The organism is Microbacterium sp. UBA1097 (assembly GCF_002313585.1).
In the GTDB taxonomy this organism is placed as follows: Bacteria; Actinomycetota; Actinomycetes; order Actinomycetales; family Microbacteriaceae; genus Microbacterium.
Genome location: NZ_DCBW01000016.1, coordinates 1 through 57204, shown reverse-complemented (window position 1 = coordinate 57204; position 57204 = coordinate 1). Strand labels below are relative to the sequence as shown.

Annotated in this window: 50 protein-coding genes; 19 read left to right on the top strand and 31 right to left on the bottom strand. The window is 66.4% G+C overall.

Features of this window, described 5'->3' with window-relative positions:
* Positions 1-42: 42 nt before the first annotated feature.
* The 3 genes from B4F19_RS04415 to B4F19_RS04405 form a co-directional block, all read right to left on the bottom strand.
* Positions 43-705, bottom strand: coding sequence for a GtrA family protein (locus B4F19_RS04415; protein ID WP_292733002.1), 663 nt, complete (start codon positions 703-705; stop codon positions 43-45).
* 95 nt (positions 706-800) lie between these two features.
* Complete coding sequence (locus B4F19_RS04410; protein WP_292733001.1) at positions 801-1631, bottom strand: NAD-dependent epimerase/dehydratase family protein; 831 nt, start codon at positions 1629-1631, stop codon at positions 801-803.
* A complete protein-coding gene (locus B4F19_RS04405; protein WP_292732999.1) occupies positions 1628-3004 on the bottom strand; it encodes a polysaccharide biosynthesis protein in 1377 nt (458 codons plus the stop codon). The genes B4F19_RS04410 and B4F19_RS04405 overlap by 4 nt, the downstream gene beginning before the upstream one ends.
* Positions 3005-3203: 199 nt before the next feature.
* Here B4F19_RS04405 and B4F19_RS04400 point away from each other — a divergent pair, with 199 nt between their 5' ends.
* Positions 3204-5453 carry a glycosyltransferase gene (locus tag B4F19_RS04400; protein WP_292732997.1) on the top strand — a complete coding sequence of 750 codons (2250 nt, stop codon included), beginning with the start codon at positions 3204-3206 and terminating at the stop codon, positions 5451-5453.
* A gap of 2 nt (positions 5454-5455) precedes the next feature.
* Here B4F19_RS04400 and B4F19_RS04395 read toward each other — a convergent pair whose 3' ends face one another.
* Positions 5456-7606, bottom strand: a complete 2151-nt coding sequence (locus tag B4F19_RS04395) for a glycosyltransferase (protein WP_292732995.1) — start codon at positions 7604-7606, stop codon at positions 5456-5458.
* A 103-nt stretch (positions 7607-7709) separates the two neighbouring features.
* Between B4F19_RS04395 and B4F19_RS04390 the strand changes: the two genes are divergently transcribed.
* Together B4F19_RS04390 and B4F19_RS04385 are read left to right on the top strand one after the other, a co-directional pair.
* Positions 7710-8576: an ABC transporter permease gene (locus B4F19_RS04390; RefSeq protein WP_292732993.1), complete on the top strand. Its 867-nt coding sequence runs from the start codon at positions 7710-7712 to the stop codon at positions 8574-8576.
* Complete coding sequence (locus tag B4F19_RS04385; protein WP_292732991.1) at positions 8560-9303, top strand: ABC transporter ATP-binding protein; 744 nt, start codon at positions 8560-8562, stop codon at positions 9301-9303. The genes B4F19_RS04390 and B4F19_RS04385 overlap by 17 nt, the downstream gene beginning before the upstream one ends.
* 19 nt (positions 9304-9322) lie before the next feature.
* Here B4F19_RS04385 and B4F19_RS04380 read toward each other — a convergent pair whose 3' ends face one another.
* Both B4F19_RS04380 and rfbA read right to left on the bottom strand, forming a co-directional pair.
* Entirely contained in the window at positions 9323-10240 is a 918-nt protein-coding gene (locus B4F19_RS04380; RefSeq protein WP_292732989.1) for a glycosyltransferase family 2 protein, read from the bottom strand.
* 78 nt (positions 10241-10318) lie between these two features.
* Positions 10319-11191: a glucose-1-phosphate thymidylyltransferase RfbA gene (gene rfbA / locus B4F19_RS04375; RefSeq protein WP_292732987.1), complete on the bottom strand. Its 873-nt coding sequence runs from the start codon at positions 11189-11191 to the stop codon at positions 10319-10321.
* 57 nt (positions 11192-11248) lie between these two features.
* Between rfbA and rfbB the strand changes: the two genes are divergently transcribed.
* Together rfbB and rfbD are read left to right on the top strand one after the other, a co-directional pair.
* Positions 11249-12247, top strand: coding sequence for a dTDP-glucose 4,6-dehydratase (rfbB, locus tag B4F19_RS04370; RefSeq protein ID WP_292732985.1), 999 nt, complete (start codon positions 11249-11251; stop codon positions 12245-12247).
* A complete protein-coding gene (rfbD, locus tag B4F19_RS04365; protein WP_292732983.1) occupies positions 12244-13656 on the top strand; it encodes a dTDP-4-dehydrorhamnose reductase in 1413 nt (470 codons plus the stop codon). Before rfbB ends, rfbD begins: the two co-directional genes overlap by 4 nt.
* Positions 13657-13717: 61 nt before the next feature.
* On the opposite strand, the gene B4F19_RS04360 is transcribed toward rfbD, so the two are convergent.
* From B4F19_RS04360 to purE, 3 genes are read right to left on the bottom strand one after another with little or no spacing between them, the layout of a single operon-like run.
* Positions 13718-14803, bottom strand: coding sequence for a glycosyltransferase (locus tag B4F19_RS04360; RefSeq protein ID WP_292732981.1), 1086 nt, complete (start codon positions 14801-14803; stop codon positions 13718-13720).
* Complete coding sequence (locus tag B4F19_RS04355) at positions 14800-16269, bottom strand: LCP family protein (protein ID WP_292732979.1); 1470 nt, start codon at positions 16267-16269, stop codon at positions 14800-14802. The genes B4F19_RS04360 and B4F19_RS04355 overlap by 4 nt, the downstream gene beginning before the upstream one ends.
* Positions 16266-16733, bottom strand: coding sequence for a 5-(carboxyamino)imidazole ribonucleotide mutase (gene purE / locus B4F19_RS04350; protein WP_292733137.1), 468 nt, complete (start codon positions 16731-16733; stop codon positions 16266-16268). The genes B4F19_RS04355 and purE overlap by 4 nt, the downstream gene beginning before the upstream one ends.
* A gap of 110 nt (positions 16734-16843) precedes the next feature.
* On the opposite strand from purE, the gene B4F19_RS04345 reads away from it, so the two are divergent.
* Entirely contained in the window at positions 16844-17692 is an 849-nt protein-coding gene (locus tag B4F19_RS04345) for a nitroreductase family protein (protein WP_292732977.1), read from the top strand.
* A gap of 27 nt (positions 17693-17719) precedes the next feature.
* Here B4F19_RS04345 and B4F19_RS04340 read toward each other — a convergent pair whose 3' ends face one another.
* From B4F19_RS04340 to B4F19_RS04330, 3 genes are read right to left on the bottom strand one after another with little or no spacing between them, the layout of a single operon-like run.
* Positions 17720-18880 carry a 5-(carboxyamino)imidazole ribonucleotide synthase gene (locus B4F19_RS04340; protein WP_292732975.1) on the bottom strand — a complete coding sequence of 387 codons (1161 nt, stop codon included), beginning with the start codon at positions 18878-18880 and terminating at the stop codon, positions 17720-17722.
* Between the two features lie 54 nt (positions 18881-18934).
* The gene (locus tag B4F19_RS04335) at positions 18935-19510 is read right to left on the bottom strand and encodes a PH domain-containing protein (RefSeq protein ID WP_292728362.1); all 576 of its coding nucleotides are present in this window, start codon (positions 19508-19510) and stop codon (positions 18935-18937) included.
* An 18-nt stretch (positions 19511-19528) separates the two neighbouring features.
* Positions 19529-20320, bottom strand: coding sequence for a biotin--[acetyl-CoA-carboxylase] ligase (locus tag B4F19_RS04330; RefSeq protein ID WP_292732973.1), 792 nt, complete (start codon positions 20318-20320; stop codon positions 19529-19531).
* Between the two features lie 229 nt (positions 20321-20549).
* On the opposite strand from B4F19_RS04330, the gene B4F19_RS04325 reads away from it, so the two are divergent.
* Positions 20550-22139, top strand: coding sequence for an acyl-CoA carboxylase subunit beta (locus B4F19_RS04325; protein ID WP_292732971.1), 1590 nt, complete (start codon positions 20550-20552; stop codon positions 22137-22139).
* 6 nt (positions 22140-22145) lie between these two features.
* Entirely contained in the window at positions 22146-22385 is a 240-nt protein-coding gene (locus B4F19_RS04320) for an acyl-CoA carboxylase epsilon subunit (protein WP_228177542.1), read from the top strand.
* 242 nt (positions 22386-22627) lie between these two features.
* Here the strand turns inward: B4F19_RS04320 and B4F19_RS04315 are convergent, their stop codons facing one another.
* From B4F19_RS04315 to B4F19_RS04300, 4 genes are read right to left on the bottom strand one after another with little or no spacing between them, the layout of a single operon-like run.
* Positions 22628-23704 carry a hypothetical protein gene (locus tag B4F19_RS04315; protein ID WP_292732968.1) on the bottom strand — a complete coding sequence of 359 codons (1077 nt, stop codon included), beginning with the start codon at positions 23702-23704 and terminating at the stop codon, positions 22628-22630.
* Entirely contained in the window at positions 23701-24960 is a 1260-nt protein-coding gene (locus B4F19_RS04310) for a sensor histidine kinase (RefSeq protein WP_228177540.1), read from the bottom strand. Before B4F19_RS04310 ends, B4F19_RS04315 begins: the two co-directional genes overlap by 4 nt.
* On the bottom strand, positions 24957-25631 hold the full coding sequence (locus B4F19_RS04305) for a response regulator transcription factor (RefSeq protein ID WP_292732966.1): 675 nt from the start codon (positions 25629-25631) through the stop codon (positions 24957-24959). Before B4F19_RS04305 ends, B4F19_RS04310 begins: the two co-directional genes overlap by 4 nt.
* Before the next feature lie 9 nt (positions 25632-25640).
* A complete protein-coding gene (locus B4F19_RS04300) occupies positions 25641-26936 on the bottom strand; it encodes a class I SAM-dependent RNA methyltransferase (protein ID WP_292732964.1) in 1296 nt (431 codons plus the stop codon).
* 35 nt (positions 26937-26971) lie between these two features.
* Between B4F19_RS04300 and B4F19_RS04295 the strand changes: the two genes are divergently transcribed.
* Positions 26972-27640 carry a Maf family protein gene (locus tag B4F19_RS04295; RefSeq protein WP_228177818.1) on the top strand — a complete coding sequence of 223 codons (669 nt, stop codon included), beginning with the start codon at positions 26972-26974 and terminating at the stop codon, positions 27638-27640.
* Between the two features lie 78 nt (positions 27641-27718).
* Entirely contained in the window at positions 27719-29485 is a 1767-nt protein-coding gene (locus B4F19_RS04290) for an acetyl/propionyl/methylcrotonyl-CoA carboxylase subunit alpha (RefSeq protein WP_228177537.1), read from the top strand.
* Between the two features lie 272 nt (positions 29486-29757).
* Here the strand turns inward: B4F19_RS04290 and B4F19_RS04285 are convergent, their stop codons facing one another.
* The gene (locus tag B4F19_RS04285) at positions 29758-31206 is read right to left on the bottom strand and encodes an NAD(P)H-quinone dehydrogenase (RefSeq protein WP_292732962.1); all 1449 of its coding nucleotides are present in this window, start codon (positions 31204-31206) and stop codon (positions 29758-29760) included.
* Between the two features lie 62 nt (positions 31207-31268).
* On the opposite strand from B4F19_RS04285, the gene B4F19_RS04280 reads away from it, so the two are divergent.
* On the top strand, positions 31269-32102 hold the full coding sequence (locus B4F19_RS04280; RefSeq protein ID WP_228177535.1) for a purine-nucleoside phosphorylase: 834 nt from the start codon (positions 31269-31271) through the stop codon (positions 32100-32102).
* Positions 32102-33766, top strand: coding sequence for a phospho-sugar mutase (locus tag B4F19_RS04275; RefSeq protein ID WP_292732960.1), 1665 nt, complete (start codon positions 32102-32104; stop codon positions 33764-33766). The genes B4F19_RS04280 and B4F19_RS04275 overlap by 1 nt, the downstream gene beginning before the upstream one ends.
* Positions 33767-33862: 96 nt before the next feature.
* Here the strand turns inward: B4F19_RS04275 and B4F19_RS04270 are convergent, their stop codons facing one another.
* The 6 genes from B4F19_RS04270 to B4F19_RS04245 all read right to left on the bottom strand — a co-directional run bounded on the left by B4F19_RS04270 (position 33863) and on the right by B4F19_RS04245 (position 39558).
* Positions 33863-35011, bottom strand: coding sequence for a mannitol-1-phosphate 5-dehydrogenase (locus B4F19_RS04270; RefSeq protein ID WP_292732958.1), 1149 nt, complete (start codon positions 35009-35011; stop codon positions 33863-33865).
* 13 nt (positions 35012-35024) lie between these two features.
* Positions 35025-35462 carry a PTS sugar transporter subunit IIA gene (locus tag B4F19_RS04265; protein WP_228177532.1) on the bottom strand — a complete coding sequence of 146 codons (438 nt, stop codon included), beginning with the start codon at positions 35460-35462 and terminating at the stop codon, positions 35025-35027.
* Between the two features lie 106 nt (positions 35463-35568).
* On the bottom strand, positions 35569-37257 hold the full coding sequence (locus tag B4F19_RS04260) for a PTS mannitol transporter subunit IICB (protein WP_228177531.1): 1689 nt from the start codon (positions 37255-37257) through the stop codon (positions 35569-35571).
* Positions 37254-38942 (bottom strand): phosphoenolpyruvate--protein phosphotransferase, encoded by a 1689-nt coding sequence (ptsP, locus tag B4F19_RS04255; protein ID WP_292732956.1) that lies wholly within the window; start codon positions 38940-38942, stop codon positions 37254-37256. The genes B4F19_RS04260 and ptsP overlap by 4 nt, the downstream gene beginning before the upstream one ends.
* 2 nt (positions 38943-38944) lie before the next feature.
* Positions 38945-39220 carry an HPr family phosphocarrier protein gene (locus B4F19_RS04250; protein ID WP_228177529.1) on the bottom strand — a complete coding sequence of 92 codons (276 nt, stop codon included), beginning with the start codon at positions 39218-39220 and terminating at the stop codon, positions 38945-38947.
* A 20-nt stretch (positions 39221-39240) separates the two neighbouring features.
* Positions 39241-39558 carry a PTS sugar transporter subunit IIB gene (locus B4F19_RS04245; RefSeq protein WP_228177528.1) on the bottom strand — a complete coding sequence of 106 codons (318 nt, stop codon included), beginning with the start codon at positions 39556-39558 and terminating at the stop codon, positions 39241-39243.
* A 196-nt stretch (positions 39559-39754) separates the two neighbouring features.
* On the opposite strand from B4F19_RS04245, the gene B4F19_RS04240 reads away from it, so the two are divergent.
* The 3 genes from B4F19_RS04240 to B4F19_RS04230 all read left to right on the top strand — a co-directional run bounded on the left by B4F19_RS04240 (position 39755) and on the right by B4F19_RS04230 (position 43713).
* Entirely contained in the window at positions 39755-41662 is a 1908-nt protein-coding gene (locus B4F19_RS04240) for a BglG family transcription antiterminator (protein ID WP_228177817.1), read from the top strand.
* Between the two features lie 165 nt (positions 41663-41827).
* A complete protein-coding gene (locus B4F19_RS04235) occupies positions 41828-42472 on the top strand; it encodes an alpha/beta hydrolase (RefSeq protein ID WP_292732954.1) in 645 nt (214 codons plus the stop codon).
* 383 nt (positions 42473-42855) lie between these two features.
* A complete protein-coding gene (locus B4F19_RS04230; protein WP_228177526.1) occupies positions 42856-43713 on the top strand; it encodes a type IV toxin-antitoxin system AbiEi family antitoxin domain-containing protein in 858 nt (285 codons plus the stop codon).
* A 249-nt stretch (positions 43714-43962) separates the two neighbouring features.
* Here B4F19_RS04230 and B4F19_RS04225 read toward each other — a convergent pair whose 3' ends face one another.
* From B4F19_RS04225 to B4F19_RS04190, 8 genes are all read right to left on the bottom strand, one after another.
* Entirely contained in the window at positions 43963-45078 is a 1116-nt protein-coding gene (locus B4F19_RS04225; RefSeq protein WP_292729533.1) for an adenosine deaminase, read from the bottom strand.
* A 50-nt stretch (positions 45079-45128) separates the two neighbouring features.
* A complete protein-coding gene (locus tag B4F19_RS04220) occupies positions 45129-46427 on the bottom strand; it encodes a thymidine phosphorylase (protein WP_292732952.1) in 1299 nt (432 codons plus the stop codon).
* The gene (locus B4F19_RS04215) at positions 46424-46825 is read right to left on the bottom strand and encodes a cytidine deaminase (protein WP_292732950.1); all 402 of its coding nucleotides are present in this window, start codon (positions 46823-46825) and stop codon (positions 46424-46426) included. The genes B4F19_RS04220 and B4F19_RS04215 overlap by 4 nt, the downstream gene beginning before the upstream one ends.
* Positions 46826-46841: 16 nt before the next feature.
* The gene (locus tag B4F19_RS04210; RefSeq protein WP_292725909.1) at positions 46842-48104 is read right to left on the bottom strand and encodes an ABC transporter permease; all 1263 of its coding nucleotides are present in this window, start codon (positions 48102-48104) and stop codon (positions 46842-46844) included.
* Positions 48101-49411, bottom strand: a complete 1311-nt coding sequence (locus tag B4F19_RS04205) for an ABC transporter permease (RefSeq protein ID WP_292725907.1) — start codon at positions 49409-49411, stop codon at positions 48101-48103. The genes B4F19_RS04210 and B4F19_RS04205 overlap by 4 nt, the downstream gene beginning before the upstream one ends.
* On the bottom strand, positions 49408-50925 hold the full coding sequence (locus tag B4F19_RS04200) for an ABC transporter ATP-binding protein (protein ID WP_292725905.1): 1518 nt from the start codon (positions 50923-50925) through the stop codon (positions 49408-49410). The genes B4F19_RS04205 and B4F19_RS04200 overlap by 4 nt, the downstream gene beginning before the upstream one ends.
* 115 nt (positions 50926-51040) lie before the next feature.
* Entirely contained in the window at positions 51041-52159 is a 1119-nt protein-coding gene (locus B4F19_RS04195) for a BMP family lipoprotein (RefSeq protein WP_292733135.1), read from the bottom strand.
* 161 nt (positions 52160-52320) lie between these two features.
* Positions 52321-53436, bottom strand: a complete 1116-nt coding sequence (locus tag B4F19_RS04190; protein WP_292732948.1) for a mannose-1-phosphate guanylyltransferase — start codon at positions 53434-53436, stop codon at positions 52321-52323.
* Positions 53437-53648: 212 nt separating this feature from the next.
* On the opposite strand from B4F19_RS04190, the gene sdhC reads away from it, so the two are divergent.
* The 4 genes from sdhC to B4F19_RS04170 are packed head-to-tail and all read left to right on the top strand — an operon-like array spanning position 53649 to position 57180.
* Positions 53649-54083: a succinate dehydrogenase, cytochrome b556 subunit gene (gene sdhC, locus B4F19_RS04185; RefSeq protein ID WP_228179563.1), complete on the top strand. Its 435-nt coding sequence runs from the start codon at positions 53649-53651 to the stop codon at positions 54081-54083.
* The gene (locus B4F19_RS04180) at positions 54083-54541 is read left to right on the top strand and encodes a succinate dehydrogenase hydrophobic membrane anchor subunit (RefSeq protein ID WP_292732946.1); all 459 of its coding nucleotides are present in this window, start codon (positions 54083-54085) and stop codon (positions 54539-54541) included. Before sdhC ends, B4F19_RS04180 begins: the two co-directional genes overlap by 1 nt.
* A 36-nt stretch (positions 54542-54577) precedes the next feature.
* On the top strand, positions 54578-56383 hold the full coding sequence (gene sdhA, locus B4F19_RS04175) for a succinate dehydrogenase flavoprotein subunit (RefSeq protein WP_228179561.1): 1806 nt from the start codon (positions 54578-54580) through the stop codon (positions 56381-56383).
* Between the two features lie 2 nt (positions 56384-56385).
* Entirely contained in the window at positions 56386-57180 is a 795-nt protein-coding gene (locus B4F19_RS04170; protein ID WP_228179560.1) for a succinate dehydrogenase iron-sulfur subunit, read from the top strand.
* The last annotated feature ends 24 nt before the right edge of the window (positions 57181-57204 follow it).

Here is a 57204-nt window from a genome sequence, read left to right as displayed (position 1 = left end):
GGACGATCGGCAGGGGCAGGAATATCGATGATGCTCGGCATCTCATTGTGGACTGGTTGGCTCGGCGGACTGTTTATCGCCTACCTGGGGTTCGAGATCAAGGCCGACCGACTCCACATTGCCAGGCCCTTCATTGCTCCTCTCGCGCAGAAGTATGCGTCGAGACGACCGTTCGATGAGCATCTTCCGGGAGATGAAGTTGTAGACGACGACAACCGCCGTGGCGACGATCTTTCCCCCGAGCTCGGAGAAGTCGAGCAGTTCGACTGCGAAAAGAAGGATCGCCTGGTTCAATCCGAGCGCGATGACGTTGAGGCCAAGAAAGTATGCAAACTCTTTGGGAATATTCCGGCCCGGACGAGCAACAAACACGAACTTTAAGGTGAGGACATAGTTGAGGATCAGTGAGATTGTGAACGAGATACTGCTGGCAACGAGGTACTGGAGCCAGGTCAACAGCAGCACATACAAGCCGTAGTCGACCGCAAAGGACACAACCCCAACCCCGAGGAACCGAATGAACTGTCCCAAGAGGCGGGCTGATCGACGCGAAGATTCCCGTCGCGCGGGCGTAGTCACTGATGCTGCACCGGCAGCTAGCCTATTTATCGGCACAGCGACGACACCGACAGCGATCTGGTGACGGTACGACGGCGGTAAGAGCTCACGGCACGCTCCCGAGCCCCGTGGAATCCGTGTCGACATGTCACCGGTTGATGATACCCGACTCGTTTTGAGGGCACCTGCAGCAGCTGTCGGCGGGCCGCCGATCCATCCGCAGCCGGCTCTTGTTCCCGCACCTAGTCGCAGCGCACGAAAGCGAACGGATCTGCCTTGACGCGCCACCCGAGTTCGTCGCGTGCACGCGAGGGGTCCGCGACACTGAACGACCGGATCGAGGCGTCGCCGTCCATGTAGCGATCCGGACACGCCGCGGCCAACTGGGAGTTGTCCACTCCCCTGCCGCTGCCGATGTTCACCGCACCGATGACGTCATCCCGCTGGGCGGCGAGGAGCAGCGCGCTCGCGACGTCGTCGACATGCACATAATCACGAACGAAGTGCGGCGTCACGGCCAGAACAGGGGGCGGCCCTTCGACCAGCGCGTTGAGGAGAGAATCCCGACAGCCAGGTCCGAAAACGTTGAAGATGCGAGCGCTAGCGGCAGATAGGCCGCGATCGAGCGCGAACTCCTCGAGCTGACGCTCCGCCGTGATCTTCTCTGTTGCGTAAGCCGACACGCCTTCGGTGGGATCCGATTCTCTCCTGGGCGCTCGATGACGATCACCGTAGACAGCAGCAGAGGATGCCAGAACGAAGCGGCTCACACCTGCCTGGACTGCAAGTGAGGCAACCCGAAGCATCTGCTCCACGGCGGTGTCGATCTGCCGGTCGCTTGCCCCTCTCGGTGCCCGCACAAGATAGACGAGCGCCTCGGGACGCACGCTCCGAAGGATCGCCTCCACCTGAGCGGGGATCGACACGTCAACGGCCAATGATCCGCTTCTGCTTGTCGCCACAACGGGGAGATCGTGAACCCCGGAAAGGCGTGACACGGCTCGTCCAATCGGGCCATTAGCACCGACAAGAAGCGTGCTCGGAAATACGGAGGCCCTCAACAGATCGCTCATTGGAGGGCTGAGAACCCGAAGGCTCGCAATCGAGCCCTGAGCTCCTCGTCCGTGATCTTGTGCTGGAGCGTGTCAGCGAGTGTCTCGTCGACCCAGGCGAGCGTTTCCCCCCGACCGTGATCGTCGTGCTCCGTCAAGACAAAGATCTTGGGATGAGTTGTCGCATCCACGGAACTTGCCTGATACGAGAGCTCCTCGAACATCTTCTCGCCGGGGCGCAAACCGACGATGTCGATCGAAAGTTGCGGATTGACGGCGTTGATCAAGCTCTGCGCGAGGTCGAAGACACGGATCGGGTCCCCCATATCGAGGACGAAAAGCTCGCCGTTCTGCCCGGTCGTAGCTGTCTGGATGACGAGTTGCGCGGCTTCGTCGATTGTCATGAAGTAGCGAGTGATATCTGGATGAGTGACCGTCAGGTTTCTTCCAGACTGGAGTTGCTGCCGGAAGGTCTGCATAACACTTCCCTCGCTCTCGAGGACGTTGCCGAAACGAACGCCGGAGAATCGCGTGGATGTGCTCTGGCGACCGAGATCAGCGACGATGAGTTCTCCGATACGCTTCGTTGCTCCCATGACGTTCGTCGGGTGCACCGCCTTGTCGGTCGAGACATAGACAACCCGTTTCACGCCGTGCGCCTCGGCTTGCCGCATGACGTTGAGAGTGCCCCAGACATTGTTGTTGAAAGCCTCGACCGCGTTGGCCTGCATGAGAGGAACGTGCTTGTAAGCAGCCACGTGGAACACAAAATCTGGCGCGTGCGCGGCCATGAGCTGAGCGACTCGCGACTCGGACTGCACGTCCGCGATCTCGACGCGGACACGGGGGTCGCTGCCCAACTGCTGGCCGAGCCGGAAGATGGCCGGCTCCGACCTGTCCACACACACCACGAGGGCGGGATCGAGGGCAGCCAGTTGCGAGACAATCCGCGACCCGATAGACCCGCCTGCGCCGGTGACCAAGACGCGCTGCCCCTCAATGAGCGCGCGAGCATGCACCATGTCGTGCTTCACCGGCGCGCGACCAACGAAATCCAGCACATCGACGTCGGTGAGATCCGATACCGAGACCCGCTCTCGCGACATGATCCGATAGGTGCGGGGGATGATGGCGAGTTCGACGCCCGCTCGCGTGACACGTGACGTGAAATCGCGCACCACGTCCCCGGAGGCCGAGGGGATAGCGAAGTAGACAGCATCGACGTCGTAGTCGATCACGACTGCCTCGACATCAGAGAGCGTCCCGAGAATCTCGACTCCCGTGAGCCGGTCATCGAGGTAGCCGACGACCGAATCGCCTGCGCTGGATACGTCCTCCGCGAGGCTCCTGCCCGCCGTTCCGTATCCCGCGATCAGTATCCGTCGACCCGACATCCGGTCCCCTCAGCTCAGTGTATGAACTCGAGAATCCTATCGACCTCGTGTCCCTCGCCTGGGAGCCCGCTGGGGAGTCGCCGACGTTCCCTCATGCGGCGCTATGAGAGGATGATCCGGCCGGCCGGTACCAGGGGGAAGCCGGGAGCGTACGCGCGAGTCTGCGCTGTGCGCGGGTGAAGAGGAAGGGTGTCGAGCAATGACCGTCACGCTGACGGCCATCGTGACTGCACACAGCGAAGGGCGACTACTCCGCCCAACGATTCGGTCAGTACGCGCGGGCTTGGAGAAGGTCGTATCCGACGGCTATTCGGCGGAGCTTCTCATCGTCGCGGACAACGCAAGCCCGCATACCCAGATGCAGATCAGTCGCGAGCTGAAGAGGGGAAGCGCAACGGTTCCGAGCCGTGCGATTAACGTCGCCGTCGGCGACGCTGGCGCGGCGCGCAACGCGGCGGCGCAGGCAGCGCAGGGCAAGTACGTGGCGCTGGTGGACGGCGACGACATCGTGTCCTCCGACTATCTCGTGAAGGCCCTTGAGCTACTGGAGGCGACCGATGAACGCATGATCGTTCATCCCGAGTACGTGATCAGCTTCGGCGCCCGCTCCCTCCTTTGGCACATTAGATCCGCCGTGACCGACGACGTCAGCTACCTCGATCTCATACGCCACAATCCCTGGCCCGCATGCAGCGTCCTGGAGCGGCAGGTGCTACTGGACACGCCATACCGACCCATGGTGGAAGGGACGGGCTACGGCCCCGAGGACTGGCTGTGGAACATCGAGACAACCGCGGCGGGCGTGCGGCATCATGTCGCAACCGATACCTACTTCTTCTATCGGGTACGAGAGTCCGGCGGTGTCAACAACCGGCATTCCGCGTCAATCTTGCCGTCGTTTTCGATGAGCGAGATCGAGGACGCACTGCCCAACGAGGACAACGAGGAGCAGGCGACGAAAAACGTGCCACCCCTGTCGCATCGGGTATACCGAACAGCGCTGCCGACGGCACGGTTCGCCACGAGCTGGCTGAGCTGGGAGGCCAAGCACGCCATCTACCGGTCGGCTAGATGGGCGCTGAGAGCCGCAACCCGCCGGGGGAAAGTATCGCGGGCCGAGCTCCCTCTGCGTTCAGAGTATCCCCCGCTCGCCGCCGCGCTTCGAGAGGCGACGAGCTACGAGCCGGCCATTTCGTGGACCGCTTCGGCCATCGACGGGTTGGTTGCATGGGAAGCGTGCGATGACGGCTACGGACGAGTGCTGAAGAAGGCGCTCGACCAGATCGGTGAACGTGGGGACGCCCTGGTGATGGTGCCCTGGCTTGGCGTCGGCGGCGCTGATCTCGTGTCCCTGAACTACGCGCGAGCACTGAACGAGACCTCCGAGTTCCACGGACGCACGACGATTCTGGGAACCTTCGATGTGTCGCGCACTGATGACGACCTCATCCCTGACGAGCTCAATTACGTGCACCTGGACTCACTCTGGTTGGAACTCCCGCTACGGATTCGCCAGCGCCTGATCGCACAGCTTGTCGTGCTGTTGCGTCCCCGACTCATCGTCTCGGTCAACTGCTTTCATCTTCTCGAGGCGCTGAGCGCATACGCCGCACCGATCACGGACGGGACAGACGTGCACACGACGCTGTTCTCTTTCGACAAGATCGGGGACGGTTACCCGACAAATCCGATAACCGATGACGCGCAGCGGGCCTTCCTCGACCACATCGCAGGCGTGCTTACTGACAACAGCAACAGTGCGGCACTCATCGACGATGTCCTTGCCCTGCCGACGCCGAACGTCGCCGTTCATGTGCACCGTCAACCCGCGGAAGTATCTCCTCAAGGGTCACTCATCTCTCACCCGGCGACCCCATCCGCGACGGTCCGGCTCCTCTGGCCTCACCGGCTCGATATCGAGAAGAGGCCCGACGTCCTTCCGGCGATCGCTCACGGGCTGGCCCAGGCAGGCGTGGACGCAGTCATCGACGTCTGGGGCAAGCGAGTGCTGTCCGAAAACAGCGACACGTTGATGGCCGATCTTGCACGAGCCGGAGTGCGTTACCGGGGACCGTACACGGGCGGTCTCTCCGCGATCAACCTGTCTGACTACGACGCGCTGCTCCTGACTTCGGAAAACGAAGGCCTTCCTCTCGTGCTGGTCCAATCCATGCTCTTGGGGCTTCCTGTGATCGCGTCCGGGGTAGGGGGCGTGCCAGACATCGTGCATGACGGTGTGACGGGCCTGCTCACATCTGGTCCCGAGGACGTTGAGGGATACGTTCGGGCAGTGGCCCGGCTGGTCAGCGAGGAAGGACTTCGAGAAGGCCTGATCAGCCGAGGCCGGGTTTTTGCGGAACAACATCACTCCTGGGCCGCCTTCGTCTCGGCCGTCGAGAGGGATCTCGTGCACCCACGTGCGCGGCGCGAACGAGAACCCGTGGCCTAGGCCTAACTGAGGGACGAGGCTGCCGAAGCGTCAGCCTCGGAACCCTGGACCGCACGGAAGTACCCGACAAGCGTGGTCAGGCGAGCATCGAAGGCCCCGACGGAGAACTCTTCGGAGACTCGCGCCTTCGCGAACTCTGCACGCCCCCTCGCATCTCGGGGGTTGTTCCTGATAGCCAGGAGAGCATCGAGATACGCCTCGATGTCGTCGAACCTGCCGATCGGATAGCCGGTCAAGTCGCTCAGAACTTCTCCTACACCTCCGACAAGCGGCCCCACGACAGGGATACCTTCGCACATCGCTTCGAGGACGGTCAACGGAATCCCTTCCCACTCACTGGTCAGGACGTAGGCGCCGAAGACCTCGAGTGGCAGCTCAGCAAATGAGGCGTAGGGCGGGTGACGAACAGCGCCCGCAGCGTCGAGCACAGCCAGGGACTCGGAGAGGCCGCTGGAGCCCATGACCTCCTGTCCGTAGAAGTGGAACTCGATCGGCATATTCCGTTCCGCCGCCCGAGCGGCAAGTGCGGCGTAGATGTCGAGCCGCTTGGGCAAGTCGAACCGCCCAGCCCAGAACACCCTCAGGACATCGGCCGCCTCGTCACGAGGAGCGGAGGCAGACCGTCGCGCCGACGAGACGACGCTGCGCTGGACCAGGAACTTTTCCGGCGCGTAGCCGTGTTCGTGGACCAGACGAGTTGCATAACTCTGGCTGTCGACGAGCACCTTCGATACCGGATCCAAGAAGCCGGGTGTCCGGAGGAACATCACGGAGAGAGCCTCGCCGTCTTCGCTGCGATCGATCGCAAAGCTCGTGAGGAAGAGGTTAGAGTGCTGACTCAGTCGGGGGCCATGACGCTCGATGACGTCGAAACCCACCGTGCTGTTGAACGCATGGACCGTATGCGGTTGGTACTGAGCGATGAGTTGAGGAACGATCCATTCCACGAATGCGTCGCGCGGCACCCCACGCGCGAGCAATGGCGCGAGTTCTACGGTGCTCACGCCAGCGGGCACTTGGTCAAGCCGCGTCGAGATGACCGGCTCAGTCGTCAACAGAACAACGCTCGCCTGCGGGTCCTGGCGCTTCACCGAGGACAGGTATTCAATGAGCACGGAATCGCCGCCACCGGTCCGGAGCCATGGGGCGAAGTAGAGATAGTCGATCGACGACGGTAATGCATCGATGATTCGCAGGTAGGCGCTGGATTCACGAACGATCTGGGGCGTGGGAGGACCCCACCGCTCGATCCATGCCCCGGTATCTTTGCGCGGGTAGGGAAGGAGCGGTTCAATGCTGTTCAGCGTTGCCCATTCTGCGAGCACGCTCGTGGGCACAGGACGCGGGCGGCTGCGGCGCATGAAGGATGACAGTGCGTCACGCCAGGGTTTGACGAGGCGGCCGGCGACTCGGAGAATTCGCGCGGGACGTAGGGCACGCACGGGTAAGGGCGGCGGATCTGTCGCCAACCGTTTGTCGGTGAGGAGCGGCACTCTCTCGAGAACTGGCCCGGCTCGCCAAAAAGGGTGCTCCGAGCCCCATCGACGGATGAATCCGACGCTACCGATCGGAGTGCGTACCGCTATCCCCTCCTCGGCGAAAGCAGCAGCAAGCGCGAGAGACCCTCCGCGCAGATCACCGGCGGCGACTGCCTGCCGAACGGTGTCGGCGCGTGCAGCGAAAATTGAGGCCCACACATCGACGTGCGCAAGCAGCCGCGAGACTTGGTCGATCCCATGCGAGGTCGGCTGACGTCCGATTCCTGTCCGCTGGCCGAACGTCACGATGAACTCAGGGCGGATGACCTCACCGCGTGCGACTCGCGCCGCAGCACTGAGCCAATCCACCCCGACCAGATCACCCGCCTCCACGACCCCGACGACGTCAGCCGTGGACTGGCTGAGGCCCCGGCCCGCGAGAACCGCGGCGTCAGAATCGCCGATGAGAACAACACGAGCGTGTGAGCGCACCACCGCAGGGAGCCCATCCGCGCATGACTGCGCGACGGCCAGCACAAGCGATGTCTGCGCCACCGCAGAGGCTGCCTCCGCCGACTCCAGGAGCGAGCGGACGGTCGGGACGGCCTCTCGCCCATGCCGCCACACCGGAATGACGATCTCGATACGCACACGCACATCGACTCCTTCCGGCACCGCACCATGCTAGCCGCACGCCACTTCGCGCAGCGGTCCACGATCCTCACACGGCAGATTAGGATGCTGTGGTTGCGTGTTCCGCTGACGCGCTGAGGGATCCATGACGAACGAAACGCTCTCCGGCGCCGACCTGCGTCCCCCCGGTACGGGGCTCGGCCTGATCGACGTGCTGCGCCGACGGCATCTGCTGATGTTGTTGGTGCGCAAAGAGGTGCAGATTCGTTACCGAGGGTCGGTCCTCGGCTGGCTCTGGTCCTACGTCAAGCCGCTGATTCAGTTCGCCGTCTTCTTCGTGGCTCTTGGCATCTTTCTGAATCTCAACAGTTCGGTCGGGTACTACCCCGTGTACTTGTTGGCGGGTATGACGGCCGTGACGTTCTTCACCGAGGCGTTCACGAACGGCACCCGCTCGATCGTCGACAACGCTGCGCTGATCAAGAAGATCTACTTGCCGAGGGAGCTTTTCCCCGTGTCGAGCATGCTCGTCGCGATCATCAACACGATCCCCCAGGTCATCGTCGTCTGGGCGATCGCGCTCGTCATCGGTTGGGAGTTCTCTCCGATCGCGGTCGCAGCCATTCTGTGTGGACTGCTGATCGTCGCGCTGCTTTCCACCGGGCTGGGGCTCCTTTTCGGCGCCATCAATGTCGCGTTCCGTGATGCGCAGAGTTTCGTCGAGATCATCGTGATGTGTGCGATGTGGGCATCACCTGTCATGTATCAGTGGTCGATGGTGCGGCCACAACTCGGGGAGGTCGGCTTCCTGATCTACTGCTTGAACCCCCTCACTGTCGCTGTCGAGCTCTTCCACGCAGGCTTTTGGTTCCCGTTGAACCCTGAGAATGGACAGCTTCTTCCTGACCTGTGGACATTTGCGGGTCTCGCTCTCCTGATCTCATTGCTGACAGTGGTGGTCGGACAGTTGGTCTTCCGGCGACTGGAGGGTCGTTTTGCCCAGGAACTCTGATCGGGACGCGCGCGCAGCGATCGTGGTAGACGACGTTCACAAGAATTTCCGGCTTCGCCACACTCACTCGCTCAAAGAGACATTCGTTGCGACGGTCAAGAGAAAGCCCGTGTCGACCGATTTTCATGCTTTGGATGGGGTGTCGTTCACGATCGACCAGGGCGATTCCGTCGCACTTCTCGGGTTCAACGGTTCAGGCAAATCAACGATGCTGAAGCTCATCTCGGGGGTGCTCACTCCGGACTCCGGACGGGTCCTCACCCGTGGCCGCATCGCCGGCCTGATCGAAGTCGGAGCAGGTTTTCACCCCGACCTCTCGGGACGGGAGAATGTCTTCCTCAACGCCGCGATCCTCGGGATGAGCAAGCGTGAGACCGAACAGCGATTCGATGAGATCGTCGCGTTCAGCGAGATCGAGCGATTCATCGACACTGAGGTCAAGCACTACTCTTCCGGAATGTTCTTGCGCCTCGCGTTCGCCGTCGCGATCCACACAGAGCTCGACATCCTTCTGATCGATGAGATCTTGTCGGTTGGTGACGAACCGTTTCAGAAGAAGTGCATTGCGCGTATCCGCGAACTTCATGAGCAAGGGAAATCCCTCGTCGTGGTGTCACACGATCTCGATATGGTGTCAGGCCTCTGTGCGCGCGGCATTCTTCTTCGCGACGGCAAGGTGAGCTTCGACGGCGACAGCAAGCTTGCCGTCGCCGCGATGCGAGCCTGAGAGTATTCGCGCGTCGACCTCAGCGTCGCCGGAGCACACGGCGGACACGGCGCCACACCGGGTGCCGGTCCCAGATCTCTCGAACCAGGACCTCGCGCTGCCGGTCGAGTTGCTCCGAGAGTTCGCGCGCAAAGCTTTCGCGCAGGCGCCTCTCGATACTGGCAATGAAGAGAGGCATTCCAGCGCCATTTCGTTCCACCCAGGCTCGAAGCGCCGCGTCCCTCACAGCGAGGTCATCACGCTCATGCGCTCCCGCGAGCTCGAACATGCTATTGCCGTCACTCCCGCGAGCAGTGGGACGCTGCGTCCAGTAAGCCAGCGGAGGTCCGGCAAGAAAGCCCAGCGAGTGCCGTGGTGTCAGCCGCAGGTAGAAATCCCAGTCTTCGACTGTCTCGAGCGACTCATCGTAATACCCGACATCGTCGTGGATGGCACGTCGGTACAGCACAGAGATCGGTACAGCCCGATTGATCTCGAGCAGCTCCGTGAAAGTCACCGAGGAGAGCCCCGGCCAGAATGGCTCCCGCCGCTGTTCGAGCCAACCACCATCAGCTGCACGCTCGTAGATGATCTCGGTCGGCACCACGACGCCGGCCTCCATGGGATGCGCGTCAAGGTAGGCCACCGTCGATGCGAGGAAGTCCGGATGCCAAAGGTCGTCATCGTCGTGCAGTACGACATAATCCGCTGTTGCGGCACGGACTCCCAGGTTGGCCGCAGCGCAGCGACCACCCGGGGAAGACGTCGCCAACACGCGGGTGCGACCTGCTAGCGGCGACGAAGCGACGACAGCACGAGCGGCGTCTTCGTCGCCCTGATCGTTCACGACGAGAACATCGAGTTCGTCGTGCGACTGAGCAGCGATATCGGCGAGCGCCCTCGCGAGGAAGTACGGTCGATCTTTCGTCCGAACAATCACCGATACGCGTGAGCTCACTCGGTCAGCCTAGTTGTTGTTGTCTCAGAGCCCCCGGGCGCGAGTGCGCCCCCGCGAGCCGTGTCGCCCGATGGGCAGTCATCGTCTACCGTGATCGAGCGCCTTGAGCAGGTAGACGCCGTATCCACTCTTCACGAGCGGCTCGGCTCGTGCGCGTAGTTCGTCATCTGTGAGGAAGCCCATTCGCCAGGCCACCTCCTCAGGACACCCGATCGACAGGCCCTGGCGTCGTTCCACGGTGCGGATGAAGTCTGTCGCCTCACTCATGGAGTCGAAGGTCCCTGTGTCCAGCCAGGCGGTACCGCGGGGCAGGATCTCGACCTTGAGGCTGCCCCGGGCGAGGTACTCCTTGTTCACATCGGTGATCTCTAGTTCGCCCCGAGGCGATGGGCGCAGTCCCTTCGCGATATGGACGACGTCATTGTCATAGAAATACAGGCCGGGAACGGCATAGTTGCTCTTGGGCGCTACCGGCTTCTCCTCGAGCGAAACCGCGATCCCGGTTGAGTCAAACTCGACGACCCCATACGCGGTAGGGTCATCGACCCAGTACCCGAACACCACACCGCCGCTCAGGGTGTTGTATTGCCGGAGCCGCGTCCCCATCCCCTGGCCGTAGAAGATGTTGTCGCCCAGCACCAAGGCGACGGAATCGGAGCCAATATGGTCTTCTCCGAGAATGAAGGCCTGGGCAAGCCCGTCCGGAGACGGCTGAGCCCGATAGCTGAGTGAAACCCCGAACCTACTCCCGTCGCCGAGCAAGCGTTGGAACTGATCCGCGTCCTGGGGGGTCGTGATGATCAGAATGTCTCGAATACCGGCGAGGATGAGGGTCGACAGAGGGTAATAGATCATCGGCTTGTCATAGATCGGGACAAGCTGCTTCGATACTCCGAGGGTGATCGGGTGCAGCCGCGAGCCGGTGCCTCCCGCGAGGATGATGCCGCGCATGTCTCCAGTCTCGCTCACCGCAGCAGATGCAACAAATGTGCGCTCTATCCTGGAGCGATGCGGACGCTTCTGGTTACGGGTGGTGCGGGGTTTATCGGGTCGAACTTCGTGCATCATGTCGTGGGGCACTCGGAGGACCGGGTGGTGGTGCTGGACAAGTTGACGTATGCGGGGAACCGCGCGTCACTGGAGGGGCTTCCCGAAGACCGGGTGCAACTGGTCGTCGGTGATATCGCGGATGCTGCGGTCGTGGATCCGCTGGTCGCGGATGCCGACGCCGTCGTGCATTACGCGGCGGAGTCACACAACGACAACAGCCTGCATGATCCGCGTCCGTTCTTGGATACGAACATCGTCGGGACGTACACGCTGTTGGAGGCTGCCCGGAAGCACGGGACCCGCTTCCACCACATCTCCACCGACGAGGTCTACGGCGATCTGGAACTGGACGATCCCGACCGGTTCACCGAACACACCCCCTACAACCCCTCCTCGCCCTACTCGTCGACGAAGGCTGGGAGCGATCTGCTCGTGCGGGCGTGGGTGCGTAGCTTCGGTGTACAGGCCACCATCAGCAACTGCAGCAACAACTATGGGCCGTACCAGCATGTGGAGAAATTCATTCCCCGGCAGATCACGAACGTAATCCGCGGGATCCGCCCGAAGCTGTACGGGGCTGGACAGAACGTGCGGGACTGGATCCACGCCGATGATCACTCCTCGGCGGTGCTGACGATCCTGGAGAAGGGTGAGATCGGGCAGACGTACCTGATCGGCGCGGATGGGGAGAAGGACAACAAGACGGTGGTCGAGCTGATCCTCACCCTGATGGGTCAGGATGCTGACGCGTACGATCACGTCACCGACCGAGCAGGGCACGACCTGCGGTACGCGATCGACTCCACCAAACTGCGCACCGAACTGGGATGGGTGCCCCGCTACCGGGACTTCGAAGCGGGCCTTGCCGCGACCATCGACTGGTACCGCAGCAACGAGGACTGGTGGGCGCCGTCCAAGGTCGGCGTCGAGGCGTTCTACGCCGCCAAGGGGCAGTGAGCGTGACTGAGTACGGCAAGGCGCTGCAGGTGACCGAGACCCCGATCCCGGGGCTGGTCGTCGTCGACCTCCCGGTTCACGGAGACGCGCGGGGCTGGTTCAAGGAGAACTGGCAGCGGGAGAAGATGACCGCGCTGGGCCTGCCCGATTTCGGGCCGGTGCAGAACAACATCTCGTTCAACGATGCGGTCGGCACCACCCGCGGGATCCACGCCGAGCCCTGGGACAAATGGGTCTCGGTCGCGACCGGGCGGATCTTCGGCGCGTGGGTCGACCTGCGTGAAGGCCCCACCTTCGGCGCCGTTTACACCACCGAACTCGACCCGTCGAAAGGGATCTTCGTCCCCCGCGGGGTCGGGAACTCCTACCAAACTCTCGAACCCGACACCGCCTACACCTACCTGGTCAACGACCACTGGTCCCCCATCGCGACCTACAGCTTCCTCAACCTCGCCGACGAAGCGGCCGCCATTGACTGGCCCATCCCCCTGGACCAGGTCCAGATCAGCGAGAAAGACAAGAACCACCCCCGCCTCGCAGGCGTCACCCCGATCGGTCCGAAACGGATCCTCATCACCGGCGCGAACGGGCAACTCGGCCGCTCCCTCCGCGCCGAGCTCGGCGACGCCCCCCACATCGAGTACGCCACCCGCGAGGACCTCGACCTCACCAGTCCCGACCTCGAGACGGCCCGTCGGTGGCGAGACTACGACACCATCATCAACGCCGCCGCCTACACCGCCGTCGATACCGCCGAAACCCCCACCGGCCGGCGCGACGCATGGGCCGCCAACGTCACCGCCGTCACCCACCTCGCCCGCATCGCCACCGACAACGGCATCACCCTCGTCCACGTCTCCAGCGACTACGTCTACGACGGCACCTCCCAGACCCCCTATACCGAGACCGACCCGATCGCACCGCTTGGGGTCTACGGCCAAACCAAGGCCGCCGGCGACCAGATCGTCGCCACCGTCCCCCGCCACTACATAATCCGCACCAGCTGGGTTATCGGCGACGGGCACAACTTCGTCCGCACCATGGCTTCCCTCGCCGAGCGCGGGATCGACCCCACCGTCGTCGCCGACCAAACAGGACGCCTCACCTTCACCACCGACATCGCCGCAGGCATTAGACATCTCGTCGACACCGGCGCCCCCCACGGCACCTACAACCTCACAGGGTCCGGTCAGCCCACGACCTGGTACCACATCGCCCGCACCGTCTACGACATCACCGGCCACGACCCCCAACGCGTCAGGCCCGTCAGCACCACCGACTACTTCGCGAATGCCAGTGGCCCCGTCGCGCCACGACCCACCAACAGCACCTTCGACCTCACCAAACTCCACACCACCGGATTCACCACACCCGATTGGCGTGAGTCACTCGCGCTCTACCTGAGCTAACGGAAAGTCCGCGGCATGGGTGCCGAGCTCCCCCTACACATCGACGAAGGAAGCATCACCCTCACAGCTCGGCATGCAGCTGCCACACCCGCTCGCCGGCTTCGCGCCACGAGAAGGCCCGCCCGCGGTCGGCGGCAAGCGTGGCAGCGCGGCGGCGTTCGGCGTTCGGCCCCAGAAGCGGCACGACGGATGCCGCGAGGGCATCCGCTCCACCCTCGATGAGCGTTCCCCCCTCGCCCACGAGCTCGTGCTGAGCCGGTGATGCTGCTGCGACGACGGGAACGCCGAGGGCGAGGGCCTCCAGCACACGCCATCCGTAGGAGGGCATCTCGCCCGGAGCCACGAGGACGGATGCCGACGCCATCGCTGCTGCGCGATCGACCGCATCCATCGCCGGAACAAGGATGGCCGAACCGGCGACCTCCGCGATGCCCGGCGGAGGATCGAGAACGACGACAGGCGTCTCCGCCGCTTCCCGCCCCAATGCGGCGACGAGCTCACCCAGTGCCTCCGGCGTGACCCCCGCCCCATCGACGACGACGGCCCCCTCGGGCACCCCTCGCTCACGGCGGCGTCCGACCGCGTCGCGCGGCTCGGCGAACCCCTCCGGCGCGGCACCGGCGATCACGCGTAGCCGATCCCCGAGCTTCGTGCGTTCACTGAGTTCCTCCGCCATGGCGTGCAAGGGTACGACGACGGCATCCGCGTACCGCTGCGCTCGCTTGAGCATCGCGCGGTGCCAGGCGACGCTCGCTTTGGGCAGACGTTCCGGGTGCGTCCAGGGCGTGAGGTCCCAGATCGTGACGACCGTCTGATCGTGGTTGTGAACCCGGTCATGACGCACCAGCGGCGCGAACAGCGTCGGAGAGTGCACCATGCCGGCGCCGAGCCCGCTGGGCAGTCCCAGCGACACTGCGGTCGCCGCTTCACGGCGCGGGATGGGAGAGACATCGACGCGAGCGAGCCCGTCCAACGCCTTGACCGCTCCGAGGGCATCCTCACCGGCCGCGGGGACGGTCGCGGCGACCTCGCACCCTCGCGGTGCGGATGCGATGAGCGCGCGCGTGAGTTCGCGTGACGCCATCGCGAGATCGGGATCGGTGGGCACGACCAACTGATCGAGCACCACCCTCAGCGTGGTGGTCATGCGGCGGGTGTGGGTGTCGGTGTCGGAGGATGCAGCACCTGACGCACATAGTCGCGGACGAAGGCGAAGTCGTCGGCCGACATCTCTTCGGGGATGACGCCGATGCCGCCGACCGAGCTCGGTGTGAGCTCGATCGTGGTGACCGGCTGCTCCTTCGACTTCAGGGCCAGCTCGGCGAAGTACGGGATCATCGACTGCGGGATGTCGGTCTGCACGATCGCCGTGCCCGCGCTGAGCACGTCGTTGAAGCGGTTCAGGACGTTCATCGGAGTGAACTGGGCGAGGATCGCTCCTTGCAGCTGGCGCTGGCGCAGCATCCGGTCCCAGTCGCTCGTGGTGTACCGCGAGCGGGCGTACCACTGGGCGGTGTCGCCGTCCATGTGCTGCAGTCCCGGCTCGATCCACCCGATCGCCCATTCCTCGGCCGGCTGGCCGTCGTAGGCGGGGCCGCCACCCTTGGGCAGGCGCTCGGCGACCTCGATGTCGACACCACCGAGAGCATCGATGAGTGCCGCGAAACCGTGCATGTCGATGAACACGTAATAGGGGATCTCGATCCCGAGGATGCCTTCAGCGGCGTCTTTGGTCGCCTCGATGGCCGGCTCAGACCCGTTGGTGACGGCATCCGGGTACAGGGCGTTGCCATCGCGGCAGACCTCGACCTCGGTGCGCAGCTGGTTGATTCCGCTCGACCAGCCGCAGGTCGGATCGACACGACCGGTGTGGCCGTCCGGGTAGAGGTCCTGCATCGGGCCGGGAGCGAACGGTGCGTGCGCCAAGTCACGCGGGATGCCGGTGATGGTGACCGCTCCCGTGTCGGCGTTGATCGAGACGACCGAGATGCTGTCGTAGCGCATCGAGTCGCGACCCTCGCCGCTGTCGGCGCCGAGCAGAAGGATGTTGTAGTAACCGTCCGACGGTGGCACCGACGGCCCAGACTGCGCGAAGATCGTGCCGAACGAATCGCGCACGCCCACGAGCCGATCGGATGCCCAGACCACGCCGCTGCCGGCGAGAACGAGAGCCCCGACACCGACGAGCGCGACAGCGAATCGCGTGATCGACCCGGTGCGCACGAGACGCACGAGGCGCAGGGTGTCGATCGTGAGGATGATCCACAGGAGCAGGTAGGCGAACAGCAGCGCCTGCACGCCGAGCAGCACGAACCAGTTCGTGGCGATCGCGACGAACGCCTGCTGCCAGAGCAGGAGCGTGACGATCGAAACCGCGATCAACGTCCAGCCGAAGAGGGTCGCACCGAGACCGAACCGGCCGAGACGCCGGTTTCCCGCGAGAACCTGCGCCGATCCGGGGATCAGGAAGTTGAGGACGAGCAGCCACCACGCGCGCCGGGTCATCATCGGCCGCGATGCCGTGTTGGGGTAGCGCAGCGGGCGGTTCTCGATGACCGGACGACCCGAGGAGGGCCGGGATCCGGTCGGCCGCGGGGGGCTTGCGACGCTCACAGCGCCTCCTTGAGCCGCCGGTTCTTCTCCTCAACGACACCCTCGAGTTCGCGCGCGTAGTTCTCGATGGCGTCGCCGTGGGCGGGATCGGCGATGCCCAGCATCCGGACCGCCAGCAGCCCCGCGTTGCGAGCGCCGCCGATCGACACTGTCGCGACAGGGATGCCGGCGGGCATCTGCACGATGCTGAGGAGCGAATCCAACCCGTCGAGGGTGGCCAAGGGAACGGGAACGCCGATGACCGGAAGTGCCGTGACCGAGGCGAGCATGCCGGGCAGGTGAGCTGCCCCGCCGGCGCCGGCGATGATGACACGGATGCCGCGCCCTCGCGCCTCACGGCCGTAGGCGACGAGCTTGTCGGGTGTGCGGTGCGCCGAGACGACCTCGACCTCGTGGGGTACGCCGAAGTCCGTCAGCGCCTGAGAGGCGTCGCTCATGACGCGCCAGTCGGAGTCCGAGCCCATGACGACACCGACGAGCGGGGCGGGGGAACTGTGGAGCGCAGCGGTCACCGGACCAGGCTAGGGTGCATGGCTGGGGATTGCCCGGAACGGCACCCCCGAAGGGAGAATCCGTGACAGAGTCCACTCCAGCCGCCGGCATCCCCGACCTTGATGCTCTGCTGCACGCCCGCTACGGCGCCGCGGCTCCCGCGTTGACCGAGCCGGCCCTGCGCGAATCGGCAACGCTGGCTGCGCTGCTGCGTCACCACACCGTGCGCAGCTTCACTGACGCGCCAGTAAGCGACGAGGTGACCACCGCGATGGTCGTTGCCGCGCAGTCGGCGGCGAGTTCCTCGAACCTGCAACTGTGGAGCTTCGTTGAGGTGCGGGATGCGGGGACGCGACGGGCTCTCGTGGACGAGGTGGGTACGAGCACCTTCGTCGCCGACGCACCCGTCATCCTGCTGTTCATCGCGGACTGGTCGCGGGCATCAGCGATAGCGGCGGCTCAGGGCGCCTCAGACGCTGCGGCCGACTATATGGAATCCACCCTTGTCGCGTTCGTCGATGCTGCTCTCGCCGCACAGAACGCCGTCGTCGCGGCGGAGTCGCTCGGGCTCGGCACCTGCTATCTCGGTTCGGTTCGCAACAACCCCGAGCGCGCCGCGGAGCTGATCGGCCTCCCCGACCGGGCGATGGTGGCGTTCGGCCTCGCGGTGGGGTATCCCGATCCCGCCGACACCGCGGGAATCAAGCCACGCCTCGCACCGAGCGTCGTGCACTCCCGCGAGCGCTACTCCCCCATCACGGATGCCGACGTCGCCGCCTACGACACCGAGATCGCCGCCTACCACGCGAGTCAGGGACGCCCGACGGGATGGAGTCGGGCCGTCATCCGTCGCGTGAAGGATGCGGCGGGCCTCAACGGCCGCGACCGGATGCGCGCCTGGCTCACAGGGCGCGGCTTGCCCTCGAACTAGGCATCCGTCCGACGCCCGGCAATCGGGTCAGTCCTGGAAGAACGCGGCTGCCGCGCGAGCGTCGTAGACGACGTCGTCGAGGTCAGTGCCGACGGCGTTCACGTGTCCGACCTTGCGCCCCGGTCGCGGATCCTTGCCGTACGTGTGGATGTGGGCGGACGGATGCTGCGCCATCGAAGCCGCGAACCGCTCCGACAGGCCGCCCTCGCTGGGTCCGCCGAGGATGTTGATCATCACCGACCACGGCGCGATCGGCGAGGTGTCCCCCAGCGGGAGGTCGAGAACGGCACGCAGGTGCTGTTCGAACTGGCTGGTGACGGCGCCGTCCTGGCTCCAATGGCCGCTGTTGTGCGGGCGCATGGCGAGCTCGTTGACGAGGATGCGGTCATCCGCCGTCTCGAACAGTTCGACCGCGAGCATCCCGGTCACGTCGAGTCCCTCCGCGATCCGCTCGCCCACCTCGGCGGCAGCCGCCGTGAGCCGGGGACTGGCACCGGGTGCCGGCGCAAGAACCTCGGCGCAGACACCGTCGCGCTGCATGGTCTCGACCACGGGATAGGCGCGAACCGCGCCCGACGGCGTGCGGGCCACCTGCTGCGCGAGCTCCCGGGTGAACTCGACCAGTTCCTCGACCAGCAGCGCGCCGCCCCCGGCATCCTCAGCCAGAGCCGTGAACCAGTCCGCGGCGCCGTCCGGCGACGATACGACGCGCACGCCCTTACCGTCGTACCCTCCGCGAGGAGTCTTGACCACGGCGCGCCCACCGTGGGCATCGAGGAAAGCGCCGAGTTCATCCGGACCGGTGGCAGCTGCCCAGTCGGGCTGCGGCATCCCCATTTCCTGCAGCCGCGTGCGCATCAGCAGTTTGTCTTGCGCGTACCGGAGGGCGTCGGGACCGGGGTGCACCGCGATTCCTGAGTCCACCAACGCGTGCAGCACCTGCTGTGGCACATGTTCGTGGTCGAAGGTGATGACATCGACCTCGCGTGCGAAGGCAAGCACCGTGTCGGCATCTCGGTAGTCGCCGACCGCGGTGGCAGCAAGCGCCGCTGCCATCCCCTCCTGCTCAGCCAGCACCCGGATCTCGACGCCGAGTTCGACAGCGGGCGCGATCATCATCCTCGCCAGCTGTCCGCCGCCGATCACACCGACGCGATAGGTCATAGCAGTCCTCCCGTTCGGATCCATTCTCTCGCGAACCGGGCGATCGCTCGCGTCGGTCGCGTGCAGGCCCGGGTCGGCTCAGGACTCGGGAGGCGTCTGCCCGTCGCGGTGAGCGAGGATCTGATTGACCTCGACCTGGTCGATGAGCACCTCGTGGACGAGCGCGACCTGGGGGACGCGGGTCATCCGCATCGGTGCGTCGACACCGTTCGAAAGGATGAGTGTGCCGCTGCCGGCCAGGCGCTGCAGCGGTCCGCGGCGCATCTGCACCGAATACCCACGAACGTGGGCGAGCTCACGCCGCCGGGTCACGAACAGACCGCTGCGCTCGATGACGCGCCGCGTCGTGATCGTGTAGACGTGCGCGCGCCAGGCCAGAAACGGCAGGAACACGAGCACGAAGATGACGACGGCAGCCGCTGCCAGCAGCATCCAGTTCTCGAAGGGCGCCGGAAGGTTGTCGTAGAAATACCCGGCGGCTGCGGCTACGGCGATCAGTGCGATCGCCGACAGAATCAGCGCGGGCCGGCGACCCCGGATCTTTGCGATCAGCAGTTCGGGCGTCGAAACGCCGGGTGCGGGAGCCAGCGGTCGCCCGACGGAGCTCGGCGGCGGGGAGTACCCCGACGACCCGGTGCCCGGCTGCAGCGACATACCCCCATTGTGGGGGTCTCAGCGGACATGGATGACGTCCCCCGCCGCGACGGATAGGGATTTGCCGTCCACCGCGACGACCAGTCGGCCCGCGTCGTCGAGCCCTGTGGCCCATCCCTCGAGCACGCGGTTATCCGGCAACATCACGCGAACCTGGCGCTCGAGTGTCGCGCAGGCGCCCTGCACCTCGGTATGCACGCGGGCGACCGCGTCGGCGGATACCGCAGCTGCCAGCATCCGGTCGAGTGCACGGAGGTAGTCCGCGAGCAGCCGGTCGGGGTCGACGTCTGCTCCGGCTATGGCCAACGACGTCGCGGTCGGGACGGGGAGTTGCTCGGGCATCATCCGCGTGTTGATCCCCGCGCCGACGACGATGGCGTCGGGCTCACCCGGCACCATCTGCGACAGGATGCCGCACACCTTCGCCCCGTCGATGAGAACGTCGTTCGGCCACTTCAGCGCCACGCGCGAGTTCCCACCCGCGTTCTCGGGCGGAAACTGATCCCGGATCGCGAGAGTCATCGCCGTACCTGCAATGAGCGACACCCATCCCCGCTGCACGGCAGGGATCCCGGGTACGCGGACGAGGACCGAGATCGCCAGGGCAGCGCCCGCCGGCGCCGTCCACGTGCGATCCAGGCGCCCACGCCCAGCCCGTTGGTCGTCGGTCACCAGCACCGACAGGTGGGGGTACGCATCCGGCTGCTCAGCCACAGCCGCAAGAAGGTCGGTGTTCGTGGATCCGGTGTGCCGCACGACATCCAGTCGCCCCGCAATGATCGCCGCCCGCGGAAAATCGCCTGCCTGCATCCGTTCACTGTACGGCCGCCGGCTTCCGCCGCCCCGCCGCGAATCGTCGAGGTAGGAGAAATCGCGGAGGTAGGCCGATTCCGCCGCCAACTCACCTACCTTCGCGATTTCGCCTACCTCCGCGATACCAACGACCACCATCCCCGCATCGGGAAAGGCATAACGGATGCCGCGGCGCGTTGTCGCAGGTCTCCAAGGGCTTCCCGTGACACGCCGATAGTGTGGAGGCGTGACCGACGACAACGACCTGTTCACGACGGCCGGCAAGATCGCCGATCTGCGCGCGCGCTATCAGGAGGCTGTCGTCTCCGCCGAGGAGTCAGCCCGCGAGAAGCAGCACGCGAAGGGCAAGCTCACGGCCCGCGAGCGCATCGAGCTGCTCGTCGATCCCGGCAGCTTCACCGAGCTGGACGAATATGTGCGCCACCGCACGACGGCGTTCGGGATGGACAAATCGCGCCCCTACGGCGACTCTGTGGTCACCGGCACCGGCACCATCCATGGCCGCACGGTAGCGGTCTACGCACAGGACTTCTCGACCTTCGGCGGATCGCTCGGCGAAGTAGCCGGCGAGAAGATCATCAAGGTCATGGAGCTGGCCCTTCGCTGCGGGATGCCGATCATCGGCATCCTGGACTCGGGCGGCGCGCGCATCCAGGAGGGTGTGGTCGCCCTCGGAAAATACGGTGAGATCTTCCGACTCAACACGCGCGCGTCGGGTGTCATCCCGCAGATCTCGATCATCATGGGGCCTGCCGCCGGTGGCGCCGTGTACTCCCCCGCCCTCACCGACTTTGTCATCATGGTCGACAAGACGAGCCAGATGTTCGTCACGGGCCCCGATGTCATCAAGACCGTCACCGGCGAGGACGTCGGCATGGAAGAGCTCGGCGGCGCCTATACGCACAACACCCGGTCGGGCGTTGCCCACTACCTCGCCGAAGACGAGGACGACGCGATCGACTACGTCCGCACGATGCTGGGCTTTCTTCCCGACAACAACCTCGCGGAGATCCCCGAGTACGAGAGCCCGTTCGAGTGGGAGACGACGGATGCCGACCGTACCCTGAACGCGATCATCCCCGACTCCGCCAACCAGCCCTACGACATCCACGACGTCATCGGCCACATCGTCGACGAGGGCGATTTCCTCGAGGTGCAGCCGTTGTTCGCCCCGAACATCGTGATCGGCTTCGGCCGGATCGAGGGACGGACGGTCGGCGTCATCGCGAACCAGCCCTCGCAGATGGCTGGCACGCTCAACATCGAAGCAGGCGAGAAGGCCAGCCGGTTCGTGCGCTTCTGCGACGCCTTCTCTATTCCCATCGTGACGCTTGTCGATGTTCCGGGATACCTCCCCGGCACCGACCAGGAGTGGACGGGAGTCATCCGTCGCGGCGCCAAACTGCTCTACGCGTACGCAGAAGCAACAGTTCCGCTCGTGACTGTGATCCTGCGCAAGGCCTATGGTGGCGCGTACATCGTCATGGGCTCCAAGCAGCTCGGTGCCGACGTCAACCTCGCGTGGCCCACCGCCGAGATCGCGGTCATGGGAGGCCAGGGCGCGGTGAACATCCTCTACCGCGGCGAGCTGAAGAAGGCGGCTGAGACGGGGGAGGATGTCGCTGCGGTGCGCACGCGGCTCGCCAACGAATACACCTACAACGTCGCCTCCCCGTTCCTGGCCGCCGAACGCGGTGAACTCGACGGGATCATCGAACCGGCCCAGACGCGCGTCTCCATCGCCAAGGCGTTGCGCTCGCTCCGCGGCAAGCGCGCAAGCCTGCCGCCCAAGAAGCACGGCAATATCCCGCTGTAGGACGCGATGAGCACCCGAGAACCAGCGCCCGAAGAACGCGAGCCCGCCGTGCCGATCCACATCGTGCGCGGAGATGCGACAGCCGAAGAGATAGCGGCGGTAGTCGCGGTCGTGGCCGAGCACTATGTCACCGAGCACGCCGAGGCGGTAGCCGACGAACCCCGGCGGTCGGCCTGGGCACTGTCGCAGCGTGCGCTGCGGGAACCGCTGCGGCGCGAACTGGGCTGGAATCGCACCCCCTGCTGACCGCGCCGAGAAAATTGGCCTGGTCCTAGAGCAGGCCAATTTTGTCCCCCAAAATACCTACAGACGAATCGTTGCGGCTCGGCAAGACTGGAACAGCTGGAACGCAGTAGCGTTCGGCTGAACCGCCGTCACCTCTCGTGTGACGCGGCCCAGGTTCGGCCACGCGGCCGGTTTTCGGGTAACCGTCCGCACAGGTGGGGGTGGACTATCTGTCCACCCCCACCATCCTTTTCACGTGGTTGTCACGCCCGGATGTCGGGCTCCGCAGGGAACCGGGTGATCTCGGTCCACAGGTCGACGGTGTCTTCGTCACTGAGCCCGCGGCCGGCATCCGAGCGACCGACAACGGTGACCGCGACGCTCTCGTGGGGCGATGTGCGAATGTAGACCCGATCCGACCGCGCCGATCGCAGAGCAGCGACGAGGCGCTCGCGGATGCTCGCCAGGCTCTCGGGATCGACCCCCTCCAGCCCGCCCTCGTCGAGAACCGTGACTGTCGCGCCCCGACGACGCGCCGCCTCAAGTTCGTGACGCACAGCGTCATCGAGCAGGCGGGCGCCGCGGAGTTCATCGCGCAGACTGCCCTCGGCGAGTCGCGCCTCGACGCGTTCGTCGGGGGTCAGCGCGCCACCCTGCGCGATCGTTCGCGCGAGCACCGGGCCCGCGACCGACAGTGCGCGCTGAATCTGAACGCGGCGCTCTCGCTGACGCACGGTGTGGGCCGCCTGCCACGCCGATGCCGCCCGCTGCAGCTCCACGAGCTTCGCGGTGTCTTTGGCCGCGCGGTCGGTGAGCATCACGAGGAGCTGGGCCAGCCCGACCCAGAGGATCGAGCCGACGAGCCCCTTCTCGAGCGCGTCGAGGATGCCGAGCCAGAACCATGAGATGGCGGCCAGCATGCCGATACCCACCCAGGCGAAGATCGGGCGACGCCTCACCATGACGATGACCATCAGCGCGCCGATGCCGCCGAGGTACCAGACGACGTAGGGTTCTTCGATGGCCTCGCGCGGCACAGCGAGCGAGAGCGCGTTGGGGACGACGACCGTGGTACCCAACGCCATCAGAGCGGCCGCGAGCGGCATCCGATCGGACGACGCGCGCGGCGCCAATCCTGGCGCGTCCGGGGTGACGTCGTCGTCTTCGGGGTCCCGGTTGCCCCACAGCAGTGCCACGCCGGTGGTCACGACGTAGAGGGCGACGGCGGCGACAAGCACCAGGGGCTCGGTGAACGGGCCGGTCCACCATAGGCCGCGCACGGCAAGGTAGGCCGTGAACGCGAACGCCAAGCCGATGAGCAGGCGACGGACACTGATCATGCGCGCGCCCCCTGCCACGTCAGGCGCACGAGCGTCCCGTTCGAGTCGGAGGTGATGTGGACCGTGCCTCCCACGGCCGCGACACGAGCAATGATCGACCCGCGGATTCCGAGGCGATCATCCGGCACCGTGTCGAGATCAAACCCGTCGCCGAGGTCCTGCACCTCGAGGTGCAGCCGCTGGGTGTCGGGCTCCTGGCGGGCCGAAACCGTGAGGCCGATGCCGCCGGCGTGCTCGATCGAGTTCGCGATCGCCTGCATAGCCGCGAGGATCAGCGCGTTAGCGGCGCGACCCGGAAGCTCGGGAGCATCGTGGCTATACGCGCGCTCCACGACGAGGTCGACGCCGAGCCCGCGCGCGCCGCGTTCCACCTCTTCGACGAGCGTTGCGAAGCGTCGTGGCGCATCGCTACCCAACCCCGCATCGGATTCCGCGTTCGCGAGGCGAGTCAACGCCTCCTGTGCCATCGCCACGGCAAGGCCCTGCTCCCGAGGCGTCTGTGCGCGCTCCGAAGCGATGAGGGCCGCCAGAACACTGTCGTGCATGAGGGCGGCGACAGCGACGCGCTCGTTCTCAGCCGCTTCGGTGACCGCCGCGGCGGTGTAGGTCTCCACTGCGGTGCGGCGAGACTCGTCGACATTGTCGGCGATCGAGCGGAACATCCACCCCAGCGTCACGAAGACGCCGCCCAGGATGATGGCGAACGAGACATCCAGCAGCGTCGGCCACCAGAAGTCGACGGCGAACCCAGCCTGCGCCAAGCGCGTGATGCCGAACAGCACGGGCACGAAGATGGTCCACGCCATCTGCCACACCAAGGGCAGGAACATGATGGATGAGGCAGTGACCACGCTGACGAGGAACCACGTCCACGGCGGGTCGGACGGCGGAATATCCTGTCCCGCCACGACGAAGGGCCAGGCGACGAGCGTCGCGACGAAGACGGCGCAGAAGGTTATGGCGGCCGGTGCAATGCTCCGACCCACGATATAGGTGACCAGCAGAGCGGCCAGCGACCCGAAGTTGGCGACCATGGAGGCGACATGCCAGGCTTCGGGTTCCTGCACCGAGCCCAGCGCCGCCACGAACGCTTGGGCGCCGAGGGCGACCGAGCCGACGGCCAAGACGATGCTGATCATCCGCTCGATCCGCCGCCGCGTGAACGAGCCGAGTCCCGCCGTCGGATCGTGGGCAAGGGGAATCTGCGCCCACGCGGCAGCCAGCGCTCGCTCTCGGGGGTGGGTCGGGGCGCTCATTTCTGACCCGATGCTCCGGCGGCGAACGCGTCGGCCGAGACGAGGCCGTCTTCGAGAGCTCGACGCATGAGGTCGAACTTCGTAGATGCCGACCTTCCGACCTCGACGTACTTGAGCCGCACGCGGCTGATGTTCTCTTTCGCTGTCGAGTACGCGATGCCGAGGCGCTCAGCGACAGCTTTCAAAGGCAATCCGGCGGCATAGAGGCGCAGCACATCTCGCTCCCTTGCCGACAGTTGCGCGTCGGCGAACTCGCGGTCACCTTCGATGGCGCTTGCCCACTCGACGTTGTTCAGCGGGTCGCCGTTGGCAACGGCATTGATAGCCGAGATCACATCATCGATCGGAGAGGCCTTGCTCACGACACCGATGGCCCCAGCCACGAGAGCTTCTCGCACTGCCGATGGCCGGTCTGCCACCGAGTGCACCAGAATGCTGGAGCCGTCGGCGACGAGCCGTCCGACGTTCTCTCGTACTGTCGTCCCGTCGCCCAGGGTGAGATCGAGCACGACCACATCGACCGGTGGAGCGCTCGTCGCGCGCCGCCAGCGGACGTACTCGGTGACAGTACTTCCCGAGAAGACGATCTCGGGACCCCCGTCTGTCACACACGCCGCCTCTACCCCCAAGCGCACGGACTCATGGTCATCGATCAGAGCCACCCGCGTCATGGGGTCACTCTACCGAGCAGCATCGCGTCTGAGCAGTGCGACAGCCTCCATGTGGTGCGAATGGGGAAACAGATCGATGCCGCGGACGCGGTCGGTTCGGTAGCCGTGGCCGGCGAAGCGGGCAAGGTCGCGGGCGAGGGCGACCGGATCGCACGCGACATACACGATGGACGCAGGACCCAGCGCGGCCAGATCGTCGACAACTGCAGCGCCCGCGCCGGTGCGGGGCGGATCGAGCACGACGGTGCCGCGCGCGAGTCGCTCCCGGTCGCGCTCGCTGATCGTCTGGCGCAGCGCGCGCGTCCAGCGGTCCACCCGCGCGGTCTCGGCTCGCGCTCCGACCCACTCTGCGAGGTTCTCTCCGGCGTGTTCCGTGGCCCGCTCGTTCCCCTCGACCGAGGTGATGCGCGCCGAGGGTCCGGCGAGATCACCCAAGAGCGCCCCGAACAGGCCGACACCGCCGTACAGGTCAAGGTGCCACCCGTCCGGGTCGACAGCGTCCGCAAGCTCTTCGGCGACGACAGTCGTAAGGGTGGATGCCGCGAGCCGGTGCACCTGCCAGAAGCCGTCGGCGTCGACACGGAACCGGCGGGTACCGACGTGTTCGACGATGACGTCGTTGCTGCGGCGGGCCGCGCGTCCCTTCCGAGCCGCGTCTGTGCTCGGGTGCACGAGAATCCGGACATGCCCATCAGCGGGCTGGACGAGGTCGACGCGCCCGGGTGCAGGACGCCCGAGAGCTGCGGCTGCCCGCTCGATTGCCGCGGTTGCCAGCGGCAGAGTCTCGGTCGGGATGACGCGGTGGCTCCGCGCCGCATAGGCACCTACGCGTCCATCGTCGTCCACGTGCAGCGAGACCCGGGTTCGCCATCGCGTGCCATCGGGCTGCTCGGCAACGACGTGGTTGCCGACGGATGCCGCGCGTGGCCCCTCGAACTCGACGGGGGGCTCCAGGCGGCCGGTGCGCTGCAGCGCCGTCGCGAGGATGTGGCGCTTGATCTCACGCTGGTGGGCGAGATCGATGTGACCGAACTCCGCGCCGCCGGGGCGATCCGCGGGGTCGCGGTCGATGTCTGCCTCGGGCCAGATATGGCGTTGGCGGTGGGGCGATGCGTCAGTCACCTCGACGGTCTCGGCCCGCCAGAACGACGGCTTCGAGACATCCGTCAGCCGAGCCCGCACCCGTTCGCCCGGAATCGCGTCGGCAGTGAACACCACCCGACCGTCGAGTCTGCCCACGAAGACCCCGCCGTGAGCGGCATCCGTGATCTCGAGGTCGACGATCTGTCCCACGTCGCCGGTCATGCATCGAGCATCTCATGGCCCGCTACCGTGGAACGATGCGCGTCCTGCTGGCATCCACCTCCCCCGCCCGGCGCGCGTTGCTGCGCCAGGCCGGTATCGAGCCGCTGACCATGGCCCCGGAGGTTGACGAGGACGCCGTGATCCACGCCGTGGAGGCCGCCGAAGGGCGCACACTGCCGCCCGACGAGCATGTCCTGCTGCTCGCGCGTCGCAAGGCCCTGGATGTCGTTGCGCGGCTTGCGCTCGAGGACGCCGACTTCGACGGGCTCGTCATCGGCGGCGACTCGATGTTTGAGCTCGACGGGCTCGTGCTCGGCAAACCGCACGAGCCTGCCATTGCGACCGAACGCTGGCACGCGATGCGGGGCCGCACCGGCATCCTCCACTCCGGGCACAGCGTATATCGGGTCATCCCGGGTCGAACACCCGTCGAAGCCCATGCGGTGGCTCACGCCTCGGTGACGTTCGTCGAGGACGTGACGGATGCCGAGATCGAGGCCTATGTCGCTACCGGCGAACCGCTGGCCGTGGCCGGCGCGTTCACGGTCGACAGCCTCGGCGGTCCGTTCATCTCCCGCGTCGAGGGCGACCCCTCGACGGTGGTCGGGATGTCACTGTCGACGCTGCGAAAACTGGCTCGAGAGCTCGGAGTCGCGTGGACCGAGCTGTGGAATCGCTCGGAAGAATCAGCGGAGCATCCGTAGACCTCGCTGCACGTTCATCGGCCTTTCTTGTCGAAACAATCCAATTTCGCGCCTGGGGGCCTCGGTAGGCTGACATCCATGCCTCACATCGCCAAGGTCCTCGTTGCGAACCGCGGCGAGATTGCCGTACGCATCATCCGCGCAGCACGGGACGCCGGCAAGGGGTCGGTGGCGGTGTACGCCGACCAGGATCGCGATGCTCTGCACGTCCGCCTCGCTGACGAGGCCTACGCGCTCGATGGCTCGACGAGCGCCGAGACGTACCTCTCGATCGACAAGATCCTGTCGGTCGCGCGGCGTTCGGGAGCCGACGCGGTCCACCCCGGGTACGGATTCCTGGCAGAGAATGCCGACTTCGCTCGCGCGGTGATCGCTGCGGGACTCACCTGGATCGGCCCGTCACCGGAAGCCATCGAGGCTCTGGGCGACAAGGTCACCGCACGCCACGTCGCCGAAAAGGTCGGAGCGCCCCTCGCCCCGGGCACGCCAGGCCCCGTCTCCGGCGCCGACGAGGTTCTCGCGTTCGTTGATACCCATGGGCTGCCGATCGCGATCAAGGCCGCGTACGGCGGTGGCGGGCGCGGCCTGAAGGTCGCCCGCTCTCGCGACGAGGTTGCCGAGCTGTTCGAATCCGCGACGCGGGAGGCGATCGCAGCATTCGGGCGCGGCGAGTGCTTCGTCGAGAAGTACCTCGACCGGCCCCGGCACGTTGAGACCCAGTGCCTCGCGGATGCCGAGGGCACTGTCGTCGTGATCTCGACCCGCGACTGCTCGCTGCAGCGGCGTCATCAGAAGCTCGTGGAGGAAGCACCCGCACCGTTCCTCTCCGATGAGCAGCACCGCATCCTCGTCGAGTCGTCGAAGGCGATCCTGCGCGAGGTGGGTTACCTCGGCGCCGGCACCTGCGAGTTCCTCATCGGAGCTGACGGCACGATCTCGTTCCTGGAGGTCAACACGCGTCTGCAGGTCGAGCATCCGGTCTCGGAGGAGGTCACGGGCATCGATCTCGTCCGCGAGCAGTTCCGCCTCGCCGAAGGCGAAGCGCTCGGCTACGACGACCCTGCAGCGGTCGGCCACTCCATTGAGTTCCGCATCAACGGCGAGGATCCGGGCCGGAACTTCCTGCCCCAGCCCGGCGACATCCACGTTTTCAAGACCTTCGGTGGTCCCGGCATCCGCCTCGACTCGGGCGTGACCGCCGGTGATTCAGTGAGCGGCGCCTTCGACTCGCTGCTCGCGAAGATCATTGTCACCGGTCGTGATCGCGCCGAGGCGCTGGATCGCGCTCGGCGCGCGCTCGACGAGTTCGAGGTGGCGGGGATGCCGACAGTCCTGCCCTTCCACCGCAAGGTGGTACGCGACCCCGCCTTCACTGCCGAGGACGGTCAGTTCGGCGTCTACACGAGCTGGATCGAAACCGCGTTCGATAACGACATCCCGGCGTGGGATGGCGAAATCGGCGCGCCCCGTGCGGAAGAGTCCCGGCACACCGTGGTCGTCGAGGTCGCCGGGAAGCGCCTGGAGGTGAGCTTGCCCGACCGCGTCGTGACAGCCCCTGCCGGCCGCGGGCGCCCCGCCGCCGTGCCGCCGTCGCGGCGCTCACACACCGCAAGCGCCGTGTCGGGCGCCTCTGGCGACGCCGTCATGGCGCCGATGCAGGCGACGGTTGTGAAGATTGCCGTCGAGGACGGTCAGCAGGTCGTCAAGGGCGACCTCGTTCTCGTCCTCGAGGCGATGAAGATGGAGCAGCCGATCCAAGCGCACAAGGACGGCGTCATCGGCGCGATCAACGCCACGCCCGGCACGACGGTGTCAGCCGGGCATCCGTTGCTCACGATCTCCTGAGCTGAGTCGAAAGTTCGGTCGCGCCTACATGCGGGTTCGGTCTGTGCCGACCCGCACCAGGGCGCGACCGAACGGAACACGACGACGTTCAGTCGCGCCTACATGCGGGGTCGGCGCACCGACACCCGCACGAGGGCGCGACCGAAGAGGTGACGCACAACGCTCAGTCGCGGCTATCTGCGAGTCCGAGCACCGCACACCCGCACGACGGCGCGACCGAAGGGCTGAGGCCCGACCGAAGAGGTGAGGCGCGAGCGAACGGAAGAGCAGGCCTACTCTTCGGGCTCGTCGCGGTCGACGATGTGCATCGCCCGGGCGGCGTCAGTGATCGTGCCGGCCAGCGACGGGTAGACAGCGAAGACGCGCGAGACCTGATCGACAGTGAGGCGGCGCTCGACGGCGATCGCGATCGGGTAGATGAGTTCGGAGGCACGGGGTCCGACGATGACGCCACCGACGACCGTGCCGCTGCCCTCGCGGGCGATGAGCTTCACGAAACCGTCGGAGATTCCCATCATCTTGGCCCGCGGGTTGGACGAGAGCGGCAGCTTATGGACGACACCGCCGATGCGGCCGGCGTCAATGTCTGCCACGCCCCATCCGACTGTTGCGATCTCGGGCGCCGTGAAGATGTTGGCGGTGATGCGGCGCTTTTCGAGCGGGATGACGACGTCCCCGAACGCATGGAAGACGGCGGTGCGCCCCTGCATCGCCGCGACCGACGCCAGGGGGAAGAAGTTCGTGCAGTCGCCGGCAGCATAGATGTTCGGGACTGACGTCCGTGCCACCCGGTTGACGCGAATGTGACCGCTCTGTGTCAGCTGCACCCCAGCCTGCTCCAGGCCTATGCCCGCGGTGTTCGGAATCGATCCGACCGCCATCAGGCAGTGGCTCCCCTCGACGCGGGTGCCGTCCGAGAGCGTCACGACAACGCCGTCCCCCTCCCGCACCACGGACTTCGCGCGGGACTTCGGCAGGAGTGTCATCCCGCCGCGCAGGAAGACGCTCTCGATCACGGCAGCGGCATCCTTGTCTTCGCCGGGGAGCACCTGGTCGCGACTGGAGATGAGCGTGACCTTGGAACCCAGGTTCATGTACGCCGATGCGAACTCCGCACCGGTAACGCCCGAGCCGACCACGATGAGGTGCTCCGGCAGCGTCTTCATGTCGTAGAGCTGCGTCCAGGTCAGGATGCGTTCCCCGTCGGGCTTGGCACTGGGAAGCTCACGCGGCGAGGCGCCCACGGAGATCACAAGCGTGTCGGCCTCGATGCGGTCGAAGTCCGTGCCGCCGGGACCCGTGGAGACGACCACGGCGTTGTCATCCTCGACGCGGCCGTGTCCCTCGAGGATCGTGACGCCTGCCTGCAGCAGGGAAGCTCGCATGTCCTCGGACTGCTGGCGCGCCAGGGCGAGGAGCCGCTTGTTGACCTGTGCGAGGTTGATCGCGATCTCAGGCTTGAGCGGGCGACCGTCGCCACCCTTGGCGAACAGCTGAACACCGAGCTCCCCCGCGTCGGCGATCGCGACAGCGGCGTCAGCCGTCGCGATGAGCGTCTTGGACGGTACGACGTCGGTGATGACCGCCGAGCCGCCGACACCGGCCCGCTCGACGAGGGTGACGTCCGCCCCCAGCTGCGCTGCCGCGAGCGCCGCCTCGTAGCCGCCGGGACCACCGCCGATGATCGCGACGGATTGGGTGCGCTCGAAGCTCGAAGACATGCGTCCATTGTTTCAGCAAGCCCCCGTTGTTCCCGCCAGTCACGGGTTCCTAGAGTGGGAGCATGTCAGACACGCTGAGCAACCCGCTCGATGATCCTCACGCCGACCCCTTCGAGGTCGCGCGAACCGCAGCAGCCGATATCGCTCGCCTCACCGGCGTCGAGCACCACGACATCGCACTGACTCTAGGGAGCGGCTGGGGCAAGGCAGCCGACCTCATCGGCGAGACCGTCGCGACGATTCCGGCGACGGATGTCACGGGCTTCAGCAAGCCCGCCTTGGAAGGCCACGTGGGTTCGCTACGCAGCATCCGTACTCCCAAGGGCAAGCACGTGCTCGTGATCGGCGCACGCACCCACTACTACGAAGGCCACGGGCCGCGCCGCGTCGTGCACAGCGTGCGTACGGCTGCCGCGACCGGCGCCAAGACGATGGTGCTCACCAACGGCGCCGGCGGCATCAAGCCGTCCTGGAAGCCGGGACAGCCGGTTCTCATCAGTGACCACATCAACCTGACCGGCGCATCGCCGCTGGAAGGCGCGACCTTCATCGACCTCACCGACCTCTACTCCGTGCGACTGCGTGACGTTGCCCGAATGGTGGATCCGACACTCGACGAAGGCGTGTACTGCCAGTTCCGCGGGCCCCAGTACGAGACTCCGGCCGAGGTGCGGATGGCAAAGACCATCGGCGGACACATTGTCGGGATGTCGACAGCGCTCGAGGCTATCGCCGCTCGTCAAGCAGGGATGGAGATCCTCGGGTTCTCGCTCATCACGAACATGGCTGCCGGCATCCAGACGACCCCGCTGAGCCACCAGGAAGTCATCGAGGCCGGCAAAGCGGCAGAACCGGTGATCTCGGCGTTGCTGGCGCGCGTCATCGGCGAGCTGTGATGAGTGTGGTCGACGCCGCTCGGGTCTGGCTCGAGCAGGATCCCGATCCGGACACCCGAGCCGAGCTTGCCTCGCTCCTCGAGGCGGCTGATGCCGGCGACGCTGCTGCGCTCGGCGAGCTGGAGGATCGCTTCGGCACCCGCCTCGCCTTCGGAACCGCGGGGCTTCGCGGTGCTCTGGGCGCCGGTTCCAACCGGATGAACCGGGTCCTCGTGACACAGGCCGCGGCAGGGCTTGCCGCATACCTGCGCGAGCGAGCAGGAACCGACGCCACGCCGCGCGTGGTGATCGGATACGACGGACGCCGAAACTCCGATGTCTTTGCTCGCGACTCCGCGGAGATCTTCGCGGGCGCAGGCTTCGAGGCGGTGCTGCTGCCACGGCTGCTGCCGACCCCCGTGCTCGCGTTCGCCGTGCGCCACCTGGATGCCGCAGCCGGCGTCATGGTGACGGCATCCCACAACCCGCCCGATGACAACGGCTACAAGGTGTATCTCGGCGGCGTCGACGCGGGTTCGCAGATCGTATCCCCCGCGGATGCCGAGATCGCGACGCACATCGAGGCGGTGGCTGCCGGCGACATCCGTGATCTGCCGCGCAGTTCGGCGTACGAGATCGCACCGGAGTCGGTGGTGGACGCCTACGTCGGGGCGACCGCCGCGGTCGCGCCGGCGGGTCCCGGCGCGACCGGGATGCGGTGGGTCTACACCGCCATGCACGGCGTCGGGTGGGAGACGCTCGCCCGCATCCTCGACGCTGCCGGGTATCCGGCGCCGACGCCGGTGACCGCCCAGATCGAGCCCGACGGGCGGTTCCCGACCGTGTCGTTCCCAAACCCCGAAGAGCCCGGGGCGATGGACCTTGCCTTCGAGACGGCTCGGCAGGTCGGGGCGGAGTTCATCCTCGCCAACGACCCAGATGCTGATCGACTCGCCGTTGCGGTGCCCGACCCGGCCGCGCCGGAGGAGTGGCGGCGCCTGACCGGGAACCAGATCGGGCTGCTCCTCGGGTGGCGCGCGGCGCGGGCGGCGGATGCGGCATCCGGTGCAACCCTCGCCTGCTCCCTGGTGTCTTCACCAGGCCTCGCTGCCGTCGCCGAGCACTACGGGCTGGGCTTTGCGGCAACCCTCACCGGGTTCAAGTGGATCTCCCGTGCCCCGGGAATGATCTACGGGTTCGAGGAGGCTCTCGGCTACCTCGTGAACCCCGAGACCGTACGCGACAAGGACGGGATTTCGGCGGCGGTCGCGATGCTGGGGATGATCGCCGAAGCGCGAGCATCCGGTCGCACGGTCGGTAACCTGTTGGCCGAGTTCGACGAGACATTCGGCGCGTTCGCCAGCGACCAGATCTCGCTGCGGGTGAGCGATCTGTCGCTGATCGGCCGGATGATGTCGGCGCTGCGGGCAGCTCCCCCGGCGGCGATCGGCGGCGTGACGGTGGCGCGGATCGACGACCTGCTGCACGGGGTCGACGGCCTTCCGCCCGGCGACGTGCTCCGCCTGTGGCTTGAGGACGGGTCTCGCATCATCATCCGGCCCAGCGGCACCGAGCCCAAGCTCAAGGTGTATCTCGATGTTCGCGCAGAGACGGCCGACGCGGCATCCACCCGCCTGACCGATCTGGCCGCCGGCGCGCGCGACTTGCTCGCCGCCGTCAGCTGACGGGGCCGCAGCCAACTCCTCGAATCCGGGTCTGGGGCGCAGCCGCGGCGCCGCGAACGCGCGGTTTGCCGGCGATGTTGAGGAGTTGGCTGCGGGTCACAGCTGGCGCTGGCGGGCGTGGACGACCTCGAGAAGGTCGACGAACAGCGGATGCTGGGGTGTCAGGCCCGTGATCCGAGTCACGGTGGCGGCGGCATCCGTATCGCGAAGCAGCTGCTGCAGCTCCTGGGACTGCGGGTCGTCCGGGTCGTCGAACTCTAAGGCAGCACCGACAGCCGCGAGCAGTCCCGACACCGACATCCCCCGCTCCGCGGCCTCAGCGGCAGGGCCGATGAATCGCTCGTGCCGCGACAGCTTGCGCAGCGGCTGGCGCCCGACCCGGCCGACGGTGTCGGGCAGCGCAGGGTTCTGGAATCGCCGCAGGATCGTCGCCCGATAGTCGGCGAGCTCTTCGACGGGCAGTTCGTGCTTGGCCGTCAGAAGCGCCGAGGTCTCTTCGAGCGCCGCGATCACCTGACCTGCGATCGAGGGATCGGCGAGAGTCTGCGCGATCGTCACGTGCCCGGCGCGAGCGCCGAGGTACGCGGCTGCGGCGTGCCCGGTGTTGACGGTGAAGAGCTTGCGCTCGATGTAGGGCGCGAGGTCGTCGACGAAGTGGGCGCCGGGAATCTGCGGCGGGTCGTCGCCGAACGGCGGCCGCTCGATGGCCCATTCGAAGAAGGGCTCGACGGTGACATCCACCCCGGCACCCTCAGGCTGTGCCGGCACGATTCGGTCGACGGCGGTGTTCGCGAAGACGGCCCGGGCCTGGAGGTCAGTCCAGCTCTCCCCCGCGGCTGCGGCGACCTCATCCCGCAGCAGGTCGGTTGCGTTGATGGCATTCTCACACGCCATCACGTGGAGCGCCGCCTGCGCGGCCTCCCGCGCGGCGAGCCCTGCGGCGATGTGCGGGGCGACGAATCGAAGGACAGTCGGACCCACAGCGGTCGTTACCACGTCGGCCGTCGCGATCTCAGCCACGAGAGCATCGGGGTCGGTGGCGGAGTTGATCGCCCGAAACCCCGTCACCGTCTTGTCGACACCACCCTCGCCGACCTCGTGGACGGTATACGACGATGCCGCGTTGATCGCATCGACCAGGGGCGCCGCGACATCCGAGAACACAAGCTCGTAGCCGCCCTCGTGGAGCAGCAGCCCCACGAAGCCGCGTCCGATGTTGCCCGCGCCGAAGTGGACGGCCTTCATGACTGCCTCCTCCTCAGACGCCGGCGGCGGAGACGATGGCGAACAGGTCGTCGCTTGTCGCGGCAGCCTTTAGTCTTGCGACGTCATCCTCGTCGGAGAACAGGATCGCGATCTGCGACAGGATCTCGAGGTGCTCATCGCCGACACCGGCGATACCGACGACGAAGGTCACGGTTTCGCCGTCCCAGTCGACGCCGCCGTCGTACCTGACGACGGACAGGGCCGACGCGAGGATGGCGTCCTTGGCGTCGTTCGTGCCGTGCGGGATCGCAAGCTCATTGCCCATGTAGGTCGAGACGGTCTGCTCGCGGGCAAGCATCGCGTCGTAATACGCCGAGGTCACTGCTCCGGCAGCGACCAGAAGATCTGCCGCCTCCCGGATCGCTTCGTCCCGCGTTGCCGAGCCCGCATGAATCCGCACGCGGTCGCTCGTGAGAACCTCACTGGTCATAATGAAACCTTCCTCCCCGGGAAAATTGCCGTCTCGTCGCATACGGGTGACGAGACGAAGGACGAGGGTGCGGGGCGGCCTGCGCCGCCCCGCACCGACTCATCGGTTATGCACCATCCTGGTGCTGGTCGCGGACCAGCTCCACAACCTCGTCGTACTTCGGCGAGTTCATGAAGTTGTCGACCGACACATGTACGGCATCCGGAGTCTTCTGCCGGGCCCGGTCGGTGAGCTGGTTCTGCGTGATCACCAGGTCGGCGGAAGCATCCAGATTCGCGATCGCCTTGTTGGTGACCGTGACATCGGTGATCCCCGCCTTCGTGATCTTGTTGCGCAGCACGCTCGCGCCCATTGCAGATGACCCCATGCCCGCGTCGCACGCGAACACGATGTTCGAGATCTGCTTGGTTTCGAGACGTCCTCCGCTGGCGAGACCCCCCGTTGCCCGAGCGGTCTCTGCCTCGTCGTACGCCTCGTCGGCGTCGCCTGCGGCGCGGGCGTCAGCACCAGCGCTGGCGCGAAGACCAGCGAGCGCAGCCGACTCCTTGCCCTTGTTGGCCTCGGTCTGTGCGATGGCGGCGCTGAGGTCGCCGCCGAGCCCCGCTTCGAGGTCGCGCTTACGGCTTGCGCGCAGCATGATCCCTGCGAGCAGGAACGTCACTGTGGCAGCAAGAATCACCGAGAGATAGACCACCAGAAGGTTTCCGACTCCCGGACCGATTGCGGCAAAGGTGACGGCGATGATGCTTCCCGGAGCGGCTGGGAATGCCAACCCTCCCTGCAGAAGCATGTTGGTCGCGACTCCAGTCGCGCCACCCGCGATGAGCGCGAGGATCGTGATCGGCTTCGACAGCGCGTACGGGAAGTAGATCTCGTGAATGCCGCCGAAGAACTGGATGATGATCGCGCCGGGAGCCGAAGCCTTGGCCGCGCCGACACCGAAGAAGGTAAACGCCAGGAGGAGTCCGAGACCGGGTCCGGGGTTTGCCTCGATGAGGAACAGAATCGACTTGCCGGTCTCGGCTGCCTGCTCGATCCCCAGCGGCGTGAAGACACCGTGGTTGATGGCATTGTTCAGGAACAGCACCTTCGCCGGTTCGACGATGATCGACACGAGCGGCAGCAGGTTCACCGAGACGAGCCAACCGACCGCGCCACCAAGGACTGCGCTGACGCCGAGCATGACGGGGCCGAACACGAAGAACCCGACGATCGCGAGGATCATTCCGAGGATGCCGGCGGAGAAGTTGTTGACCAGCATCTCGAAGCCGGGCTTGATCTTGCCGTCCCAGATCCGGTCCATCCACTTAGTCATGAGAGCAGCGAACGGGCCCATGATCATGGCACCGAGGAACATCGGGATGTTGGTGCCGACGATTACACCCATGGTCGCGATCGTCGCGACCACACCACCGCGCTCGCCGTAGACCATGCGACCACCAGTGTTGGCGATCAGAAGCGGCAGCAGGTAGACAATCATCGGGCCGACGAGGCCGACATACGAGAAGAAGTTCCCGCCGTCACCTTCGGCCAGCTGCACCATTGCGCCCTGCCAACCGATGAGAGCCTCATCGCCGCCGGAGCCGATGATGTCTGAGACGGGGTACCAGTGCCAGCCGAAGGGGCTGTCGGGGCCGAAGAAGCCCGACGGGATGAAGAGCATCGTAATGAAGCCCCAGGCGATGAATGCCGCGATGTTCGGCATGATCATGCCCGAGAGGAAAGTGCCGAATCGCTGGACGGCGACGCGTGCCCGCCCAGGATCCTTCGCCGTTCCAGGCGACGTCGTTGTCATTGCGTTCTCTCTTTCTGTGAGTCGGAGGCTGCGTGTGCAGCCTCCCGTGCGGTTGCCGCGTCAGTTGCGGCCAGCGCGGCCTCAGCGATGCGCCGGGCATCGTCGAGGGAGTAGGTGAGCAGGGTCGCGCGCACGTCGGCGAGCGCGGTGGGTGCCATCGAGAGCGAGGTGGCTCCGAGCCCGACGAGCACGACAGCCAGCAGCGGGTCGGCTGCCGCTTCGCCGCAGATGCCGACGGGCTTGCCCGTCCGCGCGCCGGCTGCGCCGACCTCGCGGATGAGGCGAAGGACCGCGGGATGCCACGGATCCTGGAATCCCGCGACCGAACCGAGCAGGCGGTCGGCGGCCAGGGTGTACTGCGTCAGGTCGTTCGTCCCGATGGAGGCGAAGTCCGCGTGCGCGAAGATGTGCTCGGCAAGGAGAGCCGAGGAGGGCACCTCGACCATGACCCCGGCGGTGCGGATGCCGTACTCCCGCGCGAGCGCGGTGAAATAGTCGGCCTCGTCCACTGTGGACACCATGGGAGCCATGACCCACAGGTCGGCCCCGGAGCCGGCCTTCTTGGTCTGCGCGTCTGCCTCGGCGAGCGCAGTGAGCTGTTCGCGCAGGATGTCCTCGCTGGCACGCAGCGCCCGAAGGCCACGGAGGCCCAGCGCCGGGTTCTCTTCGTGCGCGTCGTTGAGGAAAGGCAGCGGCTTGTCGGCGCCGGCATCCAGCACCCGCACGACAACCTTCTTGCCGGCGAACGCGGCGAGGAGTTCCGCGTACGAGGCGCGCTGCTGCTCGACAGTGGGCGCCGAACTCGCGGAGAGGAACAGGAACTCGGTGCGGAACAGGCCCACGCCTTCGGCCCCGAGTGCCACGGCTTCGGCAGCTCCGGCGGGGTTGCCGAGGTTCGCCAACAGCGGCACCGCTGTCCCGTCGGCGAGAGCGCCGTCGGTGATCGGGGCACCCGCGGCGGCTGCTCGTGCGTTCGCCCGGTTCTCGGCCCGGGTGAGCTCATCGTCGGAAGGCTCGGTCGTCACGGCGCCTGCGGCGGCATCCACGATCACGGTCTCGTCGTCGGCCAGCTCTGCAGCGCCTGCAACGCCCACGACCGCGACGATGCCCTTCTCACGCGCGAGAATCGCGGTGTGCGAGGTCGGGCCACCCTCCGTGGTGACCAGCGCCAAGACCTGATCGAGGTCGAGCAGGGCGGTGTCGGCCGGCGCGAGGTCTTTGGCGACAAGAACGAACGGATGCCCCGGGTCGGGCACTCCCGGTGCGGCAACACCCTGCAGCCGGGCGATCACGCGCTGGGCGACATCGTCGAGGTCAGCGGCGCGCTCACCGAGGTAGCCGCCGACCGCCTCCAGCTGAGCACGGAACGACGCAAACGCCTCGTGCACGGCACGCTCGGCGGTCTTGCCCTGCGCGAGCGACGCATCTACCTCGTTGGTGAGCGTCGGGTCTTCGGCCATCATGGCCTGCGCCTCGAGCACCTCCTGAGCTGCTCCCCCGGCCTGCTCGCCACGCTTCTCGAGCTCGCGCGCGACGGCGGCCAGGGCCTCCTGCACCCGCGCGCGCTCCTCGTCGGCCCCGATGGCGCTCGGGTTGTCATCAGGTGCCGGCAGGGGTGCCGCCATCCGCGCGACCGGCCCGTGGGCGACGCCCAGGCCGATGCCGACTCCTCGCAATTGCGCCATGATCAGGCGGCGTCGTGGTCGGTGGTGAGCAGTTCGCTCAGGGTGTCCAGCGCCGCCTCCGCGCCCTCGCCATCCGCGGTGAGGGTCACATAGTCACCGTGTTCGACACCGAGCGAGATCACGCCGAGGATGCTCGCCGCGTTCACCGGAGCCCCGGCATCCTTGGCGATCGTGATCGGGATGCCGGCGTCCTTCGCGGCCTGGGCGAACAGCTTCGCGGGCCTGGCGTGCAGGCCGTGCGACGAGCCGATGCGGACCGTGCGGGTGATCTCAGACATGGTTCCCTCCCTGGAACTGGCTATTCGGTGACGGATGCGGCGCGAGCCGCGGTGGCAAGCTGAAGAATCCGCGAACCGTCGCGATCCTCGAAAGCATCGGGCGGAAGGAGCACCGCGATCGACTCGTGTGCGCTGGCCACCGTGCGGATCCGCTGAAACTCGGACTCGAGATGAGGACCAACAAGCACGATGTCGACGGGCTCGGTGATACCCGCGAGAGTGTCCTCGGTACCCGCAGCGACCTCGACGTGAACGCCACTGGCCGCGGCTGCGCTTCGCAACCGCTGTGCGACGAATGTGCTGGACGCTCCTGCGCCGCAGATCACCAGGATCCTCATCGACCCGCCTCCTTCGAAATCGATTCTTGTGAGAACGCTGAGAGGCGACAACCAGTCCTTTTTCCGCGGGGGCGGAAGAGCGTTTCCGCCGGCGTAGCCCTGCGCGCGCGCTCGGCGTGGTTGACTGACACGGTCGAGGACGCGCCCGGTGCGACCTCGCGCGAGGAGTTCGGTGACACGACCACGACAGGATCGGATGTTGAGCCTGCTCGTCCGCGAGGGCGAGTGGGTCACCGCCGCGACCCTCGCTGACGCCCTGGGGGTCACGCCGCGCAGCATCCGTTCGTATGTCACCGCTGTCAACGCGCGCGTGCCCTCCGGCGCCGCTATCGAGTCGGGTCCGTCGGGGTATCGTGCCGGGATCGACGCCGCAGCAGCGCTCCGGGCGTCGGCGGCAGCTGACGCCGGCACACCACGGGACCGGCTTCACACGCTCGTCCGAGCGCTGCTGAACGACCCCGAGGGTATCGACGTGTTCGAGACCGCCGACGCGCTCCACGTCAGTCCTGCAACGCTCGAAGCGGACCTCGGTCGGGTCCGTAGCCTCCTGGGAGGCACCGGCATCACCCTTGAGCGCTCGGCCTCGACAGCTCGCCTGCGCGGCGCCGAGGTCGCGCAGCGCCGCCTGCTGAGCTCCCTCGCTCACGACGAGATGGAAGCGGGCGCGTTCGACTTCGACGCGCTGCGCCGCTCCCTGGGCGGATCTTCCATGGGCGCCAACGTCTTCGGGCCGTTCAAGCCCGCACTGGTTGCTCGGATGGGCGAGCTCGGCTACTACGTCAACGAGTTCGGCATCGCGGATGTGCTGATGCACATCGCCATCACAGCCGACCGGGCATCCCAGGGCCGCTCACTAGAGGGGACCACCGGCTCACCGATCTCCGAGGATCGTCGTGCGGTCGCCGAGGTTCTCGACGCCCTGGTGCGCGAGCACATCGGGGTCGATCTGGGGCACGGAGACCTCGACCATCTGGCGATCCTCGTCCTGACGCGGGTCGTCGCTCCGGGCGCTGCAGCACCGAGCGAGCGAGCGCGGGAAAACCTGGATCCTCAGCTCGAACAGGTAGTTCGCGAGATCGTCCAGGACGCGGCATCCGAGTTTCTCGTCGACATCGCGCACGAAGACTTCGTCGTGCGCCTCTCCCTTCACGTGCAGAACCTCCGGCAGCGTGCCGCGGCTCAGGCCTGGTCGCGAAACCCCCTCACCCGGTCGCTGAAGACGAGCTACCCGATGGTGTTCGAGGTCGCTGTCTTCATCGCGGGGCAACTCCACGAACGGCTCGGCATCCCGCTACTCGATGATGAAATCGCCTACATCGCCATGCACGTGGGCGGACGGCTCGAGCGCAGCCGCCGCAGCGAGCAGCTGCTCACCGCGACAATTGTCTGCCCTGGGTACTACGAACTGCATGAGCTGCTTCGGTCGAGCGTCGATCGCTCTCTCGGCCGCGCGATCGAGGTCGTCGGTGTCGACACGCGCGCGGATCCCGACTGGGAGGCGATCCACACCGACCTGGTGCTTTCGACGATCGAACCGCCCACACCGTCGGACCGAATCGTCAGGGTGCAGCCGTTCCTCACCGAGAGCGACGTCGATCGCGTTCAAGCGACTGCGAGCCGCATCCGCCGCGGGCGACGCCTGGCGCGACTGCGCGCAGACCTCGCACGGTACTTCGTCGCGGGCGCGTTCAGTCGTGAGCTGGCGGCAGCCGGCAGCGAGGAAGAAGCCATCAGGCTGCTCGGCGCACCCCTCGTCGCAGAAGGCGTCATCGACCAGGACTACATCGAGCGCGCGATCCACCGTGAACAGCTCTCGTCGACAGCGTTCACCGATGCCCTTGCCGTTCCCCACGCCATCGGGATGACGGCAACTCGCACGGCGATCTCTGTCGGGGTCTCGGAGAGCTCGATCGCCTGGGGCGATTCCCGCGTCCAGGTGGTCGCACTGGTGGCGTTTTCGGAATCAGACCGCGCCGCATTCCAGACCGTCTTCGAGCAGTTTGTCGAAGTGTTCTCCGAGCGCGAGAGCGTGCAGCGCATCGTGCGCCGAGCGACCGACCTCGCGGGGTTCCTCGACGAGTTGGCGGCAGTCATCGACGGCTGATTCCGCCGCGGCTTACTAGGCTCAGAGGGTGGATGCCGACCCTGCCCCGCCCCGCGACGCCGACGCTCCCGCGCAGCGCGCATCATCGGCTGGATCGCGGCAAGTCTCGGCATCCTGCTGATCGTCGCCGTCATCGGGATCGTCATCTACTCGCAGGTAGGCGTCATGGCGGCAGAGCCCGAGCCGCTCGCCGCGGTGAAGGCCGATCCGGCGATCGCGAGCACCGATGATTCGGCAGCCATCGTGCTCGCGCCCGTCGAGGGTGAGACCGGCGATGGACTGGTGTTCATCCCCGGCGCGAAGGTCGACCCGTCGGCGTATGCCGCGAAGCTTTCGGGCATCGTCGAGTCGGGCACGACAGTAGTGATCACAAAGCCGTGGTTGAATCTGGCGTTTTTCGATCTGAGGCCGCTGGACGCGTTCACGAGCCTTGCCCCGGATGTCGACACCTGGGCCGTCGGCGGTCACTCACTCGGCGGGGTTCCCGCGTGCCAGCTCACCGAGAGTGCCCAGGCCCTGATCCTGTTCGCGTCCTACTGCGCGAACGACCTCAGCACGTCGGGGCTTCCGGTGCTCAGCCTCGCCGGAGAACTCGACGGCCTGTCCACGCCCGAGAAGATCGCGGATGCCCGCCCGCTGCTCCCGGCGGGTGCCGACATGGTCGAGATCGCGGGCGCCGCGCACTCATCGTTCGGCGACTACGGCCCCCAGCCGGGCGACGGCACACCGACCATCTCGGATGCCGACATGACCGAGACCCTCACCTCCGAGGTCGACCGTATCTTGCAGACGCAGGTCGCGGGCGGCTGACGCCCCCTCGGACCGGGAGCCACTTCGTCGACGGCTCCTGCGGCGATTGTGGCTAACTCCTCACATCCGGCGCGCCTGCGGCACATCATGTCCGCTCGCGCCCTGACCTGACGGCGATCTTGAGGAGTTAGCAACGGCCGACCGTCGAGCGGCGCATCCACCACCGACCGCCACGGCCGCAGCGAACTCCTCCTATTCGCCGCGCCGTGGGCCGGTTCGACCGCGCAGCACCGGCCGCGGCCGTCAGTTTTGAGGAGTTAGCAACACTCGGCGGACAGGCGCCGCGGCGAGAACCGATCCTCCCCACCTCGCCTCTCAGCTCCGGTCTCCCCAGCCATCACATCCGTCGGCCACCCTCCCCCGCACAACGGTTGACTGCCGTCATGCCGAACGCTGCGAGCGCGACATCCCCAGCCCTCCGCCATCGGATACTCGAGACCTCGGACCTCCGCGCGCACGGCCTGTCGGAACGGCGCATCAGGTTGTTGGTCGATTCCGGGCAGCTGCTTCGCGTGCGGCGCGGCAAGTACCTCGCCGTCGATGTACCACCGTGCCTCTCCGAAGCGGCACGCCTCGGAGGCCGGCTGGACTGCGTCTCTCTGCTCCGCGAGGCAGGCGTCTTCGTCGCATCCGACCCGCCGCTCCACGTCCAGCTCGACAATGGCGCGAGCCGGCTGCCCGCGCGCCCGCACCACGTCGTCGCACACTGGCGCGCCACTGGAGCTCATCGCTGTTCCCCCATCGCGCCCTGGGTTGAGGCCCTCGCGCAGGCCTGCCGGTGCCAGGACCCGCGGTCCGCGATCGCGACGCTCGACAGCGCATGGCATCGGGGACTTGTCGACGAAGCAGAACTGCGGGAGGTATTTACTCGTCTTCCGCTGCGTTACCGAGCACTCCACGGGCTCCTCGATCGACGGGCGGAGTCCGGCACCGAAACGCTCATGCGGCTCATCCTCCGCACGCTCGGATGCGACATCCGTGTGCAGCAGAGCGTTCCCGGGGTGGGGCGGGTCGACTTCATCGTCGATGGTTGGCTGATCATCGAATGCGACAGTGAAGCGCACCACTCGGGCTGGGACGCTGCTAAGCGCGACCGGCGCCGCGATATGACGGCCGCGGCTCTCGGATACACGACGATCCGACCGATCGCGGAAGACATCCTGCATCACCGAGATGAGCTGACGACGACGCTTCGCGCGATCATCGAGCGCGGTGATCCGGTTCGTGCTCGTCGTCGCTAACTCAGCAAAGCTGACCGGATTCTGCGGGCTCGCGAGATCCGCGGATGCCTGAATGGCTGGTTTTGAGGAGTTAGCTGCGCCGATGGCCATCGCCGCCCGTCCGCATCCAGCGCCGGCAGGACCGGCGGCGCCCCCGCCAACGCTCACGCTGTCGCTAACTCCGCAGAACCGCGCGGAATGCCGCCACCCGGCCCCTTACCGACCGTCGATGCGGCCAAACCTGAGGAGTTAGCGACTCCGTGGCCCGACTTAGCGGTCGAAGCCCTCGCCGATGAGCTCGATGAGTTCCTCACGCTCTTCGACCGGCAGGAAGGCGCCTGCCGCAGCGTTGAGCTGGAAGACTTCGAGGTCATCGAGGTCGTACTCGAAAGCGTCAGCGAGCAGGGCGAGTTCGCGGGTCAGCGATGTCCGGCTCATCGTGCGGTTGTCGACATTCACCGTCACCGAGAAGCCCAGCTGGTAGAGCAGGTCGAAGGGGTGATCGGCGAGCTCCTCGCCCCACTTTTCGATCGCTCCGGTCTGCAGGTTGGAGCTCGGCGAGAGCTCGAGTGGGATCTCGCGGTCGCGCACCCACCGAGCAAGGTCGCCGAACTGCACCAGCACCTCGTCGCCCGCCCGCGAGACGACATCGAGGTCTTCCGCGATGCGCACCCCGTGGCCCAGGCGCAGTGCCCGCCCATCGAGCAGAGCCGAGCGAATCGAGTCCAGGCCGGCAGCCTCACCCGCGTGGACCGTGACCGGGAAGAACTCGCTGGCGAGGTAGTCGAAGGCCTCACGGTGGCGCGAGGGGAGGAATCCGTCTTCGGGGCCGGCGATGTCGAACCCGACGGCGCCGCGCTCACGCCACTGAACGGCCAGCCGCGCGATCTCCAGGGACCGGTCGGTGTGGCGCATCGCGGTGATCAGCTGCCCGACACGGATGTCGTGACCTGCCTGCTCTGCGGCATCCTCGCCCTCTTCGATGCCGTCCTGCACGGCCTCGACGGCCTCCTCGAGCGACAGCCCGCCCGACAGATGCTGCTCGGGAGCCCACCGCACCTCGCCGTAGATCACGCCGTCGGCGGCGAGATCCTCGACGAATTCCCGAGCGACGCGGGTGAGTCCCTCGCGGGTCTGCATGACCCCGACGGTGAGATCGAACGTCTTCAGGTACTCGACGAGCGAACCCGAATCGGAGCGCTCGGCGATCCAGTCGGCAAGATCATCGGCCGTGTCCTCGGGAACATCGAGCCCGATCTGGTCGGCAAGCTCGAGGATCGTCGCCGGCCGCACACCGCCGTCGAGGTGGTCGTGCAGCGACACCTTGGGGAGCTTGCGGATCGACATCCCCTGCAAGACGTGGTCACCGTGCTGATCGATCGACATGAGGGCTCCTGAGTGTGGGGATGGCGGGCGCGGGGAAGAACGAAGGATGCTCAGGCGGTGATGCGCTCGAGGACGATGGGTGTGCGCGAGAGCTCGGCGTCACCAATCTCCCACGCGTTCTCGAGCGCGTCCAGTGCACGAGGGAAGCGCGCCGCATCCTGCGCCGAGAGTGTGAACAGCGGCGCACCGGCGGCCACCGAATCGCCCGGCTTGACGTGCAGGTCGATGCCTGCTGCGTGGATGACGGGATCTTCGGCGCGCGCTCGCCCAGCCCCCAGACGCCACGCGGCGACACCGAACGGCAGGGCCTCCATGCGGGTCACAACCCCAGCGCGAGGTGCGGTGACGGTGTGGGTCTCGCGCGGGGCGGGAAGCTCGGCATCCGGGTCCCCGCCCTGGGCGAGGATCATCGCGCGCCACGAGTCCATGGCGCGTCCATCGGCGAGCGCCGCCTCGACGTCAGCATCCGGCTGGCCCGCCAATGCGAGCATTTCTCGGGCCAGAGCGAGGGTGAGTTCCACGACGTCGGCAGGTCCGCCGCCTGCGAGCACCTCGACGGATTCCCTGACCTCGTTCGCATTGCCGATCGCAAGGCCGAGCGGCGTGTCCATGTTGGTCAGCAGCGCTGTCGTGGCCACCCCGGAGTCAGTGCCCAGCGCCACCATCGTGCGTGCGAGTTCGCGGGCACGATCCACGTCGCGCATGAACGCACCTGAGCCGAACTTCACATCCAGCACGAGCGAGTCAGTGCCCTCGGCGATCTTCTTCGACATGATGCTCGAGGCGATGAGGGGGATGGCCTCGACGGTGCCAGTGACATCGCGCAGCGCATAGAGCTTCTTGTCGGCAGGAGCAAGGCCGGATCCGGCGGCGCAGATCACGGCACCCACGTCCCGCAGCTGCGCCGTCATCTCCTCGTTCGAGAGCGCCGCGCGCCAGCCCGGGATGGACTCGAGCTTGTCGAGAGTTCCGCCGGTGTGCCCGAGGCCTCGCCCCGACAGCTGCGGCACGGCGACGCCGAAGGATGCCACCAGTGGCGCGAGCGGCAGCGTGATCTTGTCACCCACCCCGCCCGTCGAGTGCTTGTCGACGGTGGGCTTGCCGAGTCCCGCGAAGCTCATCCGCTCCCCCGAGGCGATCATCGCGTCGGTCATGACCCGGATCTCGTCACGCTGCATGCCGTTGAGGAGCGTGGCCATCGCGAACGCTGCCATCTGCGCGTCAGCGACGTATCCGCGGGTGTAGGCGTCGACCATCCACCGCAGTTCGGGTTCGGGAACGGCGCCTCCGTCGCGCTTGATACGGATGACGTCAACGGCGTCGAACGGCTCCATCGGCGCCTCGGTCATGCGCGTACCTCCTCGAGGTCGCGGGGCCCGAAGGCATCCGGGAGCACTTCATCGATCGTGCGGATGCCCGACACTGTGTGCAGCAGCATCCCGGGTGCGGAGTGCTCGTAGAGGAGCTGTCGACACCGACCGCACGGCATGATGATCTCCTCCGCACCGTTGACGCACACGAAGGCAGTCAGCCTGCCGCCGCCGCTCATGTGCAGTGCCGAGACGAGTCCGCATTCAGCGCACAGTCCGACACCGTACGAAGCGTTCTCGACGTTGCAGCCCGAGACGGTCCTGCCGTCATCGACGAGCGCTGCCGCTCCGACCGAGTAGTTCGAGTACGGGGCGTAGGCGCGGCGCATGGCCGAGATTGCCTCGGTGCGCAGCCTGTCCCAATCGATGTCTGTCATGCGGGTCCTCCGAGGCTCAGCTCTTGATGTAGGGCTTGCCCGCGGCGGCAGGTCCCCTGACCTGACCGGCGAAACCGGCCACGGCGATGATGGTCACCAAATAGGGCAGCATGAGCATGAACTCCCCCGGGATCGGGGTCTTGAGCACCGTCAGCAAGTTTTGGAGGTTGGTCGTGAACCCGAACAGCAGCGCCGCGAGCGTCGCCCGTACCGGGTCCCAGCGTCCGAAGATGACCGCCGCCAGGGCGATGAAGCCCAGGCCCGCGGTCATCTCTTTGCCGAACTGCGGCACCGAGACGAGAGTGAAGTAGGCGCCCCCGATTCCCGCGATGGCCCCCGCGAGCAGGACGTTCCAGAACCGGGTCGGATTCACACGGATGCCGACAGTGTCGGCCGCCTGCGGATGCTCACCGACAGCTCGCAGCCGCAACCCCCAGCGCGTCCGATACAGCCCCCAGGCCACGACAGCGACCGCGACGTACATCAGGTACACGATGAGCGTCTGGTTGAACAGGACCGGCCCGAGGAGCGGGATGTCGCTGAGAAGGGGAATCGCGATCGGCGCGAACCGCTCAGGGCTGTTGAGCAGGTCCTCGTTCGGCACGAGCAGCGCACCGAACAGGAATCCCGTGACTCCCGTGACGAGCACATTGAGCACGACACCGACGATGACTTGCTCGACGAGGTACTTGATGGCGAAGGCTGCCAGGACGAAGGCGACCATCGCCCCGCCGAGCATCGCGCCGACAAGGCCTACGAGCGGACTGCCGGTGAGGCTTGACAGCACGGCAGCCGAGAACGCCCCAAGTAGCAGCTGGCCCTCGATGGCCACGTTGACGACGCCCGCGCGCTCTCCGATGACACCGCCGAGCGCGCCGAACACGAGCGGCACCGAGAGCGAGATGGCCCCCACCAGGAGGCTCGTGAGCGGCACGAGCCCGTCGGCTCCGGCCCAAACAAGAAAGGCGGTGATCGCGAGCACGCCGAAGGGGATCGTGAGCCACAGCGGGACGGTCCGGTACGCCCAGGATCGCAGCGCGGCCAGCGCCGTCAGCACGACCATCACCGCGACGAGGATCCAGCTCGTCACCGCGGTGGGCACCTCGACGCGCGCCGACGATGCGCCGCCGAAGTCGAACGTGGTCACGCCGTCACGGGGAAGAGCGAGCAACAGGAGTGCCAGCATCGCCGCCGCGATGGCCAGGACGATCGGCACCTTGAGATGACGTTCGCGGACTGTCATGAGCGCGTCCGGGCTCTTCGGCAGCGTCGCGCTCATGCCGTCACCGCCTTCTTCGCGGACTTGGCTCTGGCTGCGGCGGCCTTCTCCTCCTGCGTCTTCGGGAGGAAGAAGATCGCGCGCAGCAGCGGGGGCGCGGCGATGAACAGCACGATCAGGGACTGGACGACGAGGACGATGTCCACGGGGATGCCTTGCGCCTGCATCGAGAAGGATCCTGCCTTCAGGGCGCCGAACAGGATACCTGCGGCGAAGGTGCCCCAGGCCCGGCTGCGACCCAGCAGTGCGACGGTGATGGCGTCGAAGCCGATGCCAGCATCGATGTTCGCGGTGAACCCGTTCGTGACGGCGCCCTGGATCTGGTTCATGGCAGCCAAACCCGCGAGGCCGCCCGCGAAGAGCATTGCGTAGACATAGATGCGTTGCACGCTGATGCCCGCAGCCCGGGCCGCGTGGGGGTTCTCTCCCACGGCCCGCATCCGGAGCCCGAGCGCCGAGCGCTCTACGAGCCACCAGACGAACACGGTCGCTGCGATGACGATGACAAAACCCCAGTCCAGAAGTGGGAACCCTTCACCGAACAGGGTCGGGAACTGCGCGGCCTCCGGAGTCGCCGCCGAGATCGGCTGGTTGGTTCCCGGTCGCTGCAGCAGTCCCGGGGTGCGGATCATCCACAACAGGAGGTAATACGCCACGTAGTTGAACATGATCGTGAGGATGACTTCGTGCGCGCCGGTACGCGCCTTGATGAGTCCCACGATCCCGCCCCAGATCGCACCGCCGAGGATGCCGGCCATCAGCGTCACCGGCAGCTGCAGCCACATTGGCAGGCCCAGGTTGTAGGTGAACAGTGCGGCGAAGATCACGCCGACGAGCATCTGGCCGCGGGCACCGATGTTGAACAGACCGACTCGGAACGCGAGCGCGACACCGAGTCCCGCGGCGATCAGCGGGGCGGCGGTGCCCAGCGAGTTCGTCAGTGGCCGAATCTGGGTCGCGAAATCATCAGCGCGGTAGTTGAACACGGCGCCGCGCAGAAGCGCGTCGTATCCGCCCACCACTGCGTTCCACACGGCGACGACAGTGTCGCCGGGACGGGCGAAGAAGTAGGCGGATGCCGCCTGCACGTCTTCGTTGGTGAAGGCGATCAGCACTCCCCCGACGATCATCGACAGCACGATCGCGAGGATGGTCATGACGGCGTTGCCGCGAAGCAGGTCGGTCAGGAACGCGTTCACGCGCGGCGGCGCGGGCTGCGGGTCCACGAGGGGCCCCGTAAGGTGCGGGAGCTGCTCGGGAGGCAGACCCTTCGTGGAATCCTCGGCACCCGGTGTGGCACCACTCATGCTGCTGTCCCTTCGGAATCGGCGACCCCGGCCATGAGCAGACCGAGCCGGCTTCGGGGGGTATCGGCGGAAACGATGGCCATCAGCTTGCCTCGGTACATGACGGCGATGCGGTCGGCGAGCGCGACGACCTCGTCGAGCTCGGTCGACACGACCACGACGGGGACACCACTGTCGCGGGTCTCGATGACCCGTTTGTGGATGAACTCGATCGACCCGACGTCGACGCCGCGCGTGGGTTGCGCCGCGATGAGCAGACGCAGCGGCCTGCTCAACTCGCGGGCGATCACCACCTTCTGCTGGTTCCCGCCCGACAGCGTACGCGCGGGCGCTTCGGCTCCCTGCGTACGGATGTCGTACTCGTGGATGCGATCGCGGGCGAAGCGGTCGCGCTCCGCCGCCCGGACCGTTCCAAACCGAACGAACTCGGGATCGGAGGTGCGGTCCAGGATGAGGTTCTCTGCAACCGAGAACGGCCCGACGAGGCCGTCCACCGTGCGGTCTTCGGGCACGAAACCGACGCCGGCATCGAGGATGGCGTGAACGCTCTTGCCCGTCAGCTCGACACTGTCGAGTCGAATCGACCCCTCGACGCGCGCGGCGAGTCCCATGATCGCCTCGACGAGCTCGGTCTGCCCGTTGCCCTGCACTCCGGCGATGGCGAGGACTTCCCCGGGGTGCACGTCGAACGACACGTCGTCGACGACGATGGCGCCGTGCGACGTGATCACGCGAAGGTCCCGGACCGCCAGTCCCCCCTCACCCGGCCGGGCCGGCGCCTTGTGCACCGTGAGCTCGACGGCCCGGCCCACCATCATCGATGCGAGTTCCTCGTTGGTCGCGGTGGGTTCCGCTTCGCCGACGACACGACCAAGCCGGATGACGGTAATGGCGTCGGCCACCTCGCGCACCTCACGCAGCTTGTGCGTGATGAAAACGATTGCGGTGCCCTCGTCCCGCAGCTGACGCATGATGGCCATCAGCTCGTCGGTCTCTTGGGGGGTAAGCACTGCCGTCGGCTCGTCGAAGACGAGAACCTGGGCGTCTCGCGAGAGAGCCTTGATGATCTCGACGCGCTGCTGCACTCCCACCGGCAAATCGCCGACGACGGCATCCGGATCGATGTCGAAGCCGAACCTCTCGGCAACCGCGCGCACGTGGTCGCGCGCCCTCGACAGGTCGAGCATCCCGCCGAATGTGGTTTCTTCGTGGCCGAGCATCACGTTCTCGGCGACGGTGAAGACGGGGACGAGCATGAAATGCTGGTGCACCATGCCGATTCCCGCCGCCATGGCATCGCCCGGACCGCGGAACCGCCGCGGGGCGCCATCGAGCAGGATCTCGCCCTCGTCGGCCTGATAGAGCCCGTAGAGGACGTTCATCAGGGTCGACTTACCGGCGCCGTTCTCGCCCAAAAGCGCATGGATCTGTCCCGGCTCAACGACGAGGTCGATGCGGTCATTGGCGACGAGGCTTCCGAACCGTTTGGTGATTCCTCGGAGCTCAAGCTTCATATCTGCACCCTACTCAGCCGACGCGGTGCGCGAGAGCAGCGCGCCCGGAAATGGGTTCGGGGCGAACAGCGCCTCAGCGCTGCTCGCCCCGAACGGGGAACTCAGTGGTGCGAACTCACGGGGAGTTGGGCGAGTCGACGACGATGTCGCCAGAGATGATCTGCTCCTGCAAGGCAGCCAACTCGTCAAGCAGGCCTGCGGGCAGCTGCGATTCGAAGTCGTGGAAGCTCGAGAGCTTGACACCCTCGTTCTCCAGCGTGCCCACGTAGGGCTCGACCTCGAACTCGCCCATGGCGGCCGCGATCGTCGCGTCGTAGACCGCGACGTCGATCGCCTTCATGATCGAGACGAGCGTGATGCCAGCGACGGAGTCGTCGGCGACGGCGAGGTCACTGTCGACACCGAGCATGAGCGTGTCTTTGCCGCTGTCGGCGATCGCCGCGGCGGCGCTCTGGTAGATCGGGCCACCGACTGGCAGGATCACGTCGACGCCCTGGTCGAGCACGCCCTGTGCCGTCTGCTTCGCAGTGTCGTTCGCCTCGAAGCCACCGGTGAACGAGCCTTCCTGGGTCGTGGTGTCCCACCCGACGACCTCGACGCTCGCGCCCTTGTCCTCGTTGTACTTCTCGACGCCCAGCTGGTAGCCGTCCATGAAGACCGCGACCGACGGGATCTGCATCCCGCCGAAGGTGCCGACCTTGTTCACGCCCGCCTCGGCAGACCACGCAGCGGCCGCGTAGCCACCGAGGTAGGCAGCCTGCGCGGTGTCGAAGACGAGCGGCTTGACGTTCGGGGCATCCGTGGTGCCATCGAAGTCGTTGTCGGCCCAGTCGTCGATGATCGCGTAATCGACCTCGGGGTTGGCCAGCGCCGACTCGACCGTCGCGGCGGAGAGGTTGAAGCCGACCGACACGATCAGGGTGCAGCCCTCGGAGACAGCGGTCTCCATGTTGGGCGCGTAGTCGTTCTCAGAGGTCGACTCGAGTTCGAGGGCCTCGACGCCGAGCTCGGCGACGGCACGGTCCATGCCTTCCTTGGCCGACTGGTTAAACGACTTGTCGTTCCAGCCACCGGCGTCCGAGATCAGGCACGGCATGAAGCCTTCGACGACGTCGCCGCCGGCGGATGACGTGGTCTCCGTGTCAGTGGGGGCCGACGCGCAGCCGGCGAGTGCAACGAACATGCTTGCGGCAACGAGGCCGCCGAGCACGCGCTTACGGGTGGAAATGGTCAACTGTGCCTCCAGGTGAAGGGCCCGCCCAGACGGCGGGTGCATCTGGAGAATCTACCTAGCGAATCGCCACGATGCATGCTCCAGACAGCCGCCACTGAGCAATGGTTACAAACCCGCAATAGAGTCGTCACGCAAACTGCTCGCGCCGGGGCTCAGGTATGTCAGAGGACGTCGCCGCGACCGCCGAGCTTGAGCGCGTCGACGACACCCTTCACCCGCTGCGCGTGCTCGCTCGTGGTCACCAGGAGAGCATCCGGAGTGTCGACGACGACGATGTCCTGCACACCGATGAGGCTGATCACCCGCGATGTCTGCGACACGACGATGCCGCTGGAGGCGTCAGAGAGGATGCGGGCATTCTCGCCGAGGATGGCGAGGTCGTTCTTGCGGCCGTGGGAGTTGAGCTTTGCCAGGCTCGCGAAGTCGCCGACGTCATCCCAGTCGAAGTGACCAGGGATCACAGCGAGCTTGCCCTTCTCGGCGGCGGGCTCGGCGACCGAGTAGTCAATCGCGATCTTGGTCAGGGCGGGCCAGACCCGGTCGACGACCGGCCCCCGACGGTCGCGGTCGTCCCAGGCCTCGGCGAGTTCCACCAGCCCGGCGTGAAGTTCGGGGTTGTTCGCCTCGATCTCAGCAAGCAGCACGTCGGCGCGAGAGATGAACATCCCCGCGTTCCAGAGGTACGAGCGGTCGGCGAAATAGGCCCGGGCCGTCTCGAGGTCGGGCTTCTCTACGAATCGCTCGACGGTGGCAGCCTCCGGTGCGCCGTCCACGAGAAGTTCGTCGGCCTTCTTGATGTAGCCGAAACCGACCGAGGGCTCGGAGGGCTGGATGCCGATCGTGCTGATGTATCCCTGCCGCGCCACCGCGACGGCCTGCTGCACCGCCCACTGGAAGAGGTGCGGAGGCCGGATGACGTGGTCGGCCGCAAAGGATCCGATGATGACGTCGGGTTCACGGCGCACGAGCACGGCAGCCGCCAGGCCGATCGCCGCCGTCGAGTCGCGGGGCTCCGATTCGAGGAAGACGTTGCGGTCGGGGACGCCGGGCAACTGGGCCTCGACGGCTGCGCGGTGCGCGCGCCCGGTGACCACGGCGATGCGCTCGCTTCCTGCCAGAGGTTCGAGCCGATCCCAGGTGTCACGGAGCAGGGAGTGCCCGGATCCGGTGAGGTCGTGCAGGAACTTCGGGGCGTCGGCGCGCGAGAGCGGCCAGAGCCGGCTGCCGATGCCGCCCGCGGGGATGACGGCATAGAAGTCGGAGATCTTCTGAGACATGCCCCCAGGCTACTGGGGCGGCCTTTCGAGCACGTGTCCGCGAAGTGACAGCACGCGACAGCAGTACCCCCGAACTAAGGGTGGCCTAAGAGCCGCGCCCGCTGCGGGCGCAATAGGATGGGACTCGCGCCCGAGTGACGCCGAGGGACCTGCGCCAGGTTCCCGTTGGGGCACTGACCGCCCCGCTCGTGTTCGATCCAGGGAGGACGACCGTGTCTGCACCAGCACGCGTCACACCGTCGGTATCCGAAACCACCTCCAAGACCCCTCGTGGAACGCTATACCGCGGCCACGAGGGCATGTGGTCGTGGGTTCTTCATCGCATCACCGGCGTCGCCATCTTCTTCTTCCTTCTCGTCCATATCCTCGACACCGCGCTCATTCGGGTCTCCCCCGAGGCCTACAACGCGGTGATCGGCACCTACAAGAACCCGATCATGGGCATCGGCGAGGTGTTCCTGGTCGGCGCGATCGCCTATCACGCCTACAACGGCCTGCGCATCATCATCGTGGATTTCTGGTCCAAGGGTGCGCGCTACCAGCGTCAGCTCTGGTGGATCGTCCTCGGCGTCTGGGCGGTGACGATGATCGGGTTCACCCCCCGTCACCTCATCAATGTCTTCAGCTCGATGGGAGGCGGTCACTGATGAGCGCTCCTGCGATCGCCGAACCCCGCGCCTCCCACAGCACCCCGCGCCGCCGCGGCGTCAACCTCGAGAAGTGGGGCTGGGTCTACATGCGAGCATCCGGCATGGTGCTCGTGGTCCTGATCTTCGGGCACCTCTTCGTCAACCTCATGGTGGGCGACGGCATCCAGGCGATCGACTTCGCCTTCGTTGCCGGAAAGCTCACCAACCCGTTCTGGCAGTGGTGGGACGTCCTGATGCTGTGGCTCGCGCTGATCCACGGCGCCAACGGTATGCGCACCATCACCAACGACTACGTGACTCACGCCAAGACCCGCACCGTGCTCGTCACGGCGATCTGGGTCACCGCGGCGCTTCTGATCCTGCTCGGCACCCTGGTGGTCTTCACCTTCGACCCCTGCCTCGGGTTCGACCCGGCTACCGCGTCCGACACGATCATCGGCCTGTGTGCCTCGTAATCCTGCCGCTCACCTGACATCGAAAGCACAGCACCCGTGACTACTCAGAGCGCCGAAAGCGTCGTCAAGGACGGCGTCCATTACCACCAGTTCGACATCGTGATCGTCGGCGCCGGCGGCGCCGGCATGCGCGCGGCCATCGAGGCAGGCCCCGGCGCGAAGACCGCGGTGATCTCCAAGCTCTACCCGACCCGGTCCCACACCGGCGCGGCCCAGGGCGGCATGGCAGCTGCCCTCGCGAACGTCGAAGAGGACTCGTGGGAGTGGCACACCTTCGACACCGTCAAGGGTGGCGACTACCTCGTCGACCAGGATGCTGCCGAGATCTTGGCGAAAGAAGCCATCGACGCGGTCATCGACCTCGAGAACATGGGTCTGCCCTTCAACCGCACCCCGGACGGAAAGATCGACCAGCGTCGCTTCGGCGGTCACACCGCCGACCACGGCAAGAGCCCTGTCCGTCGCGCCTGCTACGCCGCCGACCGCACCGGGCACATGATCCTGCAGACGCTGTTCCAGAACTGCGTCAAGCTCGGCATCAACTTCTTCAACGAGTTCTACGTGCTCGACCTCATCACGGTGAAGGATGCCGAGGGCAAGACCCAGGTCGCGGGCGTCGTGGCCTACGAACTGGCCACGGGCGACCTGCACGTCTTCCAGTCCAAGGCAGTGATCTTCGCGACCGGCGGCTTCGGCAAGATCTACAAGACGACCTCCAACGCCCACACCCTTACCGGTGACGGCGTCGGAATCGTCTGGCGCAAGGGACTGCCGCTGGAGGACATGGAGTTCTTCCAGTTCCACCCGACGGGCCTGGCCGGACTCGGCATCCTGCTCACCGAGGGCGCTCGCGGCGAAGGAGCCATCCTGCGTAACGCGAGCGGTGAACGCTTCATGGAGCGCTACGCCCCCACGATCAAGGACCTCGCTCCTCGCGACATCGTCAGCCGCTGCATGCAGCAGGAGGTCGCCGAAGGTCGCGGCGCCGGCCCCCACCGTGACTACGTGCTCCTGGACTGCACGCACCTCGGTGCCGAGGTGCTCGAGACCAAGCTCCCCGACATCACCGAGTTTGCTCGTACCTACCTGGGAGTCGACCCCGTCGTCGAACCGGTGCCGGTGATGCCGACCGCGCACTACGCGATGGGCGGCATCCCCACCAACATCAAGGCCGAGGTGCTCGCAGACAACGAGACAGTCGTGCCGGGTCTGTACGCGGCCGGTGAGTGCGCCTGCGTCTCCGTGCACGGCTCGAACCGCCTCGGAACGAACTCCCTCCTGGACATCAACGTCTTCGGCAAGCGCGCCGGCCGGTACGCGGTCGAGTACGTGAAGACCGCCGAGTTCGTCGACCTCCCCGAAGACCCCGCGGCAGGCGTCCGCGAGATGATCGAGGGCCTGCGCAACAACCCCGGCGGGGAGCGCATCGCGGTCCTCCGCAAGAAGCTGCAGGACGAGATGGACAAGGGAGCCCAGGTGTTCCGCACCGAGGAGTCCCTGAAGCACGTTCTCGGCGTCATCGAGGAGCTGCGTGCTCGGTACCTCAACATCCATGTCGACGACAAGGGCAAGAGGTTCAACACCGACCTGCTCGAGGCTGTCGAGCTCGGATTCCTGCTCGACATCGCCGAGGTCGTTGTCGTCACTGCCCGCAACCGGCTCGAAAGCCGCGGGGGCCACATGCGCGACGACTACCCCAAGCGCGATGACGAGAACTACATGCAGCACACGATGGCTTACCTCACGGGCGACCCCCACTCGTCGGTCGCGGATGACCACATCCGCCTCGACTGGAAGCCCGTGGTCATCACTCGCTACCAGCCGATGGAGAGGAAGTACTGACGATGAGCGCGACGCTTGTCTCCACGGATGCCGCCACCGATGAGCAGGGCGACATCGAGCAGTCCCCCGAGCCCACCGGCATCCAGTCGTTCCTGGTGACCTTCATCATCCGCCGCTTCGACCCTGAGGTGGATTCCGAGCCGCGCTGGGTCGACTACGACGTCGAGCTGTACTCGACTGACCGCGTGCTTGACGCCCTCCACAAGATAAAGTGGGAGGTCGACGGGTCACTGAGCTTCCGCCGCTCCTGCGCGCACGGTATCTGCGGGTCGGATGCGATGCGCATCAACGGGCGTAATCGTCTGGCGTGCAAGACCCTCATCAAGGACCTCGACATCTCCAAGCCCATCTACGTCGAGGCCATTAAGGGTCTGCCGCTGGAAAAGGACCTCATCGTCGACATGGAGCCCTTCTTCGCGTCGTACCGTGAGGTGCAGCCGTTCCTCATCTCGAACTCTGCGCCGGAGCCCGGCAAGGAGCGCATCCAGTCGATCGCCAACCGCGAGATCTTCGACGACACGACCAAGTGCATCCTGTGCGCAGCCTGCACCTCGTCGTGCCCCGTCTTCTGGACCGACGGCCAGTACTTCGGGCCCGCCGCGATCGTCAACGCGCACCGCTTCATCTTCGATTCGCGCGACGACGCCGCCGATGTGCGCCTGAACATCCTCAACGACAAGGAAGGCGTGTGGCGCTGCCGCACGACCTTCAACTGCACGGAGGCCTGCCCCCGCGGCATCGAGGTCACCAAGGCGATCGCTGAGGTCAAGCAGGCGGTGCTGCGCGGGCGCGCCTAAGTGTGATGTCCAGGGACGTTGTTG

What these genes read in the sequence shown, in the direction of transcription:
- B4F19_RS04415 (WP_292733002.1), bottom strand. Translation starts at nt 705, where the DNA reads ATGTCGACACGGATTCCACGGGGCTCGGGAGCGTGCCGTGAGCTCTTA.
- B4F19_RS04410 (WP_292733001.1), bottom strand. Translation starts at nt 1,631, where the DNA reads ATGAGCGATCTGTTGAGGGCCTCCGTATTTCCGAGCACGCTTCTTGTC.
- B4F19_RS04405 (WP_292732999.1), bottom strand. Translation starts at nt 3,004, where the DNA reads ATGTCGGGTCGACGGATACTGATCGCGGGATACGGAACGGCGGGCAGG.
- B4F19_RS04400 (WP_292732997.1), top strand. Translation starts at nt 3,204, where the DNA reads ATGACCGTCACGCTGACGGCCATCGTGACTGCACACAGCGAAGGGCGA.
- B4F19_RS04390 (WP_292732993.1), top strand. Translation starts at nt 7,710, where the DNA reads ATGACGAACGAAACGCTCTCCGGCGCCGACCTGCGTCCCCCCGGTACG.
- rfbA (WP_292732987.1), bottom strand. Translation starts at nt 11,191, where the DNA reads ATGCGCGGCATCATCCTCGCGGGAGGCACCGGCTCGCGGCTGCACCCG.
- rfbB (WP_292732985.1), top strand. Translation starts at nt 11,249, where the DNA reads ATGCGGACGCTTCTGGTTACGGGTGGTGCGGGGTTTATCGGGTCGAAC.
- B4F19_RS04360 (WP_292732981.1), bottom strand. Translation starts at nt 14,803, where the DNA reads ATGACCACCACGCTGAGGGTGGTGCTCGATCAGTTGGTCGTGCCCACC.
- purE (WP_292733137.1), bottom strand. Translation starts at nt 16,733, where the DNA reads ATGGGCTCGGACTCCGACTGGCGCGTCATGAGCGACGCCTCTCAGGCG.
- B4F19_RS04340 (WP_292732975.1), bottom strand. Translation starts at nt 18,880, where the DNA reads ATGGATCCGAACGGGAGGACTGCTATGACCTATCGCGTCGGTGTGATC.
- B4F19_RS04335 (WP_292728362.1), bottom strand. Translation starts at nt 19,510, where the DNA reads ATGTCGCTGCAGCCGGGCACCGGGTCGTCGGGGTACTCCCCGCCGCCG.
- B4F19_RS04330 (WP_292732973.1), bottom strand. Translation starts at nt 20,320, where the DNA reads ATGCAGGCAGGCGATTTTCCGCGGGCGGCGATCATTGCGGGGCGACTG.
- B4F19_RS04320 (WP_228177542.1), top strand. Translation starts at nt 22,146, where the DNA reads ATGAGCACCCGAGAACCAGCGCCCGAAGAACGCGAGCCCGCCGTGCCG.
- B4F19_RS04315 (WP_292732968.1), bottom strand. Translation starts at nt 23,704, where the DNA reads ATGATCAGTGTCCGTCGCCTGCTCATCGGCTTGGCGTTCGCGTTCACG.
- B4F19_RS04310 (WP_228177540.1), bottom strand. Translation starts at nt 24,960, where the DNA reads ATGAGCGCCCCGACCCACCCCCGAGAGCGAGCGCTGGCTGCCGCGTGG.
- B4F19_RS04305 (WP_292732966.1), bottom strand. Translation starts at nt 25,631, where the DNA reads ATGACGCGGGTGGCTCTGATCGATGACCATGAGTCCGTGCGCTTGGGG.
- B4F19_RS04300 (WP_292732964.1), bottom strand. Translation starts at nt 26,936, where the DNA reads ATGACCGGCGACGTGGGACAGATCGTCGACCTCGAGATCACGGATGCC.
- B4F19_RS04295 (WP_228177818.1), top strand. Translation starts at nt 26,972, where the DNA reads ATGCGCGTCCTGCTGGCATCCACCTCCCCCGCCCGGCGCGCGTTGCTG.
- B4F19_RS04290 (WP_228177537.1), top strand. Translation starts at nt 27,719, where the DNA reads ATGCCTCACATCGCCAAGGTCCTCGTTGCGAACCGCGGCGAGATTGCC.
- B4F19_RS04285 (WP_292732962.1), bottom strand. Translation starts at nt 31,206, where the DNA reads ATGTCTTCGAGCTTCGAGCGCACCCAATCCGTCGCGATCATCGGCGGT.
- B4F19_RS04280 (WP_228177535.1), top strand. Translation starts at nt 31,269, where the DNA reads ATGTCAGACACGCTGAGCAACCCGCTCGATGATCCTCACGCCGACCCC.
- B4F19_RS04275 (WP_292732960.1), top strand. Translation starts at nt 32,102, where the DNA reads ATGAGTGTGGTCGACGCCGCTCGGGTCTGGCTCGAGCAGGATCCCGAT.
- B4F19_RS04270 (WP_292732958.1), bottom strand. Translation starts at nt 35,011, where the DNA reads ATGAAGGCCGTCCACTTCGGCGCGGGCAACATCGGACGCGGCTTCGTG.
- B4F19_RS04265 (WP_228177532.1), bottom strand. Translation starts at nt 35,462, where the DNA reads ATGACCAGTGAGGTTCTCACGAGCGACCGCGTGCGGATTCATGCGGGC.
- B4F19_RS04260 (WP_228177531.1), bottom strand. Translation starts at nt 37,257, where the DNA reads ATGACAACGACGTCGCCTGGAACGGCGAAGGATCCTGGGCGGGCACGC.
- ptsP (WP_292732956.1), bottom strand. Translation starts at nt 38,942, where the DNA reads ATGGCGCAATTGCGAGGAGTCGGCATCGGCCTGGGCGTCGCCCACGGG.
- B4F19_RS04250 (WP_228177529.1), bottom strand. Translation starts at nt 39,220, where the DNA reads ATGTCTGAGATCACCCGCACGGTCCGCATCGGCTCGTCGCACGGCCTG.
- B4F19_RS04245 (WP_228177528.1), bottom strand. Translation starts at nt 39,558, where the DNA reads ATGAGGATCCTGGTGATCTGCGGCGCAGGAGCGTCCAGCACATTCGTC.
- B4F19_RS04240 (WP_228177817.1), top strand. Translation starts at nt 39,755, where the DNA reads ATGTTGAGCCTGCTCGTCCGCGAGGGCGAGTGGGTCACCGCCGCGACC.
- B4F19_RS04235 (WP_292732954.1), top strand. Translation starts at nt 41,828, where the DNA reads ATGGCGGCAGAGCCCGAGCCGCTCGCCGCGGTGAAGGCCGATCCGGCG.
- B4F19_RS04230 (WP_228177526.1), top strand. Translation starts at nt 42,856, where the DNA reads ATGCCGAACGCTGCGAGCGCGACATCCCCAGCCCTCCGCCATCGGATA.
- B4F19_RS04225 (WP_292729533.1), bottom strand. Translation starts at nt 45,078, where the DNA reads ATGTCGATCGATCAGCACGGTGACCACGTCTTGCAGGGGATGTCGATC.
- B4F19_RS04220 (WP_292732952.1), bottom strand. Translation starts at nt 46,427, where the DNA reads ATGACCGAGGCGCCGATGGAGCCGTTCGACGCCGTTGACGTCATCCGT.
- B4F19_RS04215 (WP_292732950.1), bottom strand. Translation starts at nt 46,825, where the DNA reads ATGACAGACATCGATTGGGACAGGCTGCGCACCGAGGCAATCTCGGCC.
- B4F19_RS04210 (WP_292725909.1), bottom strand. Translation starts at nt 48,104, where the DNA reads ATGAGCGCGACGCTGCCGAAGAGCCCGGACGCGCTCATGACAGTCCGC.
- B4F19_RS04205 (WP_292725907.1), bottom strand. Translation starts at nt 49,411, where the DNA reads ATGAGTGGTGCCACACCGGGTGCCGAGGATTCCACGAAGGGTCTGCCT.
- B4F19_RS04200 (WP_292725905.1), bottom strand. Translation starts at nt 50,925, where the DNA reads ATGAAGCTTGAGCTCCGAGGAATCACCAAACGGTTCGGAAGCCTCGTC.
- B4F19_RS04190 (WP_292732948.1), bottom strand. Translation starts at nt 53,436, where the DNA reads ATGTCTCAGAAGATCTCCGACTTCTATGCCGTCATCCCCGCGGGCGGC.
- B4F19_RS04180 (WP_292732946.1), top strand. Translation starts at nt 54,083, where the DNA reads ATGAGCGCTCCTGCGATCGCCGAACCCCGCGCCTCCCACAGCACCCCG.
- B4F19_RS04170 (WP_228179560.1), top strand. Translation starts at nt 56,386, where the DNA reads ATGAGCGCGACGCTTGTCTCCACGGATGCCGCCACCGATGAGCAGGGC.